The sequence below is a fragment of the Shewanella sp. AS1 genome, assembly GCF_021412565.1.
GTDB lineage: Bacteria > Pseudomonadota > Gammaproteobacteria > Enterobacterales > Shewanellaceae > Shewanella.
Genome location: NZ_JAKCLJ010000007.1, coordinates 57672 through 115342, shown reverse-complemented (window position 1 = coordinate 115342; position 57671 = coordinate 57672). Strand labels below are relative to the sequence as shown.

Genomic DNA, 57671 nt, shown 5'->3' with positions numbered 1-57671 from the left:
TCGGATTTTCCAAGGTTTCACGTTCATTGTAGCTCAGAGGTTGCAGCTCAAGATCCATCACCTGACCGCCGGCCTCTTCGATAATAATCTGCGCCGCCCCTGTATCCCATTCGCCCGTCGGCCCGACCCGCACATAACAATCGGCTCGTCCCTCGGCCACCAGACAACTCTTGAGTGCCGCCCCGCCAAGCACCACTAGTTCGCAATGTCTAGGCTGATTAAACAGCTTTAACACTGAGTGAGGATCCTGCCTGCGGCTCACGGCCAGACGTAAGGATCCTGCACCACCATGATCCAGCTGGCGGCTGCTGATCCGCACCTCGCCTTTGTTGTTGCGCTTATAGGCACCCAGCCCGGCGATGGCGTAATAGATCACCTCTGTCATAGGCACATAGACTATGCCCATGATGGGACGATTGTGCTCCACCAAAGCGATGATCACCGAAAAATCGCCACTGCCGGCGATGAATTCGCCTGTGCCATCCAAGGGATCGACCAGCCAGTAACGCTGCCACTGACTGCGTTCGGAAAAGGGGATCTCGGCGTCTTCTTCCGACAGGATAGGGATATCTGGAGTTAACTGGCGTAATGCTGAGGTGATGATCTTATGCGCGGTAATGTCGGCGGAAGTCACGGGAGTATTGTCGGATTTCACCTCTTTCTTAAAACTACCATCGAGGTAGATCTCTTTAATCGCAGTTCCAGCTTCGATGGCTATGGCTATTGCCTGCTCCACATACTCTTCTGGCTTCATCGCTACTCCAACAACCTGGGCACTCAGGCCTTTAAATACCGCTTCAGTTACTTTAGTTTTAGATGTTTTTGAGCTAAAAACAAGGCGCTAACGCTGCGTGACTCGGAAAAATCTGGCTTGGATAACAGCTCAAACCACTGCAATAATGGCCAGCTCACCACCTCTATCGGTTCGGGTTCATCCCCTTCGAGGCGACTCTCATAGAGTTCTTCGGCGATAAAGATCTGCATCTTGCTGGAGAAATACCCAGGCGCCAGACTCAGCTCCATTAGATGGGTCAGCTTACCCGCGCCATAACCTATCTCCTCCTGCAGCTCACGATTGGCCGCCTCGGCCGCGGTTTCACCGGGATCGATGAGCCCCTTGGGAAAGCCCAGTTCATAGCTGTGGGTGCCGGCAGCATATTCCCGGCCGAGTAACAACTCGTCACCCCGCACAGGCACCACCATCACTGCACCGCGATTATTGCCTTTCATGCGCTCGTACTGACGTTCAACCTGATTTGCAAATTTCAGATGCACACGCTCAATCTGAAACAGGCGGCTCTGGGCCACCACCTCTGCATGTAAAATCTCTGGTTTCTTGTCCGGCATGCTAATCCTGCATAAAATGACGTTTGCTTCACGAATCAATCTTACTATGATGTGATTAATCCACAACTCTGACTACAAACTTTTTTCATTCAGATTATGTTTCCCTGGAATAAGATAGATACTGTGCTGCTCGATATGGATGGCACACTGCTCGACCTGCACTTCGATAACTACTTCTGGCTTAGTTTAGTGCCGCAGGTGTTAAGCGAGCAGAAACGCCTACCGCTTAAGCAGGCTAAACACCTAGTCGAAAACGCCTATGCCAAAGTGTTCGGCACCCTCAACTGGTACTGTCTCGATTACTGGCAGCAGGAACTGGAGCTGGATATTACCGCCCTGCACCACACCATTACTCATAAAATCAAGATGCGCCAGGACAGTATGCCCTTTCTACGCGCCCTCAAAGCCCAAGGCAAATCACGCATCCTTATCACCAATGCCCATCCAAATAGTCTGGCGCTCAAGCTGGAACATACCGAGCTCGCCTCAGGACTGGATCACATGGTCTCTAGCCACGAAACCGGTTTTGCTAAAGAATCTCCTCAGTTCTGGGAGGCACTCTTTGAACGCTTGCCCATCGACCCAGAGCGCAGCTTGTTTATCGATGACAGCGAAGCCATCTTGCATGCCGCCCGAAATGCCGGTGTCGCTTACCAGCTGGGCATCAATAATCCCGACAGCCAGCAGCCCCATAAAGTCTTTAGGGATTTCCCCGCCATCCATGACTACCAGATGTTACTAACTGATCTTCAAGCAAAATAAGGCTTAGGCTGCGATTTTATAGACAGAATTTGAATAAATAGAAGATAACAACTGGTTATTACTTGCACTGTATAAAATACTGTATATACTGACAGGTACTGTATGGAAAGACAGGATAAGCAATGAGACCCTTAACCCCCAGACAAGCTGAAATTTTAGACCTGATCAAGCACAACATAGCCGATACAGGCATGCCGCCGACCCGAGCGGAAATCGCCCGTCGTTTAGGCTTTAAGAGTGCCAATGCCGCAGAAGAACATCTCAAAGCACTGGCTAAGAAAGGTTATATCGAAATTATGCCAGGTACCTCCAGAGGGATCAGGCTACCTCAGGATACTGAAGAGCAGGAAGAGTTAGGCCTGCCGCTCATAGGGCAGGTGGCCGCGGGCGAACCTATCTTAGCCCAGGAGCATGTCGAGCAACATTATCAGGTTGACCCCGCCATGTTCAGACCCAGCGCCGACTTCCTGCTGCGGGTACGTGGCGACAGCATGAAAGATATCGGCATACTCGAAGGGGATCTGCTCGCCGTCCACAAAGTATCTCAGGCCCGTAATGGTCAGGTAGTCGTCGCCCGGGTCGAGGACGATGTCACAGTCAAACGCTTCGAGAAAAGAGGCAATACCGTTTATCTACATGCAGAAAATGAAGAGTATTCCCCTATAGTAGTGGATCTCACCAATCAAAGCCTCAGCATAGAAGGACTGGCCGTAGGCGTCATTCGTAACGGAGACTGGCAATGAATAATCTGATGGGTAACGCTCCACGTCATCCGGGTCTCTGGGCCGACATAGAAAAACCAATGAACGACTCAGGCTCGAACGCTGGCCTGTCGACCATAGCCAGCCATACCCAAGGTAAGAGTGAACTACAGGCATTAACCCCTGAACTGGCCAGACTGAGCCAGCAGGGACAATGGATAGTGCTTATCAGTCCACCCAACATAGGCTATAAGCAGATGTTGGCCGATGCGGGGGTACGCATGGACAGAATCTTATTGGTACACACCAAGGATGAAGTCGAGACCCTTTGGGCCACGGAGAAGGCGCTGACCAGTGGTACATCCAGTGCAGTGATCAGTTGGGCAAGCACCTTAGATGCCCGCGACAACCGCCGTCTACAGATAGTGGCTAAAAATGCCCGAGCCCTTGGAGTTGTGATTGAAGACAATCATGATAAGTTTTCTCAACCAGCTAATTTTAATGAGAATTTATCTCTGCAACAGAGCGGCTTGTTTGCAGCATACCACTGATATAAACCAAAAAATCTCCATCCACTTTCCATACAGCTCTTCGAAAAAACGCCCCGTAGGCAGACACTTACGGGGCGCTTTTTTAACGATTAATCGAAAAATATAAAAGAATTACCCGCTTGATCAATATGTAAACTCCGATTAAGTTAGTAACTGATATCAACGATTATTTGTTATATCCGAACGATTTGATAGTCGGCTTGAGGCACGAAACCTGTAAAAACTCGTACCTGCTGTAAGCTGAAATTTGCCTGATATATTCAGCCGTAAGTGCATATGTGGTCCACCAGAAATAACAATAGTTTCACCACTGGCGCACTTTGAAGTCATCGTTGCTTTTTGGGAACCGGAGAGTTTGCATAGAGCCGAGACATACTGTGTAACTTTCTCTTTGTAGTTGCATTCGCAATTGACATAGGAGAAGTCTAGTGAAGCAATTGTTGTGGAGCCTGCTAGGGGCTGTGTTCGCACCCGCCCTATTTGCAGCCGATATGCCCCTAAACATGACTCAAGGGGTAACAGAGATAAGTGGAAGGGTGTTTGGTCTTCACATGACCATCTTCTACATCTGCTGTGTTATAGGCATAGTCGTCTTTGGGGTGATGATCTATTCGATCGTCAACCATAGACGCTCTAAGGGTGCCGTCGCTGCCAATTTCCATGAAAGTACTAAGGTAGAAATCGCCTGGACCATAGTGCCTTTCGTCATACTCATTATCATGGCAATTCCTGCCACTAAAACCTTGATCGCAATGGAAGATCCTAGCGATGCCGACCTTACTATCAAGGTCACAGGCTCTCAGTGGAAATGGCATTACAGCTATTTCGATCAGGATATTGAGTTCTTCAGTTTACTTGCCACCCCCAGAGAACAGATAGAGGGCGGCGAAGCTAAAGGTGAACACTATCTTCTCGAAGTAGATAAACCCCTAGTGCTGCCAATCAATAAGAAGGTCCGTTTCCTGCTCACCTCGGAAGATGTGATCCACTCTTGGTGGGTACCGGCATTTGCAGTCAAGAAGGACGCTAACCCAGGTTTTATCAATGAGGCCTGGACTCGCATCGACAAACCCGGCATCTACCGCGGCCAATGTGCCGAGCTTTGCGGTAAAGATCACGGCTTCATGCCGATTGTGGTCAAGGCCGTTTCCGAAGCCGAGTTTGACACCTGGCTGGACGACCAAAAACAGCAAGCCTCTGCGGCAGCAGCTCAGGCCGAAGCATCATTAAGCCAGACTTTAACCTTAGATGAACTCATGGCCCAGGGCGAACAGGTCTACATGGCACGATGTGCTGCCTGCCACCAGCCAAACGGTATGGGTCTACCTGGCGTCTTCCCTGCAATGAAGGGCAGCCCAATCACGACCGGCCCCATAGACGATCATCTCGAAATCGTCATCAATGGTAAAGCGGGCACTGCCATGCAGGCATTTGGCAATCAACTTACAGCCCAAGAGATCGCTGCCGTGATCACCTACGAGCGTAATGCCTGGGGTAATGAAACCGGCGATGCTGTGCAGGCCGCCGATGTAAATCAACATGGAAAATAAAGGAGGCGCTATGAATGCTATCACGCGCGAAGCAAATATGGATGCCGAACATGTTGATGCGCACGACGAACATCAGGCACATGCAACAGGCATAAAACGCTGGCTGTTTACTACTAACCATAAAGATATTGGCACCCTTTACCTCTGGTTCAGCTTTATCATGTTCCTGGTCGGTGGCGCCATGGCTATGGTGATCCGGGCAGAACTGTTTCAGCCCGGATTACAACTGGTCGAGCCCAACTTCTTTAATCAGATGACTACAGTTCATGGACTTATCATGGTGTTTGGTGCCGTCATGCCCGCCTTTACCGGACTGGCTAACTGGCTGATCCCCATGATGATAGGTGCGCCCGATATGGCGCTGCCGCGAATGAATAACTGGAGCTTCTGGATCCTGCCCTTCGCCTTTGCCATTCTGCTCAGTTCGCTATTTATGGAAGGGGGCGGCCCTAATTTTGGTTGGACCTTCTACGCACCACTATCCACCACCTTTAGTCCGGATAGCACAGCACTGTTTGTGTTTTCCATCCATATTATGGGTATCAGCTCCATCATGGGCGCGATCAACGTCATAGTCACTATTGTGAATATGCGTGCACCCGGCATGACCTGGATGAAACTGCCGCTGTTTGTGTGGACCTGGCTGATCACTGCCTTCCTGTTGATCGCTGTGATGCCCGTGCTCGCGGGTGTAGTGACCATGGTGCTGACAGATAAATTCTTCGGTACCAGCTTCTTCGATGCTGCCGGTGGTGGCGATCCTGTGATGTTCCAGCATATTTTCTGGTTCTTCGGTCACCCGGAAGTCTACATCATGATTTTGCCCTCTTTTGGCATCATCTCGGCGATTCTACCTACCTTTAGCCGTAAACGCCTGTTCGGTTACTCCTCCATGGTGTATGCCACCGCCAGTATCGCGATCCTCTCGTTCCTGGTCTGGGCGCACCACATGTTCACCACAGGCATGCCGGTATTTGCCGAGCTGTTTTTCATGTATTGCACCATGTTGATCGCCGTGCCGACCGGAGTGAAAGTGTTTAACTGGGTGGCGACCATGTGGCGTGGTTCGCTGACATTTGAAACGCCCATGCTGTTCTCCATCGCCTTTATTATCCTCTTTACCATAGGGGGATTCTCCGGCCTGATGTTGGCGATCACCCCGGTGGACTTCCAGTACCATGATACCTACTTCGTAGTGGCCCACTTCCACTATGTGCTTGTTACCGGTGCCATCTTCTCCATCATGGCGGCGGCCTATTACTGGCTACCAAAATGGACAGGGCATATGTATGACGAGAAGCTAGGTAAGATCCATTTCTGGTGCTCGGTGATCTCGGTCAACGTACTCTTCTTCCCCATGCATTTCTTGGGATTGGCAGGCATGCCAAGGCGTATTCCTGACTATGCTATCCAGTTTGCCGATGTGAATCAGATTGTCTCTATCGGTGGATTTGCCTTCGGTCTGTCGCAGCTCATCTTCCTGGCCGTAGTGCTCAAATGCATCAAGGGCGGTGAAAAGGCCCCGGCTAAACCTTGGGATGGCGCAGAGGGATTAGAGTGGACCTTGCCAAGTCCTGCACCTTATCACTCATTCTCGACACCACCCGAGATTAAGTAAGATGATGACTCATCAGGGTAAGTCGAACCGTAAGCTGATCATCATGCTGATCTTCGGATCGGTCGCCATGTTCGGCTTCGGCTTCGCCTTGGTGCCTCTCTATGATGTGCTGTGTGAGCAATTGGGGATCAATGGCAAAACCTCAAGCAGTGCCGCCAGCTATCAAGCCATGACGGTCGATGAGTCACGCACTGTTACAGTCGAGTTTATGGCTCAGATACAGCAGGATATGCCATGGGAGTTTACGCCAGAAGTTAAGCGCCTGCAGGTGCACCCAGGGGAGTTGATCCGCACTCAGTTCAACGCGAAAAACTTATCCAAGGACAACATAGTCGGCCAGGCTATCCCTTCGGTCTCACCCGGAATGGGCGCCGCCTATTTCCATAAGACAGAGTGTTTCTGCTTTAATCAACAACATCTGGCGGCCAATGGCGACGCGGCATTACCGCTGATCTTCTATGTCGATCACGAACTTCCTGATTCTATATCGACGCTAACACTTTCATACACTCTCTACAATATCACCGACAAGGGGTATGTCGGCGCTGTTGCACAAGGAGCGACAAAATGACAAGCAAACATGAACACTATTATGTGCCAGCCCAGAGTGGCTGGCCCATCGTAGGCGCCATTGGCTTATTTCTTATCGCCATAGGCGCGGGTAATTATGTGTTGCAGTTAGACACAGACAAAACCAGCGGTGGCTATACCCTGATCGCCGGTCTCGCCGTGATCCTCTATATGATCTTTGGCTGGTTTCGAACTGTTATTGGGGAGTCGATAGCCAATCTCTATTCGAAACAGATGGACAGATCTTTTCGTCAGGGAATGAGCTGGTTTATCTTCTCAGAAGTGATGTTTTTTGCTGCCTTCTTCGGCGCACTGCTCTATGCCCGCACCATAGCCGTGCCCTGGCTAGGCGGCGCATCGAATAATGCCATGACCAACGAGGTGTTGTGGCCAGCATTCGAAGCCAGTTGGCCGCTGCTGACAACGCCTGACGGCACTCAGACTCAGGCGATGGGCTGGGGCGGCTTACCTCTGTACAACACTATCATTCTGCTGGCTTCCTCAGTCACGCTGCACTTTGCTCACGTCAGCCTGGAAAAAAGCAAACGCACCGCGCTGACACTCTGGCTGGGGTTGACCATATTGCTCGGCCTAGGCTTCCTCTATCTGCAGGCAGCTGAATATGCCCATGCTTATGAGGAGATGGGTCTGACCCTCAGCTCAGGTATCTATGGCAATACTTTCTACCTGCTCACTGGATTCCACGGCATGCATGTCACCCTGGGGACTATTTTCCTCTTGGTGCTCTTGCTAAGGGTGTTGAAGGGGCATTTTACCCCGGACAAGCATTTTGCCTTCCAGGCAGGCAGCTGGTATTGGCACTTTGTGGATGTGGTCTGGTTGTGTCTGTTTGTGTTTGTTTATGTCCTATAAAGTGTTCACTAAAGGCTGTCAGACACACGATATCTAACTGTTAATAGGGCCTTGGGTTTGGTGCAATCCAGCCAAACTTCAAGGCCAACAGCAACATGACTAGCACCAAAGCAGAGAAAAGCACCCGTCGCCCAAGATAGCGGCTCATGGGAGTCTGACTATCCCCTTTCACCATAATCACTAAGGCGCGTCCCAGATTAAAGATGATAAATAGCAGTAACAGCACTAAGGCAAGTTTAAAAAGCAGAACAAGTGTCATCAATAGACCTCATACGGCCGTTACCTGGCCACAATGGTTACTCGTATGTATCACTGTGCTGGTATTTAGCATCCTGGTCAAGCTAGGCTTTTGGCAACTTGAGCGCGCAAAAGAAAAGCAGCAATTACAACAAGCGTTAGAGGCAAGGCAGGCATCGGCGCCCATCGGCTATCCTGAACTACTGACACTCTCACCGGAAGCGGGACTCACGGGTTATCGCTTAAAGGTCGAGGTCGACCCCAGCCACCAGCCTCTGATCTTACTGGATAATCAGATCTACCAGGGCAAGGTCGGTTATCTGGCTTATCAGATAATGCAGGTAACACCCGATATGCCTTTGCTGTTAGTCGAGCTGGGTTTTATGCCAGGTCCGATAGACAGAAGGCAATTACCCCAACCGCCCGGTATCAAGCAGGCGCTGTCACTGGATGGCCGCCTATATCGAAAATCGACCAATCCGATGAGCGAACATCTTCTGCCGGAGAACGGCAACCCTATGCGGGTACAAAATCTCAATTTCGATGAACTTGAGCAGAGGTTAAACATCAAACTCGCACCCGCGGTGCTACAGCCCACTCAGCTGCCAGGCAGCGAACTGCCTCACCCCTGGCAACCCATACCTTTGACATCAGAAAAACATTTAGGCTACGCGGTGCAGTGGTTTTCCATGGCAGGTGCCTTTGCCATATTGATTTTTTACATACTGATATTTAAAAGAAAAAAACCAAACAAGCCAAAAGAAAAATAGATAAATTAAGCGATTGCCTAAGCAGGGCATAACGAGTAGGTTAACTACTAAGCTAGATAAAAATAAACGATGTAAAAAGAAACGAAATAAAAAAGAGACACAGCAACAACTTTATCCTTCCTAGCCGTTCCGGGAAGTTGGCATTTTTTTGTAGTGATAAAAACGACAAAACGTCAATAAGAGGAGCCGGGCAAAGATGAACTCCCCCAAAAAAACCAGTAGAAAAACGTTACTTATCTTGCTGCTGGCTTTCCTATTACCTGTGATCGCCGCTAAATTAGTGCTGAGCCTGCATCTCTATCAGGGCGGTGCAACTAACCAGGGAGAACTCTTACCCCCAGAGTTCAGTTACCAGAGCCTTGCGATGGCAAATCCCCACCCCGAGTCTTGGCAGATCCTCTACCTGCTGCCAACCCAATGCGATCGCCCCTGCCAGGATCGCCTCTATATCCTGCAGCAGAGCCATATCGCCTTGGGTAAAGATCAAGACAGAGTCACAACCATAGTCCTGCTGCAAAATGATAGCGATGCAAAGGCTCTGGAGGGGTTTCATTTCGAAACCGCCAGCAGCACGCCTGAGCTGAGCCAGTTATTGAATGAGCAGCAATTGGTGGTGGTCGATCCCCTCGGCGCCCTAGTGATGCGTTATCAGCAGGTCGCCGATAAAGAGCAGCAGATAATGCAGGGCAAGGCCATGGTCAATGATCTTCGTAAACTACTGAAACTTTCCAGGGTGGGCTAATGAAAATATCACCGCTACTCAAACTCACGCTCATCTTTACCCTATGTGTCATTATGATGGGCGCCTATACCCGTCTCTCCGATGCGGGACTTGGCTGCCCGGATTGGCCCGGCTGCTACGGTATGATTACCGTGCCCGATCAACACCATGAACTGACCTATGCTAAAGCAGAGTTCCCCGAACATACGGTTGAGCCGGAAAAAGCCTGGCTGGAGATGATCCACCGCTATATTGCCGGCAGCTTAGGATTACTGGTACTGGCTATCCTGTTTATCTGCCTTAAAACACGCCATGCACCGAAAAAACTCCCAATAGCCATAGTGCTGTTGATTCTGTTTCAGGGGGCACTAGGGATGTGGACAGTCACGATGAAGCTGATGCCTGTGGTCGTCATGTCCCATCTGCTGGGCGGCTTTGCCCTCTTCTCCCTGCTATGGCTGCTGTTTTTGCGAAACAGCCCAAACTGGCTTCCCGGTGATGAGCCGCTGGCAAAACGATTGCAATCCTTTGCTCTGCTCTGCCTGGGGGTACTGGTACTGCAGATTATTCTGGGGGGCTGGACCTCATCCAACTATGCCGCCCTCGCCTGTACCCAGCTGCCTATCTGTGAAGGGGATTGGTTCAATAACCTGCATCCGACAGATGCCTTCTATCCTTTCCATCAAACCGAGGGCAGCTATGAGTTTGGTATCTTAGGTTACTCCTCACGTATGACCATACATGTCGCCCACAGATTTGGCGCGATTCTCACCACACTGTTATTGGTCTGGCTGACCATTCGTATGCTGACCCTATCGCAAACTGTGCAGCTAAAACGTAGCGCCTGGCTGCTGGGTTTCTTCCTCTTGGTGCAGATCTCACTAGGGATCAGCAATGTGGTATTTAACCTACCGCTGGCCATCGCCGTGGCCCATAACGCAGGGGCAGCCTTACTGCTGCTCACCCTGGTCTATATCAACTATGCCCTTTGGCGCCAAGTAAAGTGAGGCCGCTATGACTAAATCTTTAACACTTCCCCGCCCACTTAATGGTTTCTTCTGGCGTGATTACTTCGAGATGACCAAACCTAAAGTCGTCGCACTCATGCTGCTGACAGTACTGGTCGGCATGTGTCTCTCCAGCCCAGGCCACTTACCACTGATGCCGCTAGTGGCTGGCTTAGTAGGAATTGCCATGATGGCGGGCGCGGCTGCGGCCTATAACCATCTGATTGACAGGCGCATCGATGGCATGATGGCGCGTACCTATAATCGTCCTCTGCCCAAAGGGCGCGTCTCTGCCGTGCGCGCGGTTACCTTCGCCACCACCATGGCCATATTGGGATTTGTGCTGCTCTATCTGGCGGTGAACCCTCTCACCGCCTGGTTGACCCTGGCCAGTTTAGTCGGCTATGCGGTTATCTATACCAGCTATTTAAAACGCGCCACGCCACAAAATATCGTTGTGGGCGGGCTCGCTGGTGCCATGCCGCCACTGCTGGGCTGGACAGCAATAACGGGTGAGTTTCACCCCCATGCGCTCTTGCTGGTGATCATTATTTTTGCCTGGACGCCGCCTCATTTCTGGGCGCTGGCCATTCACAGAAAAGCCGAATATGCCAAGGTCGACGTGCCCATGCTGCCGGTGACCCACGGCATAGAATTTACCAAGACCTGTATCTTGCTTTACACCCTGTTACTAGCAATCGCCTGCCTCTATCCGGTTCTGGTCGGAATGTGTGGCCCGCTCTATCTCATAGGCTCGACACTGCTGAGCTGCGGTTTTCTCTATAAAGCCTGGCAGCTGAAATACCGCGATCGCCCTGGATTAGCTATGGCCGTGTTCCGTTTCTCTATTTACCATCTGATGGCGCTATTTTTCCTGTTACTCGTGGATCATTACCTATGGGCATGAATGTGAAGAAAATAGTGATGGTCGCAATTATGCTGTTGTTCACCGTGTTAGGCGGGGTGGCGGCGACTCACTTTAGTTCCTCATCGGTAGCGCAACCGGCACTAAGCACCAGTTTTATTTTCCCGACAGCCAGGCCTGTCTCGGCTTTTAGTCTGACAGATCAATATGGTCAACCTTTCGATAATGCCCGCCTATTAAATAAGTGGAGTTTGATCTTTGTCGGTTACACCTCCTGCCCGGATGTGTGTCCCACCACAATGAACAAGCTGGCATCTGTCTATAAGGCACTGGCCGGCAAGGTAGATCTGCAAGTGGTGTTTATCTCGGTCGATCCTGGTCGGGATAATCAGCAAAAATTGCTGGATTACATCAATTTTTTTAATCCCGATTTTGTCGCGGCCACCGCGGCCCATAGCCAGCTACTGCCGCTGACCCGGGAGCTGGGTTTCGTCTACTCTATGGTTGGTGAGGGCGCCAATTATCAGGTGGATCACAGCGCCTCCCTGGTGCTTATCTCGCCTAAGGGTGAGCGTTACGCCATCATCAAACCCAGCGCAGACAAGGCGGGCGAGATCCCTCAAATAAAAAGGCAAAACCTGATTGTCGATCTCGAGCAGATAAATCAGTTCTATCGAGGCTGATGCAGGCTTAGAGCAAACCGACTAAAAAACAGAGGCGCCAATTCAGGCGCCTCTTTTGGGCTTAAGCAATCTCACTCCTTGATCCAGCTGCCATCATCCTTAGGTCGAATCCAGGCCTGAGAGAACCAGTAGTAACGCCCCTTACTCTTACTGCGGGCAGTACAGTTATAACGCGAACGGCCGGCGGGCAAGTCTTGCTGCGCCTGAATAGTAAACTCATCATCACCTATCCAGTTGGGTTTAATTGACTTACCCATAATGTAGCAAGTGACCTCTTTGGCGCTGATGTCGCTCATATCCAGCTTGAGCTTCATCTCGGGTCGCCACTCGCCCATAGGCAGCTGGGTATTTTTCGGCGACATGGCAAGCACAGGCATGTTCAGGCTGTGCATTTTTGTCTTGAGACTGGAAAATTCGGCGTAAGCGCCCGCCACGGGAAAACGTGGTAAGGCGGTGAGAGAGGAATAAAGCCCGGCGGCACCAGACTGCTGACCGAAACCGACAAAACCATGTTTCTTGAGCAACTCTTCTATCTGCAGATTGTACTCACCGTAAGGATAGGCCAACATCTTGTGATTCTGACCCGTTTTCTCCTTGATCGCCGCCTCTGTATCCAGCAGGTTCTTCTCTATTCTGGCGAGCCACTGCTCCTCTGTCTCGTTATCATTGAGGCGGATCAGATGTTCATGCCCCCAACTGTGGTTAGCCAGCTCTGCGCCCCCCTCAACTAGTTGATTAAGGGTTTTCCAATCCATCATACTGTGGAAATGACGCTCAATAGGCTCAACAGAGATAAATACTGTGTAGGGAAAGCCATATTTGCCGAGTATGGGTGCGGCTGCTTCGGCAATGCTTTTATAGCCATCATCGAAGGTGATCGCCACAGTTTTGTCGGCAAACTCTGTGCTCTGTCTGATACCATCCACCAGCTGTGAAAGCGGGATCACCTTAAAGCCATTGTCATTCAAATAAGCCATTTGCTCACTAAACTGTGCCGGGGTTACACTGGTCACCTTGGGCGTATTCTCGGCGACGTGATGATATTGCAAAATCACCACAGCCTGAGCCTTGATACAGAAACAGAGCATCAAGACAGCTAGCAAAACTTTAATCATAAATATTATCCTCTGAGCCGCTATGTCATCACTTGAGTTATTGTTAGATAAGCAAAAAAATAGGCGTCTGTTTGCGCTCGCGCTACCCATGATCTTATCAAACATTACCGTCCCCCTATTAGGTTTAGTCGATACCGCTGTAATTGGACATCTTAGCAGCGCCTATTATTTGGGTGGTGTCGCCGTCGGTTCAACCCTGATCACCCTGATATTTTGGCTGCTGGGCTTTTTGCGTATGTCCACCACAGGCCTGGTCGCACAGGCGTTCGGTGCCCAGGACAACCAAGGACAATACCGCCTGCTTATCCAATCGGGCAGCCTAGCCCTATTGCTGGGTATAGCCGCCATACTCCTGCAAAAGCCGATTATCTTGCTGGCGACTAGCTTGTCAGATGCCAGCGCAGAAGTCTTGTATTATGCTCAGCTCTATTTTCAGATCCGTATTTGGTCTGCACCTTTTGCCCTACTGAACTTAGCCTTGCTTGGGTGGCTGCTGGGTCGGCAACAACCCAGGGCTGCCATGTGGCAATTGATCATAGCCAATCTGGCCAATATCTGTCTCGACCTACTCTTTGTTATCGGCTTTGGCTGGGGTGTCAGCGGTGCTGCCTGGGCGTCTGTGTTGGCCGATATTATCGGCTTTAGCGTCGCCGCGACTCTGGTCTGGCGCGAACTGGCAAGGCAAGGCGATTTTGTTTTCCGCCCTCTACTGGCCAGCCTGCATTTCAGCAGCTTGGGCAATTTACTGCGCCTGAACCGGGATATCTTTATCCGCAGCCTCTGCCTGCAGCTCACCTTTGCCTTTATGACCTTTCAGGGAGCCAATCTCGGCGACAATACCGTGGCCGCCAATGCGGTATTACTCAACCTGCTACTGTTAATCTCCTATGCTCTTGACGGTATTGCTTATTACGCCGAAGCCGAAGTTGGCCGTGCCTTTGGCGAGAAAAATCGCCACAGGATGACAGAGTCGGTGATCCTGGCGAGCCTCTGGTCTGCCATTTTCGCCCTCCTGTTTACCTTGCTCTTCTCCCTCTATGGCAGGCAGCTTATCGCTTTACTCACAGGACTCGCTGAGGTTCGTGCGCTGGCGCAGACCTACCTTATCTGGGTGATCATCATGCCGTTACTGGCCTTCGGCTCTTATCTGTTCGATGGGGTGTATATAGGCGCGGCAAAGGGAAAAATTATGCGCAACAGCATGATGCTAGCCACTTTTATTGTGTTCTTTCCCAGCTACTTACTGTTACAGCCCACAGGTAATCACGGCCTGTGGGCAGCCCTGAGCCTGTTTATGATCGCCCGCAGCCTCAGCCTTGCCGTGCATTACCGCTACCGCTTACAAAGGGAGCTGGCTTAAAGAATGATCTAAACGGTTAGTTAAGCGGGCACAAAAAAGGGATGACACTGTCATCCCTTCAAAATAACTCAGCGAGTTACTGATAAGCCTTTAGCGCTATTGATAAGAGTGGGCGCCGTGCTCATGCTCGGTCACATCTTTCACGCCGGTTAGCTCACCGGGGAAGAGCTCAAGCAACTGCTTCTCGATACCATCTTTCAGGGTCACATCGACCATAGAGCAACCGTTACAGCCGCCGCCGAATTGCAAAACAGCCACTCCGGCTTCATCAATGTCCACCAGCATGATATTACCGCCATGGCTGGCCAGTTGTGGGTTGATCTCTGAATGGATCACATACTCGATACGCTCTTTCAATGGTGCATCGCTACTCACCTTGCGCATCTTGGCATTAGGCGCTTTTAGGGTTAGCTGTGAACCCAGCTGATCGGTAACGAAATCGATAGAGGCTTCCTCAAGGAAAGGTGCGCTCTTCTCATCGACCATGGCATGAAAGCCGTTAAATTCAAGTTCGATATCATCGGCTTCCACTGCATCTGGAGGACAGTATGACACGCCACATTCAGCCGTTGGCGTACCTGGACTGATGACAAAAACGCGGATATGAGTTCCTTCAGGCTGATCGGCTAAAAGCTTTACAAAATGTGCCTGAGCTGCATCGGAAATGGTGATCATTAAAACATGCTCCGTCAGGATAAACCCGAGTGATTTAGTAAGAATTAACCCTATGATACTCCTCCTGCCGTCAGCTTTGTAGCCCCTAAGCCCTGTAGTCTGGTTTTTTTTATCAAAATTCCTGGGCAAAATTTCAGAGACAAAACTGGTCACATTGAGCTTAGACTGCTAGTTTTATCTTTATATACAATGACAAATAACAAAAATATGCTACAACTCGCGCTTATCCTCCTTATCTTGCTCTTTCCTCCTGATGTTGCCGCAAATGATCAAAGCGTGACTCAAGTCTCGCCTGAAAAAATCGCTAATGCCAAGTTGGACTCTCCCAGCCTGTTTTTTGGCCACCCGCTGGGCCAATGGCATCTGCGCCACGATCAGATCAACGCCTATCTTAACTATCTCGCCAACCACAGCCCCAGAGTCAGCATAGAGCTCAGCGGTAACAGCTATGAAGCCAGGCAACAACTCACCTTAGTGATCACATCGGAAAAGAATCAGGTCAGACTCGATGAGATCCTCAGTGAACGCGCCCAAGTAAGAAGTGGGACAAAACAGCAAGGGACTCTGATTATCTGGCTGACTTACTCGGTGCACGGTGATGAAGCCAGCCCGGCCCACAGCGCATTGGAGGTGAGCCATCAACTGAGCAGCAGCGAGGAACCCTGGATAAAAGCCTTGCTGGCAGAGGCCGTCGTGCTGATCACCCCAGTGCAAAATCCAGATGGATTCGATCGCTTTGCCAACTGGGTCAATAGCTATGGCGACCAACACAAGGTCAAGGATCCCAATCACAACGAACATAAACCCAACTGGCCCAGTGGCAGGACGAACCATTATCTGGCCGATCTCAATCGTGACTGGCTGTTTCTGCGTCATGTGGAAACCCAAGGACGTATCGCGCTGTTTTATCGATGGCATCCCCACTATGTGGGTGATTTTCATGAGATGAACCACAACAAGAGCTATTTCTTTCAGCCCGGTGTCGCCGCGCGCACCCACCCGCTGACGCCAGCGAAAAACCAGCAGCTGACAGCCCAGCTCGCAACCTTTTATGCCAAGGCGCTCGATGGCCTAAAACAGCCCTACTTTACTGGCCAGCAGTTCGACGATTTCTACTATGGCAAAGGCTCAACCTACCCCGACATTAACGGCGCCATTGGCGTGCTGTTTGAACAGGCGGGCGTAACCGGCCAGCGGCTGGAAACCACCAATGGCCTGCTCACTTTTGGGCAGGCGATCGACAACCATATTGCCACTTCCATTGCCAGCCTCAAGGGCGCCTTTGCCCTTAGACAAGCGCTCAAATCCTATCAGGAGGGCTTCTATAGCGAGCAGGATAAACAGACCCCTTCGGGACGACAGCGCGGCATGCTAGTCAGTACGCCTGGGGATACTGCCAGACGAGATGATTTGGCCTGGCTGCTTACACAGCATCAGATACATTATTTCTACCTGCCCAAGGCGATGAGGCTGAACAATGGGTGGTATAAAGCCGAGGAGAGTCTGTTTATTCCTCACAACCAGCCACAAAAGCAGCTGTTTGAGGCACTCTTTGATAGCAGAACTCAATTTAAGGATGCAACTTTTTATGATGTCTCCAGCTGGAATCTATCTCATGTTTACCATCTGCAGATGACGCCCAATATCAGCTTAGATGTCGATAAACTCGCAAACCAGGCTCCCGCTTTTACTGAAGCTGAAATCGCCGCTGACACTACGGCTATTCTGGTGGATTGGCGTGATCAGCAGGCCGCCCCCCTGCTACAGCGACTCCTCAGCGCTAAAGTCAGAGTTAAATTTGCCGCCGCGCCTCTTACTGTGAAAATAGGCGCTCAAGCAAATGAATCGCCCCCATTAAGCGAGTCGAAAGAGTTTGCCCCTGGCACCTTAGTCATTCCGCTCGGGAGTCAAGACTTGCCCGAATCCGAGCTCATCGTCTTAATTACCGAACTTGCGAATCGCCACCGAATACGGCTCTATAGCGTGAACTCCAGCATGGCAATCGAGGGGCTGGATCTGGGCAGCTCTGATCTCCATACTATAGTGCCAATCAAGCCGCTGTTAGTCACTGGCTTTAGCACCTCGGCAACCGAGGTTGGCGAGATACGCTATTTTATGGATCGCTATCTGGGTGTACCCCTGACTCAGGTAGATATTAACCGCCTGCCCAATATAGAACTTGGGCAATATAGCCATCTGCTGCTCGCAGATGGCAGCTATAGCGCTCTCGATACCCAATATGGACGTAAACTGGCGGCCTATATGAATCAGGGTGGCATCATTATCGCGCAGAAAGGCGCCTTAAACTGGCTGGATCGAGCAAACCTGCTGGATGCTGAGTTGCAGGATCATCATTTCTTTGACTCGTTTTTCTCTGCACAGGGATTGGCCTTTGCCGATAAAGATAAGCTCAAAGCCAAAAAGGCCATAGGCGGCGCCATAGTCTCAGTGGATCTCGACCCGACCCACCCTATCGCCTTTGGAATACACGACTCCCGCCTGGCGCTACTCAAAAACCGAGCTCTGGCCTTAGGCGAGCAGCAGGCATTCTCTGTCGCGGCGCGCTACAGCCAGCCTCTATTAGTCGACGGCTATCTGGCCGAGGAATATCAGCAAAAATTAGCCAAGATGACGGCAATCAGCGTCGAACGCCATGGAAAAGGAGCAATCGTCGCCCTTAGCGACGATCTGCTATTTAGAAATATCTGGCTCGATGCCCAGCGGATTTACAGCAACAGCCTCTATTTTATCCCCGCCTTACACTAGGGGGATCAGGATTTGGTTACCACCCAGATCGCATGTAGCAGACCTGGGATCCAGAAGAAAATACAGAGAATAATATTGATCAGCAGATCCTGACCCATACCGCTCTTAAGAAAGACAGCCACAGGTGGCAGTAAGATGGCGATGATCACTAACAGGAGTTTATTGGTATCCATTGACTCAATTCCTTTTTACGCTATTTACGTTTAGGCCAGCTCAAGGTATCTGGATCGCGCCACTCTTGCAGCTGACCGGCCACAGCCTCTGTGACAAACAACTCGCCGTGAGTTGGCGCAGCACAATAGACAAACTGCTTGCCGCCCAGGGTAAAATGAATGGCGTAAGCGTGCAGATAACCCCTGTCGGCCGTTTCGCCGCCATAGAGAGTATCGCCCAGGATAGGCACCCCCAGACTGGCTAATGCTACCCGCAGCTGATGTGTCTTGCCACTCAATGGTTTCAATAAGTATAGCCGCGTTCCGGAAGCTATCGATTGAGAAAAGAATTGCGTCACAGCCGGATTCTCTGTGCTGCGCAGCAACTTATACATACTGCGCCGCGCCTTGGCCATATCACCAATCACGGCGCCCTGCTTCTTCTTGGGTTTACCTGACGCCAGCGCCAGATAGTATTTCTGCACCTGGTGCTCGGTGAACATGGCGGTAAAGGTCGCGGCAATAGCGCTGCTTTTAGCAAACAACAACAGCCCAGAGGTCAGTGTATCCAACCTGTGGACTGAGTAGAGTTTGATGCCCAGATCCTGCTCCAGCTGCGCCATCACGCCGGCGCTGCCATCCTGACTGTGAAAATGCACATTGGGAAATTTATCGATCAGCACAAAATCGGCTTCATCTGCGATGATTTGATACATATAAACCTGCGTTTTTATGCCATTAAGAGAAGGTGATAGTGACAATCAGGCCCGGCTGGTTATCGCTAAGACAGATACTGGCATTATGCCGCTTTAAGATCGCCTTCACCAGAGATAACCCAAGCCCCGTACCTTTATGGTGACGGCTGGGATCTAAACGCACCAGACGGTTAAACACCTTCTCGGTCGCGTTCGCAGGTATGCCCGGCCCGGTATCGATTATCTGCACCTGCCTGCCTTGCTGGACTATCTGTATCGAGGCTCCCTCGCCTGAATATTTAATGGCGTTATCCACCAAATTGAACAGCGCCTGGAACAGCAGGTATTTATCACCGGTCAGCTGATAATCCTCACCGGTTTCCAGACTGAGTGTCTGTCCGTTGGACTCGGCCATCGCCTCTGCCATCTCAAACAAGTCACTGCACAGGGTCTTGAGGCTCAGGGGTTGTAACTCTAAGGTTTGCTGCCCCTCTTCGATGCGGGTCAAAGAGAGCATGGCGTCGAAGGTTGCCAGACAATCATCCAGCTCTTCCGTTAGTATGGCACAGGCTTCACTGAGCTCAGCGCCGGATTTACCCGGCAGCTGTTCGATACCGATACGCAGGTGAGACAAGGGCGTACGCAGATCGTGGGCGATATTGTCTGTCACGCCGCGCACCGCATGTAGGTTATTCTCTAGGCTATCCAGCACCCGATTAAACTTGGCCGCCAGCAGATCAAACTCATCCTGACGATAACTCACAGGTAAACGGGTGGAATATTCCCCGCCCTCGATACGCTCACTCAAACGGTTATAACGCACCACACGGCGCAGGATCGCCTTAGAAAACAGGTAACCCAAGGCCAGCGTTAGTACGATTGTTAGCATCAGGGCGGTGATCGCCGCATTGACGAAGCGTTCAATTAAGGTCGCCAGCTGGTCGGTACGGGTGGCGATCAATACCGGACCATAGCGGGTGATGGTGACGCCGCCGGTGAGAATATGCAGCTTGTCGGGGCCGCCGGTAAAGATAGGAAACTCCTGGGTCTCGGGCAGGATAGGCATATCATCGGGGATCAGGCTCAGGGCGCCAATCACATCGAAGGCGTTACGCCAGACCACTAGAGCGGTATTGGGATCGGCATTGCGCACCTGAGTCGCGAAACTGCGTCTGTCCAGAGTCAATGCCATCTGCTTGTAACGGGCAGCCTCGCTGGCTAGGTGCTGCTCTGTCTGCAGCTCCTGTTCATGGATCAGCTGACGATACATACCAAGCAGCAACGCGCCGATAAGCAGGGTCACCAGCGCGGAAAAGATGATGGTAATGCGCCAGGCACTACTCTGATAAGGCTTAATGCCCTTGACGGAGGCGATAGCCGGCCCCTCGAACCGTTTCGATTAATTCGCCATAGCCTAACTCTTCAAACTTGCGCCGCAGCTTGGCGATATGCACATCGATCACATTGGTGCGCGGGTCGAAGTGATAGTCCCATACTGCCTCGAACAGTAAGGTGCGGCTGATCACCTGATCTGGATGCTCCATCAGATATTTAAGCAGCTGAAACTCTTTGGGTTGCAGCATGATTTCGCTGCCCGCCAACGTGACCTTACGGGTCAGTAATTCCATCACAAGATTGCCGACCACCAGCTCGGTATGGGCTGGCAAGGAGCTTCCTCGCTGCATCAATTTCTCGGCGCGAACCAGTAATTCGGAGAAGGCAAAGGGCTTAGTCATATAATCATCACCGCCGGCGCGCAGCCCCTTCACCCGCTCATCCACATGACTGAGTGCCGACAAGATAAGCACAGGCGTCTGATTACCTGTAGCACGCAGGGCCGCAAGCAGTTTTAAACCATCGAGCTGGGGCAACATGCGATCCAGAATAATAAGGTCATACTGCATACTGGTGGCCAGCAGTAATCCCTGATGACCATCGCTGGCGGTTTCAATGTTATGTCCCTGTTCAACAAACCCTTTCACCACATAATCTATGGTGGTCGCATCATCTTCTACTAGCAATACTTTCATCGGATTAATCCCACTTTAGCAAAGGTAAAGGCCGCTGGTTTTTGATATCAAATGCAATCTTGCTCCTGCCGCTTTGGTCGATCAATTTCAGCTCCAGGTAGCTGATGCCGAGATCGTGATCCAGTTGTGCTTCTAAAATATGTGACTGGCGATTGCCCATGGCCTGCTTGATGAGCAGAGAGAAACTTAAACCCATCTCATCAAGCAGCCTGGCCGCCTTCAGTGCATCATCGCCATCATGCAGCGACTTCTCTTTACGCTTAAGCAGTTCGCCATCCTTTGCGGCAAACTCAAGCGCTATCAGGGTCTTATGGTGAATATCGACCACATCGACTTCATAAATCAAGGCCCCTTTGTCTTCATCGGCCTGGATTTCGGCGACAATACCGGGATAATCTTTCTCGACCTGAGCCAATAACATCTGGGGAGTTTGACCCTGGTTATCGGACATGAGTGCGAGCAGTGTCGAGTTTGCACAGGCGATTCCGGTCATACCCAACCCCGACAAAAGCACAACGCCGATTAACCAACGAGCCATAGCTCCTCCATAAAATGATTTAATAACCGTATCTTAACTGCGGTATTGACGAACAACCAGCCCTATTCATCCACCAATTGGGTCATTGCAATTTACCGCTGACACAGAGTAGGAACATTGTAATGCTCGATAATGATCAACAAGATGGAACAAAGATTAACCTTTGATCATCTTTGTTATCGTACAGCCTCAATCCAGCAGAGAAAGATTAGATGGGCTCCAGCACATGGATGAGTTCTGACTTCAACGCCACCTCAGTTTGAACACCGGCAGTCAGGGACAATTTCTCGGCAAAATGGAGCGGCACTTCGGCATTGAGATGATGCTTAACGCCTTTGATACAGGCCATGATCCGCACCGTTTCCCCCATCACCAACATAGACTCGATAGTGATAACCAGCTTGTTGAAACTACGGCACAATCGCCCCTGAGTTATCGAGTTAAACCGCACCCCATGATTCGGGACCACCCAGCGTACCTGAGTCCCCAGAGCGAGATCGGCGCGATAACCGCTGGCGATAAGGTGATCGCCAAACTTAAGCCAGGTGATCTGCCGCTCCGGCGACTGCTCCACCACCTCGGCATCGAAGATATTCCTCAGCCCCATCTGTTTCGCAACCGCCTCATTACGCGGCCGATTCAAAACGTCCCGCGGGGTGCCCAGTTGCAGCAGATTGCCCTGGCTTATCAATATCATCTTATCAGCCAGCAGCAGGGCCTCGTTGAGATCGTGGGTCACCATGATCACGGGAATAGAGAGCTGAGTCTTTAACCGCGCGAGCTCCAGATAGAGACGCTCGCGGGTCTCCCTATCCACCGCCGAGAAAGGTTCGTCCAGCAGCAAGACCGAAGGTGCTCGCGCCAGGGCTCTTGCTAAGGCGACACGCTGACGCTGGCCACCCGAGAGGTTGGCCGGAAGACGCTCAGGCAAACCATGCAGATTCACCCGCTCGAGCCAGTCTTTCGCGCGAGGAACCCGCTCAGACTTGGGAATATGATTCAGTGCGGCCACTACGTTTTCCAGTGCCGTCATATTAGGAAACAGGCCAAAGTGCTGTGGCACAAAACCTAAGTGACGCTGCTGCGGACTCAAATAGCGTCCATTCTGACTGCTAAACCACTGGCGTTCGCCGTAACGTATCTCACCCGACTCAGGCTTAATCAGACCGGCGATCATGCGCAGCAGTGTCGACTTACCCCCGCCTGAGGGGCCGACCACTGCCAGCACTTCTCCTGCATGACAGGTAAACTCGGCATCTATCTCTATCTCTCTGGTTTGCTTAATTCGGCAGTAGAGATCAGCGACGTCTTGAAACATTCATGCCCCCCAAGCGTCTCGATAAACTGGTCGTCAATGCCAGAGCCGTGACCGCAAACAGCAATAACACCAAGGACATCTGGCCGGCGCTCTTAAAATCAAACGCCTGCACACTGTCATAGATAGAAATGGCTATGGTCTTGGTCTCACCGGCAATATTACCGCCCATCATCAAGACCACACCAAACTCGCCTAACACATGGGAGAAACAGAGCACCAACGCAGTCAGCACTCCGGGCCAGACCAGGGGCAGTTCGATACGCCAAAGCGCAGTCAGAGGCGACATACCGCAGCAGGCGGCGGCATCGCGCACCTCTTCGGGTACGGCCTCGAAGGCACGCTGAATAGGTTGTATCGCGAAGGGAATATTGACTAATACAGAGGCAACCACTAAACCGGAGAAGTGAAACACTAATTGCTGGCCGAAGAGGCGTTCAACAAACTGCCCCAACCAGGATTGGCTGCCGAGCCCCACCAGCATGTAATAGCCTATTACGGTCGGCGGCAACACTAAAGGCACCATGATAAGGGCTTCACACCAGGATTTACCTCTAAACTGGCGGTAAGCCAAGAAGCGTCCCACTAAGATAGCAAAGGGGATCAACACCAACACAGTAACCGCACTGAGCTTGACCGATAAGCCTAATGCCTGCCAATCCATGGTTTATTGCTCTTCAGCCTGTGGCGGTAGACCAAAACCGAACTCGAAGAAGATATCCCGAGCGCGATCCTCTTGCAGATATTGATAGAAAAGTTTAGCCGTCTCACCCGCTTTCTTGGTCAGTACCATGCGCTGATTCATCGGCGAATAGAGTGCATCTGGCAGGGCGACAAAATGACCTGCGGCCTTAAATTGTGGCGCTATCGCCAATGACAAGGCAACTATGCCGCCATCGGTGGAGCCACTCAGGGCAAACTGCGCAGCCTGGGAGACATTCTCACCATAGATGAGGTGTGACTCTATCTCTTCCCATAAGCCCATATTCTTCAGCAGCTCTCTGGCGCGCTCGCCATAGGGGGCATGGTCTGGGTTGGCGATGGCAAAACGCGTTAGCTTGCCTTGAGCCAGCAGATCTTTTAATCCATTGAGGCTCACATCCAGCGTTAACGGGGATAATTTAGGCGCCGCAATGGCCAGACGACCTATGGCATAGAGAGCACCATCACTGGTGACCACACCGAGCTTATGTAACTGATAGATATATTTATCGTCGGCTGATAGGAATAGCTCGAAGGGCGCGCCATGGCGGATCTGCGTCACCAGATTCCCCGAGGAGCCATAGGAGATACGCACCTGCTTGCCCGTATCCTGAGTAAATTGAGTGGCAATCTTATCCAAGGCAAACTTAATATTGGCCGCCGCCGCGATGGAGGGGATCTCCTCGGCAATGCAGCTAAAACTGCTCAGCAGAATTAATAATGACACGCAAACACTGCGTACAACACTCATTCTCACGCTCCCTCGAATGCGGCTCAACATCAGCAATTGAGCCCTAAAACCCTAACTAAAACACACTATTCCTAAGTGCTATTTTTGCCACAACTTTGCCGCTTGCTCATCGGCATCCTTGGCTTCGACCCAGTTTTTCCCTTTATCACCGGCTTCCAACTTCCAGAAAGGTGCCTTGGTTTTGAGAAAATCGATCAAGAACTCACAGGCAGCAAAGGCCGCTTTACGGTGAGCACTGGTCACAGCAATAAAGACAATTTGTTCACCAAGCAGCATGGTGCCGACCCGATGAATTATGGTGACCTTGTTCAGCGGCCAACGCTCACGGGCCTCGACAACGATTTGATTAAGCACGGCTTCTGTCATGCCAGGATAGTGTTCCAGGGTCAGATCTGTCACCACACTGCCATCGTTAAAATCACGTACTTTACCGACAAAGGTCACCACGGCGCCGTCACTGTTATCGTCGGCAACCCGGGCATATTCTTCTGCCACATTAAAGTCGACAGTTTGTACCAGGACTCTATCAACAACTAAGCTCATCTTAACCTCCTGTCACAGGTGGGAAAAATGCCACTTCATCACCATCTTGAACTTGTGTGTCCCAGTTGCTAATCGTCTGATTGACAGCGACGAGCAGTTTATCTGAGGCCAAAACCTTGCCCCATTTTTCATCTTTTGCCGCAAGCTGAGCACGCAGCCCTTCGGCGGTTGTGGTCGCATCTGTGGCTTCTATCTGGAGCGAGCCTTCACCGAGCAGCTCTCGAACTTGAGCAAAAAAAAGCACATTAATCATTTATTTATACCTTAAATTCTATGGGGTCATTACACTTTGAAATGACCGGATTTCCCGCCACGTTTCTCCAACAAACGTGTCTGGGTGATCACCATATCTTTCTGTACTGCCTTGCACATATCATAAATGGTCAAGGCGGCAACCGAGGCCGCTGTCAAGGCTTCCATCTCGACACCGGTTTTGCCGGATAACTTACATAAACTGGTAATACGAACCCGGTTAAATTCGGGTTGTGCCTCCAGATCGACCTCCACTTTGGTCAGCATCAAAGGATGACACAGAGGGATCAGATCCGAGGTTTTCTTTGCCGCCTGGATACCGGCAATACGCGCCGTAGCGAATACGTCTCCCTTATGATGGCTGCCGCTCATGATCATCTCCAGAGTCGCTGGCGCCATCTCAATAAACGCCTCGGCACGCGCTTCACGTTCAGTCACCGCTTTCTCTGTGACATCCACCATGTGAGCGTTGCCATCGGCGTTTATGTGGGTTAATTGATTACTCATCTATTGCTACCTTCTTCACATGCATCACAAAATTGCAGGGCCTATGTGTTGCATCAAGTTGTTCTTTAATAATTTTATTCCAGCCGGTACGGCAGGCACCGGTCGAACCGGGTAAACAGAAAATGGCGGTTTGATTGGCAAATCCGGCCACGGCTCTGGACTGGACTGTAGAAGTACCCAGCTCGGTATAAGTGATATGGCGAAACAGCTCACCAAAACCATCGATATGACGATCAAACAAGGGGATGACCGCCTCGGGGGTATTATCCCGCTCAGTAAAACCTGTGCCGCCGGTTGTGAGGATCACCTGAATATCCTCTCTGGCGATCCATTGGGATAACACAGAGCGGATCTGATATTTATCATCTTTGATAAGCTGACGTTCGATAAGCTGATGACCCGCCTCAATCAAGGCATCGGCCAGAAACTGTCCCGAGGTATCGCGACTCAAATTCCGGGTATCAGACAGGGTTAATACCGCAATATTTAGAGGAATAAATCTTGTGTTAGTACAGTGCCCCATAGCGCCTCTCAATGCCAATTATGCCTTGGCTTAACATGATTGCTCACCACTTTGGTTGAATCACTACATCTTGATGAGCGCTGAGTATACCCAGATCTCATTCAATTATATTTGCGTTAGCTCATAGAAGTGGTTAACCACCTATGGATGCCAGATGCTTTGTTATCCCGGTAATGCCATCATGCAGATAATGTGTCTCTTTTTTGGTCTGTAGTTGACCATGGAGCCGGGTGATCAATTCATCTCGCTGCGCGCGCTGTTGCAACAGGTCTCGCAGCTCAACCCCGTGCTCAGTAAACAGACACAGGTGTAATTTCCCCTTGGCCGAGACCCGCAGCCGGTTGCAGCTGGCACAGAAGTTTTTCTCATAGGGCATGATCAAGCCGACGCGACCTTTGAATTCATCATGACTGAAGTTTTGTGCAGGACCATCGTCTATAGCCGCCTTGTCAAGCGTCCAACCTTCTTGAAGCAGTTGAGACTTGATATCACTGCCGGCTAAATGATGCTGCTGAAAATAATCACGTCCCAGCCCGGTTTCCATCAGCTCGATAAAACGCAGATCGATAGGCGTGTGTTTTATCCAATGCAAAAAACGTGGCAAATCTTTATCGTTCAGGCCCTTGAGCAATACGGCATTGATCTTCACCCGCTCGAAACCTGCCGCCAATGCCGCATCAACTCCGCGCATCACATCATCAAATTTATTTTCACCCGTGATCTGATAAAACATACGGGGATCTAAGCTATCCACCGAAATATTGATGCGTCTAAGGCCGGCATCGAACCACTCTTTGGCATGCTTTGCCAGACGATAACCATTGGTGGTAGTCGCGATAGTGGAGATTTTTTCGTTGGCTTTGACGACACGAATAATGTCAGTGAAATCTTTGCGTAAGGTTGGCTCGCCGCCTGTGATACGGATCTTTTGCGTGCCCACCTCGGCAAACGCGCCCACAAGGTTTTCGATCTCGTTCAGATCTAAAAACTTAGGCTTGCCATCGGGGTGATAACCATCGGGCAGACAGTATGAACATTTGAAGTTACAGACGTCAGTAACCGACATCCGCAGATAGTGAAATCTTCGACCAAAATTGTCTTGTAGTTGAGACATGATCACCTTTCCAAGTAAGGGGAGGTGAGTCAATTTCTTTTCTCACCCCGGTGGCGTTATTGCCACGGCTAACAACCCGTATCTTGTGACTTAGGGCTGGAAGCTCGGAGAACCGTCGTTACTACAATTATAGGCCTAAACGCCTGGGTGATGATACCCATAAGAGTTTATTTTTTGTGTCAAAAACTCGCTACCGTTAACATAATGTGACACTCGTCACGGGGGAAATTCGTCCAATTTTCTCACCGCTACCGACCTCCCCTCTGTGCCATCAGGCCATTTTCATGTAAGGTGATGGCAAACTATAAAACACCCGTTTCAACATGGGGATATAAAGATACAAGAGGTGATATGATGGAACGCGAATCGATGGAATTCGACGTCGTGATCGTAGGCGCAGGCCCTGCCGGGCTTGCCACTGCCTGCCGGTTGATGCAAATAGCGCAAGAGCGTGAACAGGAACTTTCTGTCTGTGTGGTCGAAAAAGGATCCGAAGTCGGTGCCCATATTCTCTCTGGTGCCGTTTTCGAACCCAAAGTGCTCGACGAGCTGTTCAGCGACTGGAAAGAAACCGGCGCGCCGCTCAATACCGCCGTCACCCATGATGAGCTCTTTATGCTCAGCTCAGAGTCCAAATCACGCACCCTGCCAAACGCCTTGATCCCCAAGACAATGCATAACCATGGCAACTATATTATCAGTGTCGGCAACCTGTCCCGCTGGTTAGCCGAGCGCGCCGAGAGCCTGGGCGTCGAGATTTTCCCCGGCTTCCCCGCCAGCCAACTGCTGTTTAATGACGATGGTAGCGTCAAAGGCATCATCATTGGCGATATGGGCATAGGCGCCGATGGAGAGCCAAAAGACAGCTATGAGCCAGGTATGGAGCTGCACGCCAAATATACCGTCTTTAGCGAAGGTTGTCGTGGCCACTTAGGCAAGCAACTGATTGAAAAATATCACTTAGATAATGGTAAAACACCGCAGCACTATGGCATAGGCTTTAAAGAGATCTGGAAAGTACCCAGTGAACAACACCAGCTGGGCAAGGTAGTCCACACAGGTGGCTGGCCACTGACAGAGGGCGCCTCTGGCGGCGGCTTCCTCTATCACATGGAAGACAATCAGGTCGCGGTCGGCCTGATCATAGATCTTAACTACCAAAATCCACACCTGAGCCCCTTCGATGAGTTCCAGCGTTACAAGACACATCCTGTGATCAGCCAATATCTGAGTGGCGGCGAGCGCATTAGCTATGGTGCCAGAGCGATCACCAAGGGCGGGTTAAATTCACTGCCGAAGATGAGCTTCCCAGGCGGTCTGTTGATCGGTTGTGATGCGGGCACGCTCAACTTTGCCAAGATTAAAGGCACACATACCGCAATGAAGAGCGGCATGCTGGCTGCAGAAACCCTGTGTGAAGCCTTGTTTAATCCCGATAACGCAGAACAAGATCTCAACAGCTATCAGACTCACTTCGAGCAAAGCTGGCTGCAAGATGAACTCTACTCTTCGCGCAATTTCGGACCGGCCATGCATAAGTTTGGTGCCTATCTTGGCGGCGCATTTAACTATATCGACCAGAACTGGTTCGGTGGCAAATTCCCCATCACGCTGCGCGATGAGAAACCCGATCACGCTCAGATGGCCGAAGTCAGCGCCTATAGCAAGATCGACTATCCCAAACCCGATGGCAAGCTCAGCTTCGATAAGCTCTCGTCAGTCTATCTGTCGAACACCTTCCATGAGGAAGATCAGCTCTGCCATCTGCGCCTGAAAGACCCAAGCATTCCTATTTCGGTCAACTTAGTGAAATTTGATGAACCGGCCCAGCGTTACTGCCCTGCTGGCGTCTATGAGATAGTCGAAGAAGCGGGCGAGAAGAAGTTTGTCATCAATGGTCAGAACTGCATCCACTGCAAGACCTGTGACATCAAAGACCCAAGCCAAAACATCACCTGGGTTACCCCTGAGGGCGGCGGTGGCCCTAATTACCCGAATATGTAACTGCAACGCCGTATAGCTGTCGCTCCAGTCACAGCACTGAAAAATAAACGCCCGCCATGACAATCATGGCGGGCGTTTTTATATGGCGCTAGTTTCTATCGTTTTGGTTGATAAAAAAGGGCTAAACCTTAAAGAATTGGATGGACAAGGGGTAACGATAACAGACCCCTTCGGTGGCCTTGATAGCCGCGATTATGGTGACCACAATATCAAAAATCGCCAGAAACCCCAGCAGAAGAAAGCCAATGCCGACAAACATCAAAATCAAACTGATAAACACATAGACCAGCATGCTGATCTTAAAGTTAAGGCATTGACGGCCGCAGGCATCCACAAAAGCTATCTCATCACGCTTCATCAGCCAGACGATCAGCGGGCCCAGTATTGACCCCATAGGGATCAGATAACCGGAAAAGCTGGCAAGGTGCACAGCTAACCCCATATTCTTATCGTCTCTGGATAAGATGTCATTCTCAGCCATGCATTATTCTCCTTAATAATTAGCGGTTCCTAAATCCCTTGTCGAGTCATAACTTGCTACAATGACTAGACTTTATTGCCAACTTAACCTAATTAGGATAAAGAATACAAGCCGTTAAACATCCATTTCGGTCAAGGCGGTAGTAGGAAGCAAATTCAGGATAAAAAAATGCCCCACAAAGGCGGGGCGAGAACAGAAGAACAGATTAAGGAAGGAACTGATTGCACTAAACAAGACAAAATTCAAGACCAGGAAGACCTTTAATCTATGAAGCTAGTCTATCGGTCAAAGATGACAGAAAAATGACAGGTTGAATTATTTTATAAATCGTCTGCCAAATAGTGCTCTAGCTGTGCGCCGGGAATCGAACTATGGGTCGATACCGCAAACGCCGCCCAACGAGCCCCTTCCTCCATCGCCTCAATAAGCCCTTGATTGAGCAGCAGTCCATGAAGTACACCGGCGGCATAGGCATCGCCGGCGCCGGTTGTGTCGACCACATCCACCGACAGCGCGGGGACTAACTGTTCACCATCTGCCTGATACAGCCTAGCGCCACGGGCACCATCGGTTACGATAAAACCCTGTAAGGTTTCACCGGCAATCGAACGACCATATTCCCAGGGAGAGAGATGACTGCGACCGGCCATATCGGTTTTCGAGGCAATCAGATAATGACAGGGACGCGGCCGCTCATCTTTAGCGAGCTGAGCTATCACTAAGGTGTGCGCCATGGCGCTGAGGGCCCAGTCCGCCGCGCCATCAGATGATGCATTGATATATAAGGCATCCCAACGCGACCAGTTTGGCGGTGGGGGCAATTGAAACTTAGGGCGCTGAGGCCGAATAATGGTGCGCTCCCCACCCGGCGACATCACCAGCAACATTTCACAGGTGTTATGGGCATGGCGTTGCATCATATGACAATCCAGCCCCATAGTACTGGCCTCAGCAAGTAACCAATCCCCCACCTTATCGCGGCCAACCTGACTGACAAGAGCCACATGGTGCCCAGCCCAAACCAGTCCTATTCCAGTATTCGCGCCGCCACCGCCGAGGCGAAAACCCCCATCCTGATAATGGTGACGCCCGCCCATCTGCAGCGGCTTATTCAGTTCTAAGAGACGATCGCAATTAAGATTGGCAACAAGCAGAATATTGGCCATTCCGACTCCAACTAATTATGCTGACAACTAAGGTTAAACTCTCTAGCGAGTATGGCATAAACATACTCGCTGCCCCAGCGCCCTTTAAACCAAATATTATCGATATAATGGGCCTCACAGCGAATCAATCCTCTTACGCCTCCCCAATCTCAATGGCCAGCTGCTCGATAAAGGTCATCATCACTGCGCGCCGCCTATGTGCAGCCTCCTTGCCCGCCTGGGTCTGCATTGTCTCTGGCAGGTGCAACAATTTTTGATAGAAATGATCTAAGGTAAAGCGGCTGTCATCGGGCTGACGCTCACGGCAGAAGGGATCGTCCGCGCAATAGAGTGCTCTGCCCAGGCTGCTTCCCACTTGCAGGCAGCGAGCGATGCCGATAGCACCTAAGGCGTCGAGTCTGTCGGCATCCTGAACGATTTTGGCCTCCAATGTTTGCGCCGCGACCTGGGCGCTAAAACTGTGGGCTAGGATGGCGTGATATATTTGGTCAAGATACTGAGCCGGGTAGTGAATATTTTGCAAATACTCACAGGCACCCTCTGCCGCCAGTCGCGAGCTATCACTGCGCTGAGGGTGATCTTTTGTCAGAGCAACATAATCATGCAGCCAGGCGGCAGGCACCACTACCTCGAGCAGTGCACCACTTTGACAGGCCAGCTCTCTGGCGGTGTTTACCACACGTTTAATATGTTGCAGATCATGGGCGCTGTCGCTGGGGGCTCGACTGGCCAGATGTGCAGCAAATTCAGACTCGAATCCCCTCAAGGCAAGCTCATCCAATAATTATTCCTCATAAAACAAAAAAGGGCTGACTCATAGTCAACCCTTTCAGCACGCAATGGCAAGTGTTTAACGCTATCAAAGATTACATATCGCAATCTTTTAATGGCTTACGCAGCTGGGCGCGCACATTATCCATGCCTGAATAAAACTCTTTCATCATCAAGAGCCCCATCAGCTTGCCATTATCGGTGACGATTAAACTGTCGGGATCTGTGGGATCATTCTTAATCGCGCCAATCGCCTTCATGGAGGTCATCTCCTTGAATAATGCCCAGTCGAGATTAACACCAAAGGTTTCACGGAAATATTTACGGGATAAACGCCCGGAGAACATACCCAGCAGGAAGCGATATTGCATCACATCCTTCTTGCTGTAATTTTTCTGCTGCTCGACTCCCATGCGGCCGTTTTGAATATTATCCTGATACTTACGCAGCGAGAAGTTATTCACATACAGGGTATCATTAAGAAAACTGAATGATCCTGAGCCGACACCTAAATATTCGTCATAGTCGATAACGTACTCGTCGAAACCTTCGTTATTGGCCTTGCCAAACGCCCAGGCTGACAGCTGATTATACTGGCCATTGAGGCTATTTAAGATTTGCTGATACTGGCGAGCCATATCCCCTTGGGGCGCCGCCAGCTTGCCCTTAACACTCTTGCGGGTCTGATGGGTGATCATCAGCGGATAGGTGGTAATTTGGCGCGGGTCTAAACGCGATGCCATGTCCAAATCATACTGAATCACCTCATCGGTCTGGCCTCTAAAGCCGAAAATTAAGTCGACGTTGATGATGGGAAACAGCTCTTTAGCCGCCATGATCTTATCGAAGGTCTGCTGACCGTTACCAAACTTCTCTATCCTGTCTGTCATGGTCAAGATGTCATCGTTAAAACTCTGCACCCCGATAGACATACGATCGACCAGGCCTTTTAACTGCTTAAAACCAGGGCTGTCGAGATGCTGGGGATCGGACTCACAAGAAACCTCTTTGATACTGGGAAACAAAGTTTTTGCATGCTCAATAGTACGCGCCAGCTCATCTTCGAGTACGGTAGTGGTTCCCCCGCCGATATACATGGATTCAAAGTCATAGCCTAAGGCTTTAACCATCTCCATCTCTTTTCGCAAAGCGATAAAATAAGCCCGCGCCTTCTCCTCTTTAAACAGAAAACGGTGAAAGGTGCAGAAGGAACACAGGGTATGACAAAAAGGCACATGGGCATAAAGCATATACTTTTTGCCTTCTACTGGCGGCGGCATCATAGACGCTGACTGGGTATCCAGACGCAAATTTCTGTCGACATAGTACTGCATCACCCGCTCCATCGAACTGAGCATCCAATGTGGCAGGGTAATATTCGCTTGATAGGGCTGATTCAACTCGCTGGTAAGCGTTTGAAAATTTATCGACATAATGATTCCTAACAGTGCCTAACCTTAAATTTAAAGCCATTGATAAATGGAATTAAACGGGGGAATGATCTTATGGTGACACAAAGCTAAAAAATTAACATTCAGGGCTATATAAAACGTGAACTGGCTTTGAGTTACAACACCTAACAGGATTTCATCCGCATATTTGTTAAGCAAGTCATGTTTTAGCGATCGTTAATCCAGTATAGGCATTAAACTATCGTCAGGGTAAACTCTCACAGGCCGCCACGGGTCAGACGCTCAGGGTCCAAGAGTTGCTGCAATTCCTCCTGACTCAGATCCGTTAACGCCTGTGCCACCTCTAGGATAGGTTTTTGTGTTTGATAGGCTTGTTTGACAATTTTTGCTGCCAGCTCATACCCCACCTTAGGGGTCAGTGCCGTCACTAGGATAGGGTTACGACTCAGCGCAGCCGTGAGCTGCTGTCGATTCACCTTAAAATCGCTAATCGCCTTATTCGCCAGCAAACGGCTGACATTGGCAAGAATCTCGATACTCTGCAGCAAATTTGCCGCGATAAGGGGCTGCATTACATTTAGCTCAAAGTTGCCCGACTGACCGCCTATGGTGATGGCCGTATCATTGCCTATCACCTGCGCCGCCACCATACAGGCGGCCTCGGGGATCACAGGATTAACCTTACCCGGCATGATGGACGAACCCGGCTGCAGCGGCTGCAGCGCTATCTCGGCCAATCCGGCCAAAGGCCCTGAGTTCATCCAACGCAAATCATTGCTGATTTTCATTACTGCCACCGCCAGCGTCTTTAACTGCCCCGACAGCGCCACGGCAGTATCATGGCTCGCCATGCGGCTAAAAAAATCCTCGGCGGGACGAAACTGAGTGCGGGTTAAAAGGGATAATTTCTCACAGAACACCCGACTAAAATCTTGATGGGTGTTAACCCCTGTGCCCACGGCCGTGCCGCCCTGAGCCAGAGCCGACAAGGCCGGGCGCATGGATTCTAGTTGCCGATGACACTGCTCTATCTGGCTCGCCCAGCCGCCTAATACCTGGCTAAAACGCACCGGCATGGCATCCATCAGATGAGTGCGGCCTGTCTTGGTCTCCTCATCCAGCGCAACGGCTTTCTTTCTGATGGTTTCGCTAAGCAGATTCAGTGAGGGTAAGAGCGAGTGATCCAGTGCCAAGAGTGCGCTGATATGCACGCAGCTGGGGATAAGATCATTGCTGCTCTGCCCCATGTTAATCACATCATTGGGGCTAATTGTCTCGCCTAAGCGCTTGGAGACCAGGCTCGCCAATACTTCATTGGCATTCATGTTAGTGCTGGTTGCCGACCCTGTCTGAAAAACGTCCACGGGAAAATGACTCATCATCTTGGGGTCGGCCAGCAGCTGCTGCACCGCCTCGGCCAGCGCCACGTAGATGCGCCTGTCGAGCAGCTTAAGTTCACAGTTCGCCTCGCCAGCGGCTAATTTAGCCAGCAGTAGCGAGCGGATAAAATTGCGTGGCAGCGGCTGACCACTGACGGGAAAGTTCTTTATCGCCCGCGCCGTCTGCGCCCCGTAGAGTGCATCTTCGGGGATCTCTATCTCCCCCATACTGTCGTGAACCGATTTATAGCCCATAAATATTCTCAATTTTTTACTGTGATAACCTGAGCTTAGAATAAATTTATCTTTCTTGTCGGACTGGATAATAAAAAACCGTGTCCCTTAAAGGGACACGGTTTTTATGGTTAAAGCCGCAGACTTAACCGCTGATCTTGTGAATTAAAAAATTAAACTCCTGCTCACCAAAAATCAGCGAGGCCTGCTTATCTAAATCGATAATTACTTGAGACTCAGTATCATAGCCATTACCGCTAAAATGAAAATCCACCAACACCTGCGACTCATTGTGGCGAGTCACATTCAGCTTTAACTCATACTCTGAATTCACCTCAATACTGGCATCTTTAGCCTCATTCACCACAAGCGTTGGTGAACCGAGTAATTTATCCTGCATCCTGATCTCAGTAACCAACTGAAACTCGGTGCCATAGCTTAAGGTGCTGAAACCTAGCGCAAGACAAAATACAAGAGAATGTACAATCCATTTAGTCATTAGCAACTCCTTTTAGATAGATGATTTTAAACGCTAAACTGCAACATCCCATATAAGCTAGCTGCTTATTCTATGGTTTTCAAATTCATACCAAAAATAACCGCCCCCGGCTCTGCCCCATAAAAAAACACCCTGCCAGCTACCCGGCAGGGTGTTTAAATATCCAGTCACCTGTTAGAGGTTACCCTAAACCAGTCACTTACTCTTTGTATTTCAGTGTACCATTGGCTTTGATCTCGTCATACCAAAGGTTGTGATGCTGGCTCGCCCAGTTTTCATCACAGTAACCTGACATCATACACTCCATACCACCTTCAGACATAACAGTTGCCATGAAGATATGTACGATAGAGAAAGCACAGATAATGATGGCGCTCGCTGAGTGCAGCACTAACGCGATCAGGCTCAGAGTACGGCTAGGCTCGAACAGGTTCGGGAATAGCAGCAACATACCTGACGCTGAGATGATAAGGCCAAATAGCGCGAACGCCCAGAACCACATCTTCTCACCCGCGTTAGCGAAACCGGCATCAGGGTGTTTACCTTTGAATGGGCCGAAGTTGATGTAACCACCAACCACGAGGAACCATTTAAGATCGTACATCTTAGGCAGCTGATTTTTCGCCCACAGAGTGGTCATCAACGCCCAACCGATCATGAAAGGAATCGCCATGAAATCATGGATCTGCTTAGCACCGTAGACCAATCCCGCCCAGAAACCTTCACCCAGATATGGCTGGAAGAAGAAACGGCCGGCCAAAAGTGTCAGACCTGTCAGGATCAGCAACAAGCAAGGAATCGCGCCTAACCAGTGGATCGACACGTCGAACTTGGACCAGCGGTAAACCATCTTGCCTGAGAAGCCATGATGCAACTTAGAGATACCGTTTACTTTAACGAACAGTACAAAGATGATGATCATGCCAAACAGAGCCGCCATTAACGCTGGCGCTAACAAGTCACTGCGCAGTTCGAGTACGCGCAGATCATAGGTGTTGATCGCCTGATTATGGAATTGGCCCTGTGACGTGGTGTAACCAGTCGCGCCCGCTTGTAACTCAGACCAAATTTGGCCTTCAGTTGCTCCGTGGCTGTGATCGGCAGCGTCACCGTGCGCAAAAGATAATGCACTGAAAGCCGTGCCTATCACTAGCGCCAAGATCACACTGAATTGTTTGAACCATTTGTTCATATTACATCCTTAATCGGCTACACCGGGCGAGCCCGGTGTAGCGTTAGTGGCATTATACAACTAAGGGATTAGCCCCAAATTGCATTATTTGAACCACGGTATGCAACACGCTCACGGAAGATGTTTGAGATAACCTCAGCATCCCCAGCAAGTAGCGACTTAGTCGCACACAGCTCAGCACACATAGGCAGCTTGCCTTCTGCGATACGGTTAGAACCGTACTTCTTACGCTCTGCGTCTGAATGGTTCTCTTCTGGGCCACCGGCACAGAAAGTACACTTATCCATCTTACCGCGGCTACCAAAGGTACCCTGTTTAGGGAACTGAGGCGCACCGAACGGACAAGCAAACAGGCAGTAGCCACAACCGATACAGGTATCTTTGTTGTGTAGCGTTAAGCCGTCTTCTGTCTTGTAGAAACAGTTTGCAGGACAAACTGCCTGGCAAGGTGCATCAGTACAGTGCATACAAGCTACTGAGATTGACGCTTCACCTGGCTCACCATCATTGATGGTCACTACGCGGCGACGTTGAATACCCCACTGAAGAGCGGAATCGTTTTCGTTTTTACATGCTGTGACACAGCCGTTACATTCGATGCAGCGTTTGGTATCACATAAAAATTTCATAGTAGCCATATTGGCATTTCTCCAAGAACTTAGGCTTTAGTGATCTGACAAAGCGAAGCTTTAGTCTCTTGCATCTGTGTCACTACGTCATAACCATAGGTCAATACTGTGTTAGCAGATTCACCGATGACGTAAGGCACTGTGCCTTCTGGGTAGTTCTTCTCTAGGCTTTCACCTTCGAATACACCCGCGAAGTGGTAAGGCATGAAGCATTCGCCTGCAATCACACGTGGTGTGACCATTGCCTTAACCTTGATCTTGGCGCCTTCTGGACCATGAACCCAAACATCATCACCGTCACGTAGACCACGATCCGCAGCATCACCTGGGTTGATCTCGATGAACATGTCTTGTTGAAGCTCCGCAAGCCATGGGTTAGAACGTGTCTCTTCACCACCACCTTCGTACTCAACCAGGCGACCTGAGGTCAGTGCTAATGGGAAGTCCTTAGCAAAGTCCTTGTCCTGAATTGTCTTGTACAGGGTTGGCAGACGCGCAACCATACGGTCTTCATAAGTTGGGTACTTAGCAACCAGATCACGACGAGGCGTGTACAGTGGCTCACGGTGCACTGGGATATCATCTGGGAAGTTCCACACGATACAACGTGCTTTCGCGTTACCGTATGGGATACAACCATGCTTGATAGCCACACGCTGAATACCACCAGAGATATCTGTCTTCCAGTTCTTACCTTCAGCAGCTGCTTTCTCTTCGGCAGTCAGGTCATCCCACCAACCTAGTTGCTTAAGCATCTTGTCGGTAAACTCTGGGTAACCATCTTTGATTTCAGAGCCCTTAGAGTAAGAGCCTTCAGCCAGAATGTTGTTGCCTTCGTGCTCAACACCATAACGGGCACGGAAGTTACCACCACCGAAGCGCACTTCACGGTCGGTACGGTACAGAATTTGTGTACCTGGGTGCTTCATCTCTGGCGTACCCCAACATGGCCATGGCAGACCATAGGTTTCGCCCTTAGCTGGGCCACCTGGAGCTTCAAGTGAGTTAATGTCGAAAGTACCCCAGTTTTCCTGGTGCATCTTCAGACGCTCTGGGCTCTGGCCTGTGTAACCAATAGTCCACATACCTTTGTTGAATTCGCGAGTGATATCTTCAATCAATGGCTCATCACCGTTGACCTTAACGTTCTTACAGAACTCTTTCTCGATACCCCATTTCTTCGCCAGCATATACATGATCACATGGTCAGGCTTAGATTCGAACAGTGGCTCGATAACTTGGGTACGCCACTGCAGTGAGCGGTTAGACGCAGAGATAGAACCATAGGTTTCGAACTGAGTCGCAGCAGGTAACAGATACACACCGTCTTTACGAGTGTGCATTACACCCGCCATTGTTGGGAATGGGTCCACAACCACTACTGTGTCCATCTTGTTCAGTGCTTCACGCACTTCACGGCCACGGGTTTCTGTGTTCACCGATTGACCCCAGAAGAATGACATACGAATGTTGTCTTTCTGGGCGATCTTGTCCTTCTCTTGAAGTACACCATCGTGCCAGCGTGAACATGGAATACCTTTCGAAGTCATTGGGTCTTGACCCATGTATTGAGTCTGGTCGAAACGGCCCTTAACCCAATCGAAGTCCAGATCCCAAACGTTACTCCAGTGTTTCCACGCACCTGTGCTCAGGCCGTAGTAACCAGGCAGAGTATCGAACAGTAGACCGAAGTCAGTCGCACCCTGTACGTTATCGTGACCACGGAAGATGTTAGTACCACCACCAGACACACCCATGTTACCTAGGGCAAGCTGAAGGATACAGTAAGCACGGGTATTGGCGTTACCTACGTGGTGCTGAGTACCACCCATACACCAAACCACAGTACCAGGCTTAGTTTCTGCTAAAGTCTTAGCAACACGGCGCATCTGCTCGCCAGGTACACCCACGACGTTTTCAACTTCTTCTGGTGTCCACTTCTTCACGGCTTCGCGAATACGTTCCATACCGTAAACACGTTGCTTGATGAAAGTTTCATCTTCCCACTTGTTTTCGAAGATGTGCCACAGCAGACCATAGATATAAGGAATATCTGTGCCAGGGCGAATATGCACATACTCGTCGGCCTTAGCCGCAGTACGAGTGAAACGAGGGTCGACAACGATGATTTTCGCGCCGCGCTCTTTACCTTCCAGGATATGCTGCATTGCAACTGGGTGAGCTTCAGTTGGGTTAGACCCAATGAACATCATGGCTTTTGCATTACGGATATCGTTGAAAGAGTTGGTTTGCGCACCATAGCCCCAAGTGTTAGCAACACCGGCTACAGTGGTAGAGTGACAAATACGCGCTGAGTGGTCGACATTGTTGGTGCCCCACATAGCAGCGAATTTACGGTAAAAATACGCCTGCTCGTTTGAGAACTTAGCACTACCCATGAAGAACACAGAGTCTGGACCCGATTCCTTACGGATATCTAGGGCTTTTTGACCCACTTCTTCGATAGCTTGTTCCCAAGAAAGACGCTTCCACTTACCACCTTCAAGTTTCATTGGGTACTTAAGACGCTTCTCACCATGACCATGTTCACGCAGTGAGGCACCTTTAGCACAGTGTCCACCGGCGTTAAATGGATGGTCGAACGCAGGCTCTTGACCTGTCCATACACCATTTTGCACTTCGGCATAAATACCACAGCCCACAGAACAGTGAGAACAGATAGTACGTTTGATTTCAGTTGGTGCATCATGAGGCACTTCTGATGCTTCAGCTTTGCGCATCATGCCAGTGCCAAGAAGAGAGGCTGCTGCAATACCACCCGAGGTGATACCTGCATGCTTCATAAACTGACGACGGCTGATCCCTAGCGCTTGCTTAGCAACGGTAGGAGCCGCGTTTGATTTACGAGTTAATTTCATTACTGGAATTCTCCTAAATTAGCTACGCAAGCTGTTGTAATAACTGCGGATGTGTGCAGTTTCATGGTAGCCATCAGTGTGCTTAACACTGGGGGTTGTTTCTGCTGCTGTCGCGACACTTGTGCCAGTTGCAGCAATCGCGACACTAGCGGTACCGCCTACAGTGATCGCTTTCAGCAATGATCTACGACCGAGATCGGGCTGTTGCTTTTTCATTCTTGCTCCTAGAGGAATTAGGAAAGTCAAAAAGTAAGGATGCTTAAGGAAAATTGAGCCACTACACCTTGTTAGCAGCTACACGACTTACCCAGAGGGCCATGCGTGTATATCTTAAAAACATCCGATTAAATGCCCTGGCAATATAGGTAAGAAAAGGGGCTCAGATCTTGATCTGAATCGGGTTAGCATGATTCCTACTCGGATAAATCCCTAAAGTGTTAAGTAAGTCATATTTACTTAAGTTGATTTGTTGTTCTAACAATGCATTTTCAGAATTTTATGCGAACAAAGCAGAAGATTTTGTATGTAAGCTATTAATCATTGGTTATTTTATGCACTAATGTGTAGGGAGAGATGTGTTGTGGTGAGTTTTCCTGGCTACCCTCTTGAATAGTTAACAAGACTCCGTCATCTGTAGAGTATTTTGCCCATAAAAAAACACCCCGCGGATTACCCGGCGAGGTGTTTTTTCAAGCAGCTCTCCACAGACTAAGAACGGCAAAACCCAGTCAGTGGAGACTCACTCTTTTATCACTCTTTGTAAGTAAGAGTGCCATTCTCTTTGATCTCATCATACCAAAGATTATGATGTTGTATCGCCCAGTTCTCATCACAGTAACCAGACTTCATACACTCCATACCACCTTCACTCAATACAGTCGCCATCCAGATATGCACTATAGTAAATGCGATGATGATAATGGCGCTGATACCATGAATGAGTAGGGCCACCATTGAGGCTTCACGAGGCAGTTCAAGGCCCGGCATCACCAACATGATACCCGAGACACCAATGAACAAGCCAAATAGTGTCAGCGTCCAGAACCACATCTTCTCACCCGCGTTAGCAAAGCCGCTGTCAGGGTGTTTACCTTTAAATGGGCCAAAATTAATGTAGCCACCGACCACTAAGAACCACTTAAGATCGTACAGCTTAAAGGTTTGCAATGGCATCCACTTCACGACACAGATAGCCCACGCCACAATAAACAGCGGGCCTACATAATCGTGAATAGCTTTACTACCATAGATAAGTGATCCCCAAATGCCTGAACCGACATAGGGCTGCAACACATGCTTACCTAACATGATATTAAGACCGGTAAAGATCAGGGTTATGCACGAGATAGCAAGCACCCAGTGGATCCAAAGGTCTGCCTTAGTCCAGCGAAGCACCATCTTGCCGGAGAAGCCATGGCTGAGTTTCGATGCTCCATTAACAAAATAGAACAGCAAAAACGCACCAAATACACCAACCACTGCAAGTGCCATCACTGGGGTTAAATACTCATTCTTAACGTTAGTGCCTTCGATAGCAGAAACATTAATCATGACCCCACCTTCAGCACCTTTCGCTGTGGTGTATCCCTTCTCTCCTGACTTTACGGCTCGCCACAGGTCGGCATCACTGGTATTTGCGGTCGCCATCTGCTGACTGGTTTGCTCTCCTGAAGCTAGGGCGCTGGTGCTAAGCCCCAACCCCATAACCAACATAAGAGGTAAAACCAATACAGTGAACAGGCTGCGCAGTGATTTTAGTAACATAGTCACTCCTTAACAGAATGTGGGTCCGAAGACCCACAGCCCTATTCACTTAAGCGCCAGTCTTGGGGGTGTAGCCCCAGATAGCATTTGGATTACCACGTTTCGCCATACGTTCGCGGTAGATAGCTGAAACCACTTCAGCATCACCCGCAAGCAGAGCCTTAGTAGAACACAGCTCTGCACACATAGGCAGCTTGCCTTCGGCGATACGGTTTGCACCGTACTTAGTACGCTCTGCTTCGGAGAAGGTCTCTTCTGGGCCACCGGCACAGAAAGTACACTTATCCATCTTGCCGCGGCTACCAAAAGTGCTCTTTTTAGGGAACTGAGGCGCACCGAATGGGCAAGCGTAGAGACAGTAGCCACAACCGATACAGGTATCTTTGTTGTGCAGCGTTAAGCCGTCTTCTGTCTTGTAGAAACAGTTTGCAGGACAAACTGCCTGGCAAGGTGCATCGGTACAGTGCATACAAGCCACTGAGATTGACGCTTCACCTGGCTCACCATCATTGATGGTCACTACGCGGCGACGTTGAATACCCCACTGAAGAGCGGAATCGTTTTCGTTTTTACATGCTGTGACGCAACCATTACACTCGATGCAGCGTTTGGTGTCACATAGAAATTTCATGACTGCCATAATGGCTTATCTCCTCATCAAGTTAATTAGGCTTTGGTGATCTGACACAAGCTAGACTTAGTCTCTTGCATCTGGGTCACTACGTCATAGCCATAGGTCAATACTGTGTTAGCAGATTCACCGATGATGTAAGGCACTGTGCCTTCTGGGTAGTTCTTCTCTAGGCTTTCACCTTCGAACACACCCGCGAAGTGGTAAGGCATGAAGCATTCACCTGCAATCACACGTGGTGTGACCATAGCCTTAACCTTGATCTTGGCGCCTTCTGGACCATGAACCCAAACATCATCACCGTCACGCAGACCACGATCCGCTGCATCACCTGGGTTGATCTCGATGAACATGTCTTGTTGAAGTTCAGCAAGCCATGGGTTAGAACGTGTCTCTTCACCACCACCTTCGTACTCAACCAGACGACCTGAGGTCAGTGCTAATGGGAAGTCCTTAGCAAAGTCCTTGTCCTGAATTGTCTTGTACAGGGTTGGGAGACGCGCAACCATACGGTCTTCATAAGTTGGGTACTTAGCAACCAAGTCACGACGAGGCGTGTACAGTGGCTCACGGTGCACAGGGATATCATCTGGGAAGTTCCAAACGATACAACGTGCTTTCGCGTTACCGAATGGAATACAACCGTGCTTGATAGCCACACGCTGAATACCACCAGAAAGGTCTGTCTTCCAGTTCTTACCTTCAGCAGCTACTTTCTCTTCGGCAGTCAGGTCATCCCACCAACCAAGTTGCTTAAGCATCTTGTCGGTAAACTCTGGGTAACCATCTTTGATCTCAGAGCCCTTAGAGTAAGAGCCTTCAGCCAGAATGTTGTTGCCTTCGTGCTCAACACCATAACGCGCACGGAAGTTACCACCACCGAAGCGAACTTCACGGTCGGTACGGTACAGAATTTGTGTACCTGGGTGCTTCATCTCAGCCGTACCCCAACATGGCCATGGTAGACCATAGGTTTCGCCCTTAGCTGGGCCACCTGGTGCTTCAAGCGAGTTGATGTCGAAAGTACCCCAGTTTTCCTGGTGCATCTTCAGACGCTCTGGGCTCTGGCCTGTGTAACCAATGGTCCACATACCTTTGTTGAATTCGCGAGTGATATCTTCAATCAATGGCTCATCGCCATTCACTTTGATGTTCTTACAGAACTCTTTCTCGATACCCCATTTCTTCGCCAGCATGTACATGATCACATGGTCAGGCTTAGATTCGAACAGTGGCTCGATAACTTGGGTACGCCACTGCAGTGAGCGGTTAGATGCAGAGACTGAACCATAGGTTTCGAACTGAGTCGCAGCAGGTAACAGATACACACCATCTTTACGAGTGTGCATTACACCCGCCATTGTTGGGAATGGGTCCACAACCACTACTGTGTCCATCTTGTTCAGTGCTTCACGCACTTCACGGCCACGGGTTTCTGTGTTAACTGACTGACCCCAGAAGAATGACATACGAATGTTGTCTTTCTGGGCGATCTTGTCCTTCTCTTGAAGTACACCATCGTGCCAGCGTGAACAGGGAATACCTTTCGAGGTCATTGGATCTTGACCTAGGTATTGAGTCTGGTCGAAACGGCCCTTAACCCATTCGAAGTCCAAATCCCACACTCGGCTCCAGTGCTGCCACGCGCCTGTGCTCAGGCCGTAGTAACCAGGCAGAGTATCGAACAGTAGACCGAAGTCAGTCGCACCCTGCACGTTATCGTGACCACGGAAGATGTTAGTACCACCACCAGACACACCCATGTTACCTAGGGCAAGCTGAAGGATACAGTAAGCACGGGTATTGGCGTTACCTACGTGGTGCTGAGTACCACCCATACACCAAACCACAGTACCAGGCTTAGTTTCTGCTAAAGTCTTAGCAACACGGCGCATCTGCTCGCCAGGTACACCCACGACGTTTTCAACTTCTTCTGGTGTCCACTTCTTCACGGCTTCGCGAATACGTTCCATACCGTAAACACGTTGCTTGATGAAGGTTTCATCTTCCCACTTGTTTTCGAAGATGTGCCACAGCAGACCATAGATATAAGGAATATCTGTGCCAGGGCGAATATGCACATACTCGTCGGCCTTAGCCGCAGTACGGGTGAAACGAGGGTCGACAACGATGATTTTCGCGCCGCGCTCTTTACCTTCCAACACGTGCTGCATGGCAACTGGGTGAGCTTCAGTTGGGTTAGACCCAATGAACATCATGGCTTTTGCATTACGGATATCGTTGAAAGAGTTAGTTTGCGCACCATAGCCCCAAGTGTTAGCAACACCGGCTACAGTGGTAGAGTGACAAATACGTGCTGAGTGGTCGACGTTGTTGGTGCCCCACATAGCAGCGAATTTACGGTAAAAATAAGACTGCTCGTTTGAGAACTTAGCACTACCCATGAAGAACACAGAGTCTGGACCCGATTCCTTACGGATATCTAGGGCTTTTTGACCCACTTCTTCGATAGCTTGTTCCCAAGAAAGACGCTTCCACTTACCGCCTTCAAGTTTCATTGGGTACTTAAGACGCTTCTCACCATGACCATGTTCACGCAGTGAGGCACCTTTAGCACAGTGTCCACCGGCGTTAAATGGATGGTCGAACGCAGGCTCTTGACCTGTCCACACACCATTTTGCACTTCGGCATAGATACCGCAGCCCACAGAACAGTGAGAACAGATAGTACGTTTGATTTCAGTTGGTGCATCATGAGGAACTTCTGATGCTTCGGCTTTGCGCATCATTCCAGCGCCAAGCATGGAGGCCGCGGCAATACCACCAGTAGCAAGACCTGCTGACTGAAGGAATTGGCGACGATTAAGACCTAGGGTAGGCTTCTTAGCTACTGCTGCCTGGTCTGTTTTGCGGGTTAATCGCATCACACACTCTCCTAATATTATTGAATTACTACGTCAGTATTGAATGTAATAGGCCTGAGCCTAATTACTTGGAACGTAAAGACGCGTAATAACTACGAATATGGTCTGTTTCTCTGTATCCATCGCCTTTTGCTGACGTTGTGGCATTTTCTGGTGTCGCGGCCACAGCCTGACTACTCACAGTTGCAACTGCACCGGCAGCACTACCTAAAGCCAGAGCTTTGAGTAGTTGACGACGACCCATATCGGAAGCTTGCTTCTTCATAGTGTCTCCTTTGTATCGACCAAGTGTGAGTCGTGTACTTATTGTCGAGGCTAAACAGGTTCTTACCCCACTCTCACGACCCGATTTTTTAAGGGCGAGCCCTTGTTTACTGCTATGCCTGCTCAAGCCTTTGAACAGGCATATTCGTATAAACCAACGTCCTATGAGGCAAGCTCACTGGTGGTTGGCTCAATCTTCTCCGCTTCACTACCTGGGCAGTTCACCGGAATATCCAAACTTAGTTGTTCAAATTCGTTAGCTTCTATCACGAAGAAAGCCTTCGCGAGCTCTGCCACTGTCGCGTAGAACGCGGCACTTGGTGCGCGGCCCAGATGCTCACAGAAACGAATGATCCAGCTACCAATATGGCGTTGGTAGAACGCCAGTTGGCGATAACCAGGTGCCTCTAAGATCAGCGTGCCCATCACTTCACACAGGGCAGCCACATGATCTTCAGGCTCTTTCACCTCGTCACTGCGCTCAAAACCAAGCTGCATTAAATCTTGGCGCAACAAGGCCAGCGGCTTATCCATCAGTGAACCTGTCATAAACCAGCTGCCATAAGGCAAAATTTCACCACAACCCACGCCGAGGAAGATGTTGAAATACTCCTCTTCCAGTTGCTCGCTGGTAAACTGGCCTGCAGCCAGTTTCAGTGCCAGCCAGGCCTTAGTCATGTCGCTGTCATCGTCACTGGCGACTTCAAGATTGGAAAGGAACTGCAATAACTCAGCACTTGGCTGGCTACGCAACAGCGCGGCCAAAAGCTGATAGATATCCGCTCTTAACTGATCGTTTTCTGATACTTCTCTTACTAATTCGGTCATATAGCTAAACTCTTATCGCAATTGCTTTTCAGGATCTTGAAGGATGTCTTCAAACATATCTTTTACCCGACAGTCGGCACACATCTTTAATCTTTGCGTGTTGGCACTAAAGGCGCTGTGTCCACCAACGACTTCGAGCATGCGCTTCACCATTGACTGGGTGGCAAAAGGTTCACCGCATCGAATACATTCAAACGGTGCCTCCTCATTAAGGGTTTGACGCTCCTGACGGGCAGTAGCATCAAAATTGATTTGTGGCGTTAAACTGATCACCTTCTCGGGACAGGCTGACTCGCACAATCCACATTGAACACAGTCCTGCTCAACAAAATAGAGTGCTGGCTTATCACCACCGTCCTTTAATGCCTGAGTCGGACAAGTGGCGACACAGGAGAGACACAAGGTACAGCTGTCTGTGTTAACACTGACCTTGCCGAAAGGAATATTGCTCTTACTCAGGCAAGTGTCGGTCGAGGCGGCCTGGCTATTTAAATGATCGATAGCGGCATACAGGGTGCTGCGCTTAGTGGTGGCAGAAAACTCACCCGGCACAATCACAGGCCAGCTGGCACTGGTTTCAATTATAGTGGCTAAATCGGCCAGCTGATTCTGGTCGATAACGGTAACGCGTCTTGGCTGCCCCATCTCATCTAAGATGGCATCCACCAGCTGTTGTTCGCCGGTCAGCATCTGCATCAGAGTCGGCGCAGTCGCATCTGTGTTGAGCACGATAACCTGGCGGGCGCCCCAAGCTAAGGCAGATAACCAGTGATCCATGCTCGCCACAGTGATCTCTTCCAGCTCAACCGGAATAATGGCACCAGGCAGATCATCATTAATTAGACTCGCACCCTTGGCGGCATCGTGGAACAGGATAACCGGTGCGGTTTGCGCCTGATCGCGAAAACGAGTCACTAACTTATGCAGATAAGCGTGCAGCGCCTGCGGTGTAGGCAGATCGTAACTGATAGCCCCGGTAGGACAGGCATTGGTACAGCTGCCGGCACCGTGACACAGATAAGGGTCAATTTCGATCAGCTTGTCGACGCTTGAGATCGCATCGGCAGGACAGAAGTTCAGACAGCGATTACAGCCTTCGATACCATTGCGGCTATGGGCGCAAATTTCGCTGTTTACTTTCACATAGCGGGGTTTATCGAACTGACCAATGAGATCCGGCAGTTGCTCGATAGCGTCTGCCAGTTTGGCTTCATCCTGCCCCACATAGAAATAGCCAGGAGGCAACATCTCAAGGTTAATGCAGGGAGACTGACTCAAATCGAGGATAAGATCAAAATGGGCTTTACGAATAGCTACCAGACTGAGATCGGCTGTGCCATTTTCTATTTCAACCTTGACTTGGAATTGACCCAAAAAGCCTTTGATTTCGATTAATTTGTTGTAATAACTTTCGACGATTTCAGCGGCGGCCATCACCTTTTCCAGGTGGGCTTCATCCTGACTGGTTATAGACTCATTCGCCAGAATGGCGCACTGCCCCATATTGGACAATTTGTCCGCTGCGAGTCGGGCAAGATCTTCTGGACCAATCACCAATACGTTGCCCTCGGTGGTATAACTCACCGTTGGCGGGATCAAGTTTTGCAGAATTTGCGTCTGCCCCAAGACTTGCTGACGAACCTGTTTAAGGTCTGACAGATTTTCACTACTATTAAAATGCATGCTCACATTGCGTTCCTGAACAGTTTTGGCTGCTGTTATCAGCTAGGTGGCTGTGTTGCTCTTACGGCATGCGCTATTGCGCCAGCTTCACCTTAAATCAAAGGGCGTTTACCCCTTGTTCTATTTGCATTAATACAGCAATTCACGTACCAAATTTATGGTTTTTAAAACTCTCTAAACTAACCTCAAGCAACTGGAGGTTTAGCTACATCTTGTAATTCTGGTTCATTTTGGGGCACTTCATCCATGTTGCCGTCCAAAATGTCCTGAGATGGCTGCTCAGCCAAATTTGCCACCTCGGATGCCAGTTCTTCATCCGATTCAGGAGTAGAGGCTGCCGTCATCTCTTCGGCTTGCTCTTGCTCCTCTTCATCTTTAATCAGATGACGGAACACCTTCTTAGCCAATTCAGCCGAGGCCTCGGCCGTCAGCTTAGGCTGGTTGGTGTAATCGAGGGCATATTCGAGCAAACCGTCTATTTCGCTATAGTGAGGTTGCTTCCATAACGCCCTTAATGCCGCGGCTTTGGCATTAGGGTCGACATTGTCGGCCATAAAGCTGGCAAAGCTACCGCCCACTTCAATCTTCTCTGGGTCGGGAAGATCTTCTGCCATCAGCACCTTTTTTTCAGCATCGGCCGAAGTCGCAACACTTTGCTGTGTTGCTTCTGCTTCAACCGCGCCCGATTCTTGAGTCTCAACGCGAGCCTCTGCTTGGCTTTGCTGTTCTTTTAACTCCTCATCCTGCACTTGCTGGCGGCGTAAATTCCAACGCGCCAGTAATCCACCCGATTTATCACTCATGATTAAACCTACCTGCATTTGAATTTGTACTGGGTCCTTCGTTCTTACGACGATTAACGTGCTTGCGGCGATGGGCACAAATTTCGACTTCACCATGGCGAGTGATAAAGGCTTCTATCCAACAGGCAACTGCCTCAGGCATAAGGAAGCTCAATACCGGGGTATCGCCTTCCAGACAACCGGCGGCAACATTCTGATCGGCAGAGATCAGGGTCGGAATCCAGGTGCCATCTTCGAGCTCGTCGCACACCACAAAGAGCATGGCATTATCCATATCGAGATTGATTCGGTAGCTACCACGCTCGTCCAGATGAAGTTCAAGTGCGATCAGATGTGCGCCTTCGGGCGCCTCTTGGGATACGGGCAGAACCTGATCTAATTCCCAGCTTTCTGCTGTCCAACGGCCCACCTGCTTGATCACCTTTTTCAGTGATACATACATGGGCCATTGATTTTCGGTACGTTGCATTGGGTCTCCGTTTACCAAATGAGAGAACTTAACCATTCATTGCTGACGACTAAGCGAGATCGATATAGTTACTCTAGTAGAGGCAAGAAGTATGCCATCAACCTAGGGTGAGAAAGTTTGAAGCGGATCACCCTCTCCCTATAAAGGATAGGACAATTTGTCTAACTCGAAGAAAATAGCGGGACATAAAAGGGCGATTTTGGAATGGCAATCTCGCGCTAGCGCCTATTTATAGGCGAATCGCACATCTGGGAACAATACTTGCTAAGTTGCCGTTAGCCTAACGTAAAAAGATGACATTCATGACCATAAATAAGCAGCCCACATTTGTAAAAACTGCCGCAGAAGCCCCGCTCACCATAGCCGTCACCGCCATTAACGAACAGGGCGAACAGGTCGATAAACATATCGCCTGCGAACGCCCCCTCACGGTTTACCTTAACTGGCGCCCCATAGTCACATTGATGACCTTAGGTGCCAGACCCGAAGCATTGGCACTGGGTTACCTGAAAAATCAGGGGTTTATTTCAGATGCCAATCAATTAGAGTCAGTGATTGTCGATTGGGAGGTTAGCTCTGCCGCAGTGATCACCAAAGAAACCACAGAAGATTTAGAGGCTAAGCTCAGCGAAAAAACCGTTACCACAGGCTGCGGCCAGGGCACGGTATTTGGTGGTTTTATGGATGGCATCGAAGATATCCAGCTGCCCAAGCCCCAACTGAAACAGAGCATGCTCTATAGCCTGCTCAACAATATCAGTGCCTATAACGAGACCTATAAGAATGCGGGAGCCGTGCACGGTTGCGGCCTGTGTGAAGGCGACCAGATAATCAGTTTCGTCGAGGATGTGGGGCGCCATAACGCCGTGGACACCCTGGCTGGTGAGATGTGGCTCAAACAGGAGTCCGGCGATAACAAGCTGTTTTATACCACGGGTCGCCTGACCTCAGAGATGGTGATCAAGGTCGCCAAGATGGGTATTCCCGTGCTTTTGTCCCGCAGCGGTGCGACTCAGATGGGCTTAGAGCTGGCCCAGAAACTTGGCATCACTATGATAGCTAGGGCCAAAGGTCGCCACTTCCTGGTCTACCATGGCAGTGACAATATCGAGTTCGATGCACCACCGCCTAAGCGCGCTCAAACAAATTAACTATTTAACATTCTATTTTTAAAGGAATATCCATGACAGAGCCCAGCGAACTCATCTATATGAGTGCCAAACAGGTCGCTGAATATTTAGATCTTAATGAAAAAAAGGTCTATGCCATGGCAAATGACCGAATTTTACCTGCGACAAAAGTTACCGGGAAATGGTTGTTTCCTAAGATATTAATTGACCGTTGGGTCATGGACTCCTGCCACAGTGGCATGCTGTCAGATCGAATGCACATTACCGGCAGTGATGACCCTCTGCTCTCCATGCTGGTCTCACGCTTGATGTCTCGCATAGGTAAGAGCGATCTGGTCAGCTACAGCGCCACCGGTTCCCGTATGGGGCTGGATCTGCTCTCCCGCGGCTACGCCGATGTCTGCACCCTGCACTGGGGCAATGTGGAAGAGCGCAATATCCGCCACCCCGCACTGCTCAAAGGCTACCCCAACCACCAGCAATGGGTGATGGTTCACGGCTATACCCGTCAACAAGGCCTGATGATGCGCGCCAATATGCACCACAGATGTCAGGAAGAGAACAAGGTGATCACCCTGCCCTGGCGCTGGGTTGGCCGCCAGTCCGGTGCTGGCAGCCAGCAGCATCTGGAACATTGGTTAATGAAACAAGGTGCCAGTGTCGAGCAGCTGGATATCGCCGTCACAGCCCACAGTGAACGGGAACTGGCTGGATTTATCGCTCGAAATGAAGCGGATATCGGCTTTGGTTGTCAATCTGTCGCTATGGAGAGCGGCCTGAGCTTCGTGCCTCTAGTCACAGAATCGTTCGATTTTGTCATGCCCCAGGGGATCTATTTCCGTCGTCAGCTACAGGCGCTGTTTGAGATGTTAGCCAGCACCCAGACACGGCAGTTGGCGGCACAGCTCGGGGGCTATGATCTCAGTCAATGCGGCCAGATGTTATGGACGGCTCATTAACCGCCCCGTATCGCAACACAGCTTAGCTCAGTGATATATAATGAAATTATTCACCCTATAGCTGGAACAAAGATGGAAGCCGAGTTAAACGAAATCCAAAACTTTTTAGTCCAATATCCTCCGTTTAACTCTCTTCCCGAAGAGGCGGTCACTGAGATCTGTCACCATGTAGAGATCGCCTACTATCGAAAAGACACCCCTATTATCCATTTTGGCGATCATATACATGATCTCTACATGGTGCGTAGCGGTGAAGTCGAGGTCTACCGCCGTAAGGGCGAGCTTTATAATCGCCTGGATACAGGCGACCTCTTCGGTCAGATGGGGCTGCTGACCAACAATAAGGTGCGTTTTCCCGTTAAGGCAATCGAAGACACTCTCGTTTATTGCATCCCCGAGGCCGTCTTTCAGAGACTCTACGAGCAATATGATACCTTCGCCGACTTTGTCGAGGTCGAAGACAATGCCCGTCTGCGCCAGGCAGTTTCCAGCTCTAAAGATCAAAACGACCTGACCACCTCCAAGGTAAGAAACCTTATCTACCGCGACGCGCCGTTGATTAACAAAGATGAAAGTATCCAGGCCGCCGCCATTCGGATGGCGCAAGATAATGTCTCTTCCCTCTTGGTTATAGATCCAGATGCGTTGGAGGATGATGAAGATGACACCTCGCCTTTGATGGGTATAATCACCGACAGGGATCTGTGCACCCAAGTTGTGGCAGAGGGCATAGACCCCCAGGATAAAGTGGCTTCTATTGTCACCACTGAAGTGCTCAGCCTAGATCATAACGCCTATGTCTACGAAGCCATGCTTACCATGCTGCGCTATAACGTGCATCATCTGCCGATATTAAAAGGTCGCCAGCCCATAGGCATTATCGAAGCCACAGATATTATGCGTTATGAATCCCAGAATTCGCTTTTGCTGGTGAGCAGCATCTTCCAGCAACATTCTATAGAAGAACTGGCCGTCATCGCCTCCCAGGTGAAAGACAGTTTTGTACGCTTGGTGAATGAAGATGCCAACTCCCATATGGTCGGCAGTGCTATGTCAGTTATCGGCCGCAGTTTTAAACAGCGGATCCTTGAGCTGGCCGAGACCGAGCTTGGCCCGCCACCTGTGCCTTACTGTTTTCTGGCATTGGGCTCCATGGGGCGCGACGAGCAGCTTATCGTTACCGACCAAGACAATGCCATCATACTGGATGACAGTTTCGATAAGGCCAAACACGATGACTACTTCTGCAAGCTTTCTCACTATGTCTGCTATGGTTTAGATAAATGTGGTTACAGCTACTGCACCGGCGACATTATGGCCACCAATCCCACCTGGCGTATGACCCGCAAGGAGTGGGAAGCTTGCTTTGCCGACTGGATAGACACCCCCAACCCCAAGGCGCTGTTAAACGCCTCTATCTTCTTCGACCTCGACGGCGTCTACGGCAAACTCAAATGGGCCGAGCAGCTCAATGGCTTCATTGTCCGCCGGGCTCGGAAAAATAACCGCTTCCTAGCCTGCCTTGCCCGCAATGCCCTTAATCGAACACCACCGCTGGGCTTCTTCAAAGATTTTGTGATGGAAAAAGATGGCCGCCACAACAACTCCATCAACCTCAAGCGTCGCGGCACGGCGCCGCTAGCAGACTTGATTAGGGTTCACGCACTGGCTGTGGGGTCGAGGGCTCGCAACTCCTTCGAACGCTTGGATGACATAATCGATGCCAACATCTTACCTAAGGGCCGCGCTCAGGATCTGCGTGATGCCATGGAGTTTATCTCCATGGTGCGGATTCGCCACCAGGCCTATGATGTTGAGCATGAGATCGCGCCCGACAACAATATCGAGCCTGAGAACCTGTCAGACTTCGAGCGGCGCAACCTGAAAGATGCGTTCCAGATATTGAGTAATGGCCAGAACTTCCTCAAGTTCCGTTACCAAGCCAGCAATCAGTTTAAGTGAGAATAGAGGTGAGCACTCTCGTGGTATTAATCTCGTGGTATTAATCTCGGGGTATTAATATGCTAAAAAAACTTCTCTCAGCTCCCAGCATCGACTGGCAGGGTAAATTTGCCCAGAAGTTAAAGGTGATAGACCATCCTGGTCTGCGCCAATACTATGCCACCCCTCTGCCGCCCCCAGAGACACCTATCGACGAGATAGAGTTTCTCGCGATGGACTTTGAAACCACAGGCCTCAATCCCGATAGAGACGATATCATCAGCATAGGCACAATCCCCTTTAACCTGCAGCGTATTTTCACTGGTCGCGCCAAGAACTGGACCTTAAGGCCTAGGGAAAAACTGGCCGATGAATCTGTGATTATTCATGGCATTACCCACAGCGATATCCTAGATGCGCCAGATCTATCCGCCATCTTCGAACAGGTGCTCGAAGAGATGGCAGGTAAGATCATGGTGGTGCATTGCCAGCAGATAGAGAGGCAATTTTTAGAGCGTGGGTTAATGGCACGTATCAACAGAGGAATCGAGTTTCCCGTGGTGGATACCATGGAGCTGGAGGCCCGGATCCAGAGTCGCCTTCATGGCGGGCTCTGGAAACGCCTCAAGGGAGAGAAGAAGCAATCGGTCAGATTAGGTGCCTGCCGCCAACGCTACGGCCTACCTAACTACCCACCCCACCATGCCCTCACCGATGCCATCGCCACGGCCGAACTGTTGCAGGCGCAGATAGCCCATCATTTTAACCCTAAACAAAGCATTAAAGAGTTCTGGCAGTAACAAAAAAGGAGACTACTTAGTCTCCTTTTTTACTCAACAGCTTAATGCTAAAAACTCTAGAAACGCTCGGTTCGCATCCCTTTAAGCAGGCTGACACACATCAGCAGTAGGATCACGGTAAAGGGCAATGCGGTGGAAATCGCCCCCGCCTGCAGCGCCTGAATCGCCTCCGTTCCGCCTATCCAGAGCAGCGCAATCGCAATCGCGCCCTCAAGCAGTGCCCAGAACACACGTTGTGGTACTGGTGCATCTATCTTGCCGCCTGCGGTAATGCTGTCGATCACCAGAGAACCCGAGTCAGACGAAGTGATAAAGAACACCAGCACCAACACGACCGCGATAATAGAAAGCAGCACACCAAATGGCAGCACATCAAACATCTCGAACATGGCCAGAGGCACATGGGTCAGTCCGTTTGTCCCTAACTCGCCTATCTTGTTCACCACCTGATCGATTGCCATGCCGCCAAAGACAGACATCCAGATTAAAGTCACAAAAGTCGGCACCAGCAGCACGGCGGTAATAAACTCACGTACGGTACGGCCCTTGGAAACACGGGCGATAAACATGCCCACAAAAGGTGACCAAGAGATCCACCAGGCCCAATAGAATACTGTCCAGCCCTGGAACCAGGCTTCATCGGTACGGCCATGGGGATTACTCAGAGGAATAATATTCTCAACATAAGCCATCAAGGTGGTGGGAATCGAGCCCAGAGTCACGGCATAACCAATCATTGCCACTAAGATAAGCAGTAAAAATGCCACTATCATATTGATGTTACTGATCACTTTCACACCGCCATCAATCCCCCTAACAACAGAGACTACGGCAAGCAGGGTCACGGCGATAATCACCACAATCTGCAGCCCCATGCCGGCATCGACACCAAAAACATGATGGATACCACTGGCCGCCTGCTGGGCACCTAAGCCTAGAGAAGTCGCCAAACCGAACAGGGTGGCTAGCACGGCAAGAATATCGACAATATGTCCCGCCCAGCCCCAGGCTCTGTCACCCAAAATAGGATAGAAAATAGAACGAATAGAGAGGGGTAATCCCTTGTTATAGGCGAAGAAGGCTAAAGAGAGCGCCACAACACCATAAATGGCCCAGGGATGCAGTCCCCAGTGGAACATGGTGGCGCCAAGGGCCAGTTTTGCTGCTTCCGGAGTATTAGGTTCGACCCCGAGTGGCGTCTCATACCAACCGGTAAAATAGGCCACAGGCTCGGCGACACTCCAGAACATCAAACCTATCCCCATACCGGCAGCAAACAGCATAGAAAGCCAGGAGATAAAAGAGTAATCGGCAGTGGCTTCTGTTCCCCCGAGTCGAATTCGACCGAAAGGAGACACAATTAAGGCGAGACAGAAGAGGACGAAGATATTGCCAGACCAGATAAACAACCAATCGAATGCGCCGATAATCTTCCATTTGACCCCATCGAGTACACTCTTAGCAGTGTCGGGATCGGTTAGCAGTGTTGCAAGCAGGAAGGCGAAAATCAGCCCCGCACTGACCCCAAAAACCGGGTTATGTACATCGAACCCCCACTTCTGAACATTGTCTTGACCTATCGTATAATCGGTACTGTCTATACTGTATTTATCAATACCCTTTGTCATTGATTCTCTCCATTAACGCGTAGAAGAATCACCACCAGAAAATCAAGTTTTCAATCGAAAATGATTTGAACTCATAGTAATCCACAAAATAGTGTTACCTTTCATTGTAACGATCATAAGTTCAACGTCCAACAATATAGCGGTTTTTGCGACATACATTGGACAAAAAAGCCCATATCATGATTCTACAGCAGCAATCTTAAGTGTTTCGCCAAAACCAACTCATTAGAACACTAACTAATAACAAGATGATGGTTATTATCAACAGAGATAAAAACCGATACAAATTGGGGCTTTCTTGATTAAGATAGAATCAGACAAAAATAGATAAGGAAGAGTATGCAGCCCAGAATATTGATCACAGGTGTCGGTAAGCGGATCGGCCTCTACCTCGCCAAGGCTTATCTTGCCCGCGGCTATCAGGTGATAGGTACTTTTCGCCGTCGCTATCCTAGCCTGGTAAAACTGGAACTGGCGGGTGCCGATCTCTATCAATGTGATTTCACCCAGGCGGATGAGATAGAAAAGCTGATCCAGGCTGTGATTGGCAAATATCAACATCTGGATGCCATCATACATAACGCCTCACTCTGGCTAACCGATGATGATCCCATCGGGACTCATGCCATTATGGAGCAAGTGATGCAAGTGCATGTAAGCGCGCCCTATCGGCTTAATCTGGCCTTTGCGCCGCTGTTAATTAACAGTCCACAGCAAGCCGACATTATCCATATCACTGACTTTGTCGCTCAAAAAGGCAGCCAGAAGCATATAGCCTACGCAGCCAGCAAGGCGGCACTGGAGAATCTAACCCTTTCCTTCGCAGCAAAATACGCACCAAAAATCAAGGTGAACAGCATTGCGCCGGCCTTGATCTGTTTTAATGAAAATGATGACGATGCCTACAAACAGAAGGCGCGGGGTAAATCTTTGCTGCAAAGAGAGGGAGGCGAAAACGAGGTATTACAGGCCCTGGATTATCTGCTGCAGAGCCACTATATTACGGGGCGATCATTGCCACTGGACGGCGGCCGTCATCTTAAATAGCCAAAGAGTCCGTGGAACTAAAATGCTTCTGCCCCAAGATTTAGGCCTGGGACAGACAACAGAAACGAACAAAAAGTAAATACTCACTCACTGCAAACAGCGCAATCTGGCTTTTTCAACAGTTTCATTTCACGAAATTCCATGGTCATGGCATCCACCATCAAGATGCGGCCAACCAGGGGTTTTCCCATCCCGGTCAGCATCTTGATCGCCTCAACAGCCTGAAGACAACCTATCATGCCCACCACAGGTGCCAGGATGCCCGACTCGACACAGGTGAGTTGCTGATCGCCAAACAGCTTGCTGTAGCAGAGGTAACAGGGGCTGGTATCGGCATAATTAAACACTGTCACTGTGCCTTCCATGCGGATCGCTGCCGCGGATACCAGAGGCACCTTGTGGGCGAAACAACTTTTATTGAGCTGCTCTCGCACCGCAATGTTGTCTGTGCAATCCAGCACTAAACTGTGCTCTGCCACCAGCGCATCTATCTCTGGATCGTCCAGCACTGCATTGATCGTGCTTATCTCAATATGGGGATTAAGCTGGGTCAGTGTCTCTTTAGCCGACTCCACCTTAGGCTGGCCAATATTATGATCCTGATGCAGTACCTGGCGCTGGAGGTTTGACAGTTCAACGGTATCGAAATCCACCAGGGTCATCTTGCCTATGCCGGCCACAGCCAGATACTGAGTGGCGGCGCAGCCCAGACCGCCGGCACCAATCACCAGCACCTTGGCCAGCTTGAGTTTCTCCTGCCCCTCAAAATCCATCGCCTTAATAGAAATATGGCGACTATAGCGCAAGATCTCGCTATCGGAGAGGATCTCATCATTGTCTATTTCTGAATGCATCTTCACAGGCCGCCACTAACAGAGCACAGAGTTAAAAGGTTCGACC

58 protein-coding genes, 1 pseudogene and 1 riboswitch (2 of these 60 cut by a window edge) are annotated in these 57671 nt (G+C 50.1%); of the genes and pseudogenes, 20 read left to right on the top strand and 39 right to left on the bottom strand.

Annotated features, from left to right (window positions below; all coding sequences use genetic code 11):
- Both cysQ and nudE read right to left on the bottom strand, forming a co-directional pair.
- Nucleotides 1-754 carry the 5' portion of a 3'(2'),5'-bisphosphate nucleotidase CysQ gene (cysQ, locus tag LZP69_RS11295; protein ID WP_234200687.1) on the bottom strand. It extends 59 nt beyond the left edge of the window, so the window shows 754 of its 813 coding nt (coding positions 1-754); it begins with the start codon at nt 752-754; its stop codon lies beyond the left edge, outside the window.
- Between the two features lie 47 nt (nt 755-801).
- Nucleotides 802-1347, bottom strand: coding sequence for an ADP compounds hydrolase NudE (nudE, locus tag LZP69_RS11290; RefSeq protein WP_234200685.1), 546 nt, complete (start codon nt 1345-1347; stop codon nt 802-804).
- 96 nt (nt 1348-1443) lie between these two features.
- Between nudE and yrfG the strand changes: the two genes are divergently transcribed.
- The 7 genes and pseudogenes from yrfG (at nt 1444) to LZP69_RS11255 (ending at nt 7972) form a co-directional block, all read left to right on the top strand.
- Complete coding sequence (yrfG, locus tag LZP69_RS11285; protein ID WP_234200684.1) at nt 1444-2109, top strand: GMP/IMP nucleotidase; 666 nt, start codon at nt 1444-1446, stop codon at nt 2107-2109.
- A gap of 122 nt (nt 2110-2231) precedes the next feature.
- The gene (gene lexA, locus LZP69_RS11280) at nt 2232-2852 is read left to right on the top strand and encodes a transcriptional repressor LexA (protein ID WP_234200683.1); all 621 of its coding nucleotides are present in this window, start codon (nt 2232-2234) and stop codon (nt 2850-2852) included.
- Nucleotides 2849-3361 carry a cell division inhibitor SulA gene (locus tag LZP69_RS11275; RefSeq protein WP_234200682.1) on the top strand — a complete coding sequence of 171 codons (513 nt, stop codon included), beginning with the start codon at nt 2849-2851 and terminating at the stop codon, nt 3359-3361. The genes lexA and LZP69_RS11275 overlap by 4 nt, the downstream gene beginning before the upstream one ends.
- Nucleotides 3362-3789: 428 nt before the next feature.
- Nucleotides 3790-4902: pseudogene (gene coxB, locus LZP69_RS11270) on the top strand (cytochrome c oxidase subunit II); the annotation flags it as partial.
- 46 nt (nt 4903-4948) lie between these two features.
- Entirely contained in the window at nt 4949-6529 is a 1581-nt protein-coding gene (gene ctaD / locus LZP69_RS11265; RefSeq protein ID WP_442800679.1) for a cytochrome c oxidase subunit I, read from the top strand.
- A gap of 1 nt (nt 6530) precedes the next feature.
- Nucleotides 6531-7100: a cytochrome c oxidase assembly protein gene (locus LZP69_RS11260; protein WP_234200680.1), complete on the top strand. Its 570-nt coding sequence runs from the start codon at nt 6531-6533 to the stop codon at nt 7098-7100.
- On the top strand, nt 7097-7972 hold the full coding sequence (locus LZP69_RS11255; RefSeq protein WP_234200679.1) for a cytochrome c oxidase subunit 3: 876 nt from the start codon (nt 7097-7099) through the stop codon (nt 7970-7972). The genes LZP69_RS11260 and LZP69_RS11255 overlap by 4 nt, the downstream gene beginning before the upstream one ends.
- 40 nt (nt 7973-8012) lie before the next feature.
- Here LZP69_RS11255 and LZP69_RS11250 read toward each other — a convergent pair whose 3' ends face one another.
- The gene (locus LZP69_RS11250) at nt 8013-8231 is read right to left on the bottom strand and encodes a DUF2909 family protein (RefSeq protein WP_234200678.1); all 219 of its coding nucleotides are present in this window, start codon (nt 8229-8231) and stop codon (nt 8013-8015) included.
- Between the two features lie 55 nt (nt 8232-8286).
- On the opposite strand from LZP69_RS11250, the gene LZP69_RS11245 reads away from it, so the two are divergent.
- The 5 genes from LZP69_RS11245 to LZP69_RS11225 all read left to right on the top strand — a co-directional run bounded on the left by LZP69_RS11245 (nt 8287) and on the right by LZP69_RS11225 (nt 12255).
- A complete protein-coding gene (locus tag LZP69_RS11245) occupies nt 8287-8979 on the top strand; it encodes an SURF1 family protein (RefSeq protein ID WP_234200676.1) in 693 nt (230 codons plus the stop codon).
- Nucleotides 8980-9175: 196 nt separating this feature from the next.
- A complete protein-coding gene (locus tag LZP69_RS11240) occupies nt 9176-9721 on the top strand; it encodes a hypothetical protein (protein ID WP_234200675.1) in 546 nt (181 codons plus the stop codon).
- On the top strand, nt 9721-10707 hold the full coding sequence (locus LZP69_RS11235) for a COX15/CtaA family protein (protein ID WP_234200674.1): 987 nt from the start codon (nt 9721-9723) through the stop codon (nt 10705-10707). The genes LZP69_RS11240 and LZP69_RS11235 overlap by 1 nt, the downstream gene beginning before the upstream one ends.
- 7 nt (nt 10708-10714) lie before the next feature.
- Nucleotides 10715-11614, top strand: a complete 900-nt coding sequence (gene cyoE / locus LZP69_RS11230) for a heme o synthase (RefSeq protein ID WP_234200673.1) — start codon at nt 10715-10717, stop codon at nt 11612-11614.
- Nucleotides 11605-12255: an SCO family protein gene (locus LZP69_RS11225; protein WP_326490263.1), complete on the top strand. Its 651-nt coding sequence runs from the start codon at nt 11605-11607 to the stop codon at nt 12253-12255. Before cyoE ends, LZP69_RS11225 begins: the two co-directional genes overlap by 10 nt.
- A gap of 71 nt (nt 12256-12326) precedes the next feature.
- On the opposite strand, the gene LZP69_RS11220 is transcribed toward LZP69_RS11225, so the two are convergent.
- Entirely contained in the window at nt 12327-13370 is a 1044-nt protein-coding gene (locus LZP69_RS11220) for a polysaccharide deacetylase family protein (RefSeq protein ID WP_234200672.1), read from the bottom strand.
- A 22-nt stretch (nt 13371-13392) separates the two neighbouring features.
- On the opposite strand from LZP69_RS11220, the gene dinF reads away from it, so the two are divergent.
- Complete coding sequence (gene dinF, locus LZP69_RS11215; RefSeq protein WP_234200671.1) at nt 13393-14730, top strand: MATE family efflux transporter DinF; 1338 nt, start codon at nt 13393-13395, stop codon at nt 14728-14730.
- 96 nt (nt 14731-14826) lie between these two features.
- On the opposite strand, the gene nfuA is transcribed toward dinF, so the two are convergent.
- Nucleotides 14827-15405 (bottom strand): Fe-S biogenesis protein NfuA, encoded by a 579-nt coding sequence (gene nfuA / locus LZP69_RS11210; RefSeq protein WP_234200670.1) that lies wholly within the window; start codon nt 15403-15405, stop codon nt 14827-14829.
- Nucleotides 15406-15681: 276 nt separating this feature from the next.
- Between nfuA and LZP69_RS11205 the strand changes: the two genes are divergently transcribed.
- Nucleotides 15682-18171 carry a M14 family zinc carboxypeptidase gene (locus LZP69_RS11205; RefSeq protein ID WP_234200668.1) on the top strand — a complete coding sequence of 830 codons (2490 nt, stop codon included), beginning with the start codon at nt 15682-15684 and terminating at the stop codon, nt 18169-18171.
- A gap of 5 nt (nt 18172-18176) precedes the next feature.
- Here the strand turns inward: LZP69_RS11205 and LZP69_RS11200 are convergent, their stop codons facing one another.
- From LZP69_RS11200 to moaA, 13 genes are all read right to left on the bottom strand, one after another.
- On the bottom strand, nt 18177-18344 hold the full coding sequence (locus tag LZP69_RS11200) for a YqaE/Pmp3 family membrane protein (RefSeq protein WP_234200666.1): 168 nt from the start codon (nt 18342-18344) through the stop codon (nt 18177-18179).
- Between the two features lie 20 nt (nt 18345-18364).
- Entirely contained in the window at nt 18365-19039 is a 675-nt protein-coding gene (locus LZP69_RS11195; protein WP_234200664.1) for a TIGR01621 family pseudouridine synthase, read from the bottom strand.
- Nucleotides 19040-19061: 22 nt separating this feature from the next.
- Nucleotides 19062-20321: a sensor histidine kinase gene (locus LZP69_RS11190; RefSeq protein WP_234200663.1), complete on the bottom strand. Its 1260-nt coding sequence runs from the start codon at nt 20319-20321 to the stop codon at nt 19062-19064.
- Nucleotides 20322-20370: 49 nt separating this feature from the next.
- A complete protein-coding gene (locus LZP69_RS11185; RefSeq protein ID WP_234200662.1) occupies nt 20371-21048 on the bottom strand; it encodes a response regulator transcription factor in 678 nt (225 codons plus the stop codon).
- A gap of 4 nt (nt 21049-21052) precedes the next feature.
- A complete protein-coding gene (locus tag LZP69_RS11180; RefSeq protein ID WP_234200661.1) occupies nt 21053-21586 on the bottom strand; it encodes a PepSY domain-containing protein in 534 nt (177 codons plus the stop codon).
- A gap of 208 nt (nt 21587-21794) precedes the next feature.
- The gene (locus LZP69_RS11175) at nt 21795-22904 is read right to left on the bottom strand and encodes an ABC transporter ATP-binding protein (RefSeq protein WP_234200660.1); all 1110 of its coding nucleotides are present in this window, start codon (nt 22902-22904) and stop codon (nt 21795-21797) included.
- Nucleotides 22885-23565 (bottom strand): molybdate ABC transporter permease subunit, encoded by a 681-nt coding sequence (gene modB / locus LZP69_RS11170; RefSeq protein WP_234200659.1) that lies wholly within the window; start codon nt 23563-23565, stop codon nt 22885-22887. Before modB ends, LZP69_RS11175 begins: the two co-directional genes overlap by 20 nt.
- Before the next feature lie 3 nt (nt 23566-23568).
- A complete protein-coding gene (gene modA, locus LZP69_RS11165) occupies nt 23569-24354 on the bottom strand; it encodes a molybdate ABC transporter substrate-binding protein (RefSeq protein WP_234200658.1) in 786 nt (261 codons plus the stop codon).
- 78 nt (nt 24355-24432) lie between these two features.
- The gene (gene moaE / locus LZP69_RS11160; RefSeq protein WP_234200657.1) at nt 24433-24897 is read right to left on the bottom strand and encodes a molybdopterin synthase catalytic subunit MoaE; all 465 of its coding nucleotides are present in this window, start codon (nt 24895-24897) and stop codon (nt 24433-24435) included.
- A gap of 1 nt (nt 24898) precedes the next feature.
- Nucleotides 24899-25150, bottom strand: a complete 252-nt coding sequence (moaD, locus tag LZP69_RS11155; protein ID WP_234200656.1) for a molybdopterin synthase sulfur carrier subunit — start codon at nt 25148-25150, stop codon at nt 24899-24901.
- 29 nt (nt 25151-25179) lie between these two features.
- Nucleotides 25180-25656, bottom strand: a complete 477-nt coding sequence (gene moaC / locus LZP69_RS11150; RefSeq protein WP_234200655.1) for a cyclic pyranopterin monophosphate synthase MoaC — start codon at nt 25654-25656, stop codon at nt 25180-25182.
- Nucleotides 25649-26179, bottom strand: coding sequence for a molybdenum cofactor biosynthesis protein B (moaB, locus tag LZP69_RS11145; RefSeq protein WP_234200654.1), 531 nt, complete (start codon nt 26177-26179; stop codon nt 25649-25651). The genes moaC and moaB overlap by 8 nt, the downstream gene beginning before the upstream one ends.
- Before the next feature lie 133 nt (nt 26180-26312).
- Nucleotides 26313-27293 carry a GTP 3',8-cyclase MoaA gene (moaA, locus tag LZP69_RS11140; RefSeq protein ID WP_234200653.1) on the bottom strand — a complete coding sequence of 327 codons (981 nt, stop codon included), beginning with the start codon at nt 27291-27293 and terminating at the stop codon, nt 26313-26315.
- Nucleotides 27281-27415: riboswitch (molybdenum cofactor riboswitch) on the bottom strand. Its footprint overlaps the gene before it by 13 nt.
- 232 nt (nt 27416-27647) lie before the next feature.
- Between moaA and LZP69_RS11135 the strand changes: the two genes are divergently transcribed.
- Complete coding sequence (locus tag LZP69_RS11135) at nt 27648-29297, top strand: electron transfer flavoprotein-ubiquinone oxidoreductase (RefSeq protein ID WP_234200707.1); 1650 nt, start codon at nt 27648-27650, stop codon at nt 29295-29297.
- 121 nt (nt 29298-29418) lie between these two features.
- On the opposite strand, the gene LZP69_RS11130 is transcribed toward LZP69_RS11135, so the two are convergent.
- The 18 genes from LZP69_RS11130 to LZP69_RS11045 all read right to left on the bottom strand — a co-directional run bounded on the left by LZP69_RS11130 (nt 29419) and on the right by LZP69_RS11045 (nt 49266).
- A complete protein-coding gene (locus LZP69_RS11130) occupies nt 29419-29778 on the bottom strand; it encodes a DUF4870 domain-containing protein (protein ID WP_234200652.1) in 360 nt (119 codons plus the stop codon).
- Nucleotides 29779-30098: 320 nt separating this feature from the next.
- Nucleotides 30099-30944: a PfkB family carbohydrate kinase gene (locus LZP69_RS11125; protein ID WP_234200651.1), complete on the bottom strand. Its 846-nt coding sequence runs from the start codon at nt 30942-30944 to the stop codon at nt 30099-30101.
- A 133-nt stretch (nt 30945-31077) separates the two neighbouring features.
- Nucleotides 31078-31725, bottom strand: a complete 648-nt coding sequence (locus tag LZP69_RS11120) for an HD domain-containing protein (RefSeq protein WP_234200650.1) — start codon at nt 31723-31725, stop codon at nt 31078-31080.
- Nucleotides 31726-31810: 85 nt separating this feature from the next.
- Nucleotides 31811-33148 carry a coproporphyrinogen III oxidase family protein gene (locus tag LZP69_RS11115; RefSeq protein ID WP_234200649.1) on the bottom strand — a complete coding sequence of 446 codons (1338 nt, stop codon included), beginning with the start codon at nt 33146-33148 and terminating at the stop codon, nt 31811-31813.
- 236 nt (nt 33149-33384) lie between these two features.
- Nucleotides 33385-34761, bottom strand: a complete 1377-nt coding sequence (locus LZP69_RS11110; RefSeq protein WP_234200648.1) for a class II fumarate hydratase — start codon at nt 34759-34761, stop codon at nt 33385-33387.
- Nucleotides 34762-34885: 124 nt separating this feature from the next.
- The gene (locus LZP69_RS11105; protein WP_234200647.1) at nt 34886-35239 is read right to left on the bottom strand and encodes a hypothetical protein; all 354 of its coding nucleotides are present in this window, start codon (nt 35237-35239) and stop codon (nt 34886-34888) included.
- 199 nt (nt 35240-35438) lie between these two features.
- Entirely contained in the window at nt 35439-36431 is a 993-nt protein-coding gene (locus LZP69_RS11100) for a formate dehydrogenase subunit gamma (RefSeq protein WP_234200646.1), read from the bottom strand.
- 68 nt (nt 36432-36499) lie between these two features.
- A complete protein-coding gene (fdh3B, locus tag LZP69_RS11095; RefSeq protein ID WP_234200645.1) occupies nt 36500-37069 on the bottom strand; it encodes a formate dehydrogenase FDH3 subunit beta in 570 nt (189 codons plus the stop codon).
- A gap of 20 nt (nt 37070-37089) precedes the next feature.
- A complete protein-coding gene (locus LZP69_RS11090; protein WP_234200644.1) occupies nt 37090-39939 on the bottom strand; it encodes a formate dehydrogenase subunit alpha in 2850 nt (949 codons plus the stop codon).
- Between the two features lie 18 nt (nt 39940-39957).
- Entirely contained in the window at nt 39958-40155 is a 198-nt protein-coding gene (locus LZP69_RS11085) for a formate dehydrogenase (protein WP_234200643.1), read from the bottom strand.
- A 534-nt stretch (nt 40156-40689) separates the two neighbouring features.
- Nucleotides 40690-41703 (bottom strand): formate dehydrogenase subunit gamma, encoded by a 1014-nt coding sequence (locus tag LZP69_RS11080; protein WP_234200642.1) that lies wholly within the window; start codon nt 41701-41703, stop codon nt 40690-40692.
- Between the two features lie 49 nt (nt 41704-41752).
- Nucleotides 41753-42343, bottom strand: coding sequence for a formate dehydrogenase FDH3 subunit beta (gene fdh3B / locus LZP69_RS11075; RefSeq protein ID WP_234200641.1), 591 nt, complete (start codon nt 42341-42343; stop codon nt 41753-41755).
- 26 nt (nt 42344-42369) lie between these two features.
- Nucleotides 42370-45219, bottom strand: coding sequence for a formate dehydrogenase subunit alpha (locus LZP69_RS11070; RefSeq protein WP_234200706.1), 2850 nt, complete (start codon nt 45217-45219; stop codon nt 42370-42372).
- 64 nt (nt 45220-45283) lie between these two features.
- On the bottom strand, nt 45284-45484 hold the full coding sequence (locus tag LZP69_RS11065; protein ID WP_234200640.1) for a twin-arginine translocation signal domain-containing protein: 201 nt from the start codon (nt 45482-45484) through the stop codon (nt 45284-45286).
- A 161-nt stretch (nt 45485-45645) separates the two neighbouring features.
- Complete coding sequence (locus LZP69_RS11060) at nt 45646-46311, bottom strand: TorD/DmsD family molecular chaperone (protein WP_234200639.1); 666 nt, start codon at nt 46309-46311, stop codon at nt 45646-45648.
- 12 nt (nt 46312-46323) lie between these two features.
- Nucleotides 46324-47994, bottom strand: coding sequence for a 4Fe-4S binding protein (locus tag LZP69_RS11055; RefSeq protein ID WP_234200638.1), 1671 nt, complete (start codon nt 47992-47994; stop codon nt 46324-46326).
- A 185-nt stretch (nt 47995-48179) separates the two neighbouring features.
- The gene (locus LZP69_RS11050; RefSeq protein ID WP_234200637.1) at nt 48180-48797 is read right to left on the bottom strand and encodes a DUF3306 domain-containing protein; all 618 of its coding nucleotides are present in this window, start codon (nt 48795-48797) and stop codon (nt 48180-48182) included.
- Complete coding sequence (locus tag LZP69_RS11045) at nt 48790-49266, bottom strand: DUF3305 domain-containing protein (protein ID WP_234200636.1); 477 nt, start codon at nt 49264-49266, stop codon at nt 48790-48792. Before LZP69_RS11045 ends, LZP69_RS11050 begins: the two co-directional genes overlap by 8 nt.
- Before the next feature lie 302 nt (nt 49267-49568).
- Between LZP69_RS11045 and LZP69_RS11040 the strand changes: the two genes are divergently transcribed.
- From LZP69_RS11040 to LZP69_RS11025, 4 genes are all read left to right on the top strand, one after another.
- Nucleotides 49569-50417 carry a formate dehydrogenase accessory sulfurtransferase FdhD gene (locus tag LZP69_RS11040; RefSeq protein ID WP_234200635.1) on the top strand — a complete coding sequence of 283 codons (849 nt, stop codon included), beginning with the start codon at nt 49569-49571 and terminating at the stop codon, nt 50415-50417.
- Nucleotides 50418-50449: 32 nt separating this feature from the next.
- Nucleotides 50450-51355 (top strand): helix-turn-helix transcriptional regulator, encoded by a 906-nt coding sequence (locus tag LZP69_RS11035; protein ID WP_234200634.1) that lies wholly within the window; start codon nt 50450-50452, stop codon nt 51353-51355.
- A gap of 72 nt (nt 51356-51427) precedes the next feature.
- Nucleotides 51428-53317 (top strand): DUF294 nucleotidyltransferase-like domain-containing protein, encoded by a 1890-nt coding sequence (locus LZP69_RS11030; protein WP_234200632.1) that lies wholly within the window; start codon nt 51428-51430, stop codon nt 53315-53317.
- Between the two features lie 59 nt (nt 53318-53376).
- Nucleotides 53377-54096: a 3'-5' exonuclease gene (locus LZP69_RS11025; protein WP_234200630.1), complete on the top strand. Its 720-nt coding sequence runs from the start codon at nt 53377-53379 to the stop codon at nt 54094-54096.
- A 56-nt stretch (nt 54097-54152) separates the two neighbouring features.
- Here LZP69_RS11025 and LZP69_RS11020 read toward each other — a convergent pair whose 3' ends face one another.
- On the bottom strand, nt 54153-55724 hold the full coding sequence (locus tag LZP69_RS11020; protein ID WP_234200629.1) for a BCCT family transporter: 1572 nt from the start codon (nt 55722-55724) through the stop codon (nt 54153-54155).
- Between the two features lie 339 nt (nt 55725-56063).
- Between LZP69_RS11020 and folM the strand changes: the two genes are divergently transcribed.
- Nucleotides 56064-56771, top strand: a complete 708-nt coding sequence (gene folM / locus LZP69_RS11015; protein ID WP_234200628.1) for a dihydromonapterin reductase — start codon at nt 56064-56066, stop codon at nt 56769-56771.
- An 83-nt stretch (nt 56772-56854) separates the two neighbouring features.
- Here the strand turns inward: folM and moeB are convergent, their stop codons facing one another.
- The gene (gene moeB / locus LZP69_RS11010; RefSeq protein ID WP_234200627.1) at nt 56855-57625 is read right to left on the bottom strand and encodes a molybdopterin-synthase adenylyltransferase MoeB; all 771 of its coding nucleotides are present in this window, start codon (nt 57623-57625) and stop codon (nt 56855-56857) included.
- Nucleotides 57626-57640: 15 nt separating this feature from the next.
- Nucleotides 57641-57671, bottom strand: the 3' portion of a protein-coding gene (gene moeA, locus LZP69_RS11005) for a molybdopterin molybdotransferase MoeA (RefSeq protein WP_234200626.1). It continues 1208 nt past the right edge of the window; 31 of the gene's 1239 nt are visible here — the last part of the coding sequence; the start codon falls outside the window, past its right edge — the gene reads right to left on this strand; it ends in the stop codon at nt 57641-57643.

Coding starts and splice junctions, on each gene's coding strand:
- moaB (WP_234200654.1), bottom strand. CDS start 26,179: ATGGGGCACTGTACTAACACAAGATTTATTCCTCTAAATATTGCGGTA.
- LZP69_RS11100 (WP_234200646.1), bottom strand. CDS start 36,431: ATGAACAAATGGTTCAAACAATTCAGTGTGATCTTGGCGCTAGTGATA.
- LZP69_RS11250 (WP_234200678.1), bottom strand. CDS start 8,231: ATGACACTTGTTCTGCTTTTTAAACTTGCCTTAGTGCTGTTACTGCTA.
- modA (WP_234200658.1), bottom strand. CDS start 24,354: ATGAGTGTTGTACGCAGTGTTTGCGTGTCATTATTAATTCTGCTGAGC.
- LZP69_RS11070 (WP_234200706.1), bottom strand. CDS start 45,219: ATGCGATTAACCCGCAAAACAGACCAGGCAGCAGTAGCTAAGAAGCCT.
- LZP69_RS11115 (WP_234200649.1), bottom strand. CDS start 33,148: ATGTCGATAAATTTTCAAACGCTTACCAGCGAGTTGAATCAGCCCTAT.
- LZP69_RS11255 (WP_234200679.1), top strand. CDS start 7,097: ATGACAAGCAAACATGAACACTATTATGTGCCAGCCCAGAGTGGCTGG.
- LZP69_RS11200 (WP_234200666.1), bottom strand. CDS start 18,344: ATGGATACCAATAAACTCCTGTTAGTGATCATCGCCATCTTACTGCCA.
- LZP69_RS11045 (WP_234200636.1), bottom strand. CDS start 49,266: ATGCAACGTACCGAAAATCAATGGCCCATGTATGTATCACTGAAAAAG.
- LZP69_RS11125 (WP_234200651.1), bottom strand. CDS start 30,944: ATGGCCAATATTCTGCTTGTTGCCAATCTTAATTGCGATCGTCTCTTA.
- LZP69_RS11225 (WP_326490263.1), top strand. CDS start 11,605: ATGGGCATGAATGTGAAGAAAATAGTGATGGTCGCAATTATGCTGTTG.
- LZP69_RS11050 (WP_234200637.1), bottom strand. CDS start 48,797: ATGAGTGATAAATCGGGTGGATTACTGGCGCGTTGGAATTTACGCCGC.
- LZP69_RS11090 (WP_234200644.1), bottom strand. CDS start 39,939: ATGAAATTAACTCGTAAATCAAACGCGGCTCCTACCGTTGCTAAGCAA.
- yrfG (WP_234200684.1), top strand. CDS start 1,444: ATGTTTCCCTGGAATAAGATAGATACTGTGCTGCTCGATATGGATGGC.
- LZP69_RS11260 (WP_234200680.1), top strand. CDS start 6,531: ATGATGACTCATCAGGGTAAGTCGAACCGTAAGCTGATCATCATGCTG.
- ctaD (WP_442800679.1), top strand. CDS start 4,949: ATGGATGCCGAACATGTTGATGCGCACGACGAACATCAGGCACATGCA.
- LZP69_RS11130 (WP_234200652.1), bottom strand. CDS start 29,778: ATGGCTGAGAATGACATCTTATCCAGAGACGATAAGAATATGGGGTTA.
- LZP69_RS11135 (WP_234200707.1), top strand. CDS start 27,648: ATGGAACGCGAATCGATGGAATTCGACGTCGTGATCGTAGGCGCAGGC.
- nudE (WP_234200685.1), bottom strand. CDS start 1,347: ATGCCGGACAAGAAACCAGAGATTTTACATGCAGAGGTGGTGGCCCAG.
- moeB (WP_234200627.1), bottom strand. CDS start 57,625: ATGCATTCAGAAATAGACAATGATGAGATCCTCTCCGATAGCGAGATC.
- moaA (WP_234200653.1), bottom strand. CDS start 27,293: ATGTCTCAACTACAAGACAATTTTGGTCGAAGATTTCACTATCTGCGG.
- LZP69_RS11020 (WP_234200629.1), bottom strand. CDS start 55,724: ATGACAAAGGGTATTGATAAATACAGTATAGACAGTACCGATTATACG.
- LZP69_RS11195 (WP_234200664.1), bottom strand. CDS start 19,039: ATGTATCAAATCATCGCAGATGAAGCCGATTTTGTGCTGATCGATAAA.
- LZP69_RS11235 (WP_234200674.1), top strand. CDS start 9,721: ATGAAAATATCACCGCTACTCAAACTCACGCTCATCTTTACCCTATGT.
- fdh3B (WP_234200641.1), bottom strand. CDS start 42,343: ATGGCAGTCATGAAATTTCTATGTGACACCAAACGCTGCATCGAGTGT.
- LZP69_RS11110 (WP_234200648.1), bottom strand. CDS start 34,761: ATGGGCTATAAATCGGTTCACGACAGTATGGGGGAGATAGAGATCCCC.
- cyoE (WP_234200673.1), top strand. CDS start 10,715: ATGACTAAATCTTTAACACTTCCCCGCCCACTTAATGGTTTCTTCTGG.
- moaE (WP_234200657.1), bottom strand. CDS start 24,897: ATGAGCTTAGTTGTTGATAGAGTCCTGGTACAAACTGTCGACTTTAAT.
- LZP69_RS11055 (WP_234200638.1), bottom strand. CDS start 47,994: ATGCATTTTAATAGTAGTGAAAATCTGTCAGACCTTAAACAGGTTCGT.
- LZP69_RS11035 (WP_234200634.1), top strand. CDS start 50,450: ATGACAGAGCCCAGCGAACTCATCTATATGAGTGCCAAACAGGTCGCT.
- moaC (WP_234200655.1), bottom strand. CDS start 25,656: ATGAGTAATCAATTAACCCACATAAACGCCGATGGCAACGCTCACATG.
- modB (WP_234200659.1), bottom strand. CDS start 23,565: ATGGATTGGCAGGCATTAGGCTTATCGGTCAAGCTCAGTGCGGTTACT.
- LZP69_RS11240 (WP_234200675.1), top strand. CDS start 9,176: ATGAACTCCCCCAAAAAAACCAGTAGAAAAACGTTACTTATCTTGCTG.
- dinF (WP_234200671.1), top strand. CDS start 13,393: ATGTCATCACTTGAGTTATTGTTAGATAAGCAAAAAAATAGGCGTCTG.
- LZP69_RS11085 (WP_234200643.1), bottom strand. CDS start 40,155: ATGAAAAAGCAACAGCCCGATCTCGGTCGTAGATCATTGCTGAAAGCG.
- LZP69_RS11030 (WP_234200632.1), top strand. CDS start 51,428: ATGGAAGCCGAGTTAAACGAAATCCAAAACTTTTTAGTCCAATATCCT.
- folM (WP_234200628.1), top strand. CDS start 56,064: ATGCAGCCCAGAATATTGATCACAGGTGTCGGTAAGCGGATCGGCCTC.
- LZP69_RS11080 (WP_234200642.1), bottom strand. CDS start 41,703: ATGTTACTAAAATCACTGCGCAGCCTGTTCACTGTATTGGTTTTACCT.
- nfuA (WP_234200670.1), bottom strand. CDS start 15,405: ATGATCACCATTTCCGATGCAGCTCAGGCACATTTTGTAAAGCTTTTA.
- LZP69_RS11180 (WP_234200661.1), bottom strand. CDS start 21,586: ATGGCTCGTTGGTTAATCGGCGTTGTGCTTTTGTCGGGGTTGGGTATG.
- fdh3B (WP_234200645.1), bottom strand. CDS start 37,069: ATGGCTACTATGAAATTTTTATGTGATACCAAACGCTGCATCGAATGT.
- LZP69_RS11175 (WP_234200660.1), bottom strand. CDS start 22,904: ATGTTTCAAGACGTCGCTGATCTCTACTGCCGAATTAAGCAAACCAGA.
- LZP69_RS11025 (WP_234200630.1), top strand. CDS start 53,377: ATGCTAAAAAAACTTCTCTCAGCTCCCAGCATCGACTGGCAGGGTAAA.
- LZP69_RS11105 (WP_234200647.1), bottom strand. CDS start 35,239: ATGACTAAATGGATTGTACATTCTCTTGTATTTTGTCTTGCGCTAGGT.
- LZP69_RS11065 (WP_234200640.1), bottom strand. CDS start 45,484: ATGAAGAAGCAAGCTTCCGATATGGGTCGTCGTCAACTACTCAAAGCT.
- LZP69_RS11220 (WP_234200672.1), bottom strand. CDS start 13,370: ATGATTAAAGTTTTGCTAGCTGTCTTGATGCTCTGTTTCTGTATCAAG.
- LZP69_RS11275 (WP_234200682.1), top strand. CDS start 2,849: ATGAATAATCTGATGGGTAACGCTCCACGTCATCCGGGTCTCTGGGCC.
- lexA (WP_234200683.1), top strand. CDS start 2,232: ATGAGACCCTTAACCCCCAGACAAGCTGAAATTTTAGACCTGATCAAG.
- moaD (WP_234200656.1), bottom strand. CDS start 25,150: ATGATTAATGTGCTTTTTTTTGCTCAAGTTCGAGAGCTGCTCGGTGAA.
- LZP69_RS11185 (WP_234200662.1), bottom strand. CDS start 21,048: ATGAAAGTATTGCTAGTAGAAGATGATGCGACCACCATAGATTATGTG.
- LZP69_RS11060 (WP_234200639.1), bottom strand. CDS start 46,311: ATGACCGAATTAGTAAGAGAAGTATCAGAAAACGATCAGTTAAGAGCG.
- LZP69_RS11040 (WP_234200635.1), top strand. CDS start 49,569: ATGACCATAAATAAGCAGCCCACATTTGTAAAAACTGCCGCAGAAGCC.